The sequence below is a fragment of the Homoserinimonas sp. genome, assembly GCF_056262345.1.
On sequence record NZ_JBACFR010000154.1, the window covers coordinates 1 to 57,671 of the forward strand.

A 57,671-nucleotide genomic window follows, 5' to 3' on the forward strand; every position below is an offset into this window, starting at 1 on the left:
GCCTCGGCGAAGGCGATGTCGAACGCCGCGCGGTCGACGTCGTAGCGATCAGAGAGCTGGTTCACGAGCGCAAACACCGCAGCGGCATCCCCATGGGATGCCGCGCGGATGTTTGCGTTAGCGGGCGAAATTGCCGCGGTAGTACTCATAGACCCATCCGACAAGCGCGATGATCGTAATCGCCGCGCCGATGTAGCTGAGCCAGATACCGATAGCGAGACCCAACATCAGGATTGATGCGCTGCCGGCGAGGATGATGGGCCACCAGCTCCATGGGCTGAAGTGCCCGAGCTCGGGGTCGCCGTCGTCGATGTTGGCGTCGAGGCGGTCCTCGGGCAGCTCCCCGCCCTGCGACTTCTCCGACTTGGAGACGTAGAAGGCGAGGAAGGCGACGAGAACTGCACACAGCAGGATCGCAAGCGTTCCGACCCATTCAGGATGAGCGGTGGCTCCCGCGCCGCCAGCGAAGGTGCCGGTCGTCTCGAGGAGGCGAGCAGACTCTGCCCACGTCCACCCGAGGTAGACCACGCCGACGATTACGAAGAATACGGCGAGGACCCAGAAAATCCGTGCGTTGGTTTTCACGCTACTTACTTCACCTTCTCATCAGAGGCGTCAAAGACAGGGGCTTGCGGAGCATCCTTGCCCGGGCCGACTCCGACGGGGATTCCGGCCTCGGGGTGGTTGAGGTCGAACGCGGGAGACTCGGAGCGGATGCGGGGAATCGAGGTGAAGTTGTGGCGCGGCGGCGGGCACGAGGTGGCCCACTCAAGCGAGCGGCCGTAGCCCCACGGGTCGTTCACGGTGACCTTGGGCGCGTTACGCGCCGTGAGGTAGACGTTGAGCAAGAACGGGATCATCGAGGCACCGAGGACCATTGCACCGACGGTCGAAAGCTGGTTCATCCACGTATAGCCATCTTCGGGCTGGTAGACCGCGTAGCGACGGGGCATACCAACTACGCCCAGCCAGTGCTGGATGAGGAAGGTCATGTGGAACCCGATGAACAACACCCAGAAGTGGATCTTGCCGAGCTTCTCGTTGAGCATCTTGCCGGTCCACTTTGGCCACCAGAAGTAGAACCCGGAGAACATCGCAAAGACGACGGTTCCGAAGACCACGTAGTGGAAGTGGGCGACAACGAAGTAGGTGTCGGAGACGTGGAAGTCCAGCGGCGGCGACGCCAGGATGACACCGGTGAGACCACCGAAGGTGAAGGTAACGAGGAATCCGATTGCCCACAGCATGGGGGTTTCGAACGTTACCGACCCTCGCCACATGGTTCCGACCCAGTTGAAGATCTTCACGCCCGTTGGCACCGCAATGAGCATTGTCATTAGCGCGAAGAAGGGCAGGAGCACAGATCCCGTCACGTACATGTGGTGGGCCCACACGGTCACGGAAAGGGCAGCAATGGCGATCGTCGCGTAGACAAGTGTCTTGTATCCGAAGATCGGCTTGCGGCTGAAGACCGGGAAGACCTCGGAGACGATGCCGAAGAACGGCAGCGCGATGATGTAGACCTCTGGGTGGCCGAAGAACCAGAACAGGTGCTGCCACAGGATGGCACCGCCTGCTTCGACGTTGTAGATGTGGGCGCCAAAGATTCTGTCCGCTGCGAGACCGAAGAGAGCAGCAGCAAGAACAGGGAATGCCATCAGAATGAGCAGGGACGTGACGAGCGTGTTCCAGGTGAAGATAGGCAGGCGCCACATCGTCATTCCGGGTGCTCGCATCGTGATGATCGTGGTGATGAAGTTGACGGCACCGAGAATGGTTCCGAAACCGGAGATTGCGAGGCCGACAACCCAGAGGTTGCCTCCCGCTCCCGGTGTAAAGGTCGTGCTCGACAGCGGCGTATAGGCGAACCAACCGAATGACGCCGCGCCCTGGGGGGTGAGGAATCCGGCGACGGCCATGAGGCTACCGAAGCTGTAGAGCCAGTATGCGAAGGCATTGAGTCGCGGGAACGCGACATCGGGTGCGCCGATCTGCAGCGGCATAAGCACGTTCGCGAAGCCAGCAAAAAGTGGCGTTGCGAACATGAGCAGCATGATCGTGCCGTGCATGGTGAACAGCTGGTTGTACTGCTCCTTGGTCTGGAGCAGGTCGACGCCGGGGGCGAAGAGCTGAGCGCGGATGATCAGTGCCATAACGCCACCGATGCAGAAGTACACGAAGGAGCTGATCAGATACATGTATCCGATCGTCTTGTGGTCGGTGGAGGTGATCCAGCTGACGACGATGTTGCCCTTGCGACGTGCGCTCGGTGAGACGGTGTGGCCGATGGTGGCGGCTCCCTCGGGAGCGGCCTCCTTGGTCTCGGTAGTGGTAGTCATCTCCGTGCCTTACTCTCCGCTGTCCAGCGGCTTGGTGCCGGGCAGGTTGCTGTTCGTGTTGTACTCGGCCCCGCGGGTGCCAGTCTGACCGGCGTCAACGAGGCTCTGGATGTAGTCGTCGTACTCAGCCTGCGAGACGACCTTCACCTTGAAGAGCATGAGCGAGTGGTACTCACCACAGAACTCGGCGCACTTGCCCATGTACTCGCCCTCCTTTTCAGGAACGAAATACATGTGGTTGCTCTTGCCGGGAACCGTGTCCTTCTTGTAGAGGAAGTCGACGACCCAGAAGGAGTGCACGACGTCGCGGCTCTCCAGAACGATCTCCACGTTGGCACCGACCGGCAAGTAGAGAACGGGCAGCTGGTCGTAGTCGATGTAAGGCGACTCGTCGGTCTCCTGGGCCTGAATGCCCTGGTAGTAGACGCCGTCGCCGTTAGGGCCCTCGTTGAGGTAGTTGAAGTCCCAGGCCCAGCGCTTGGCGTAGACCTCGACCGTGACATCAGCATCAGCCTCTGGCTGCTCGATCGCCGTCTGGTCCCGTGCCGTGAAGGCAAAGAATCCGACTACGAGGATCAAGGGAATCACCGTGTAGAGAATCTCAATCGGCATGTTGTAGCGAAGCTGGACGGGAAGACCCGTCTGGCCCTTGCGACGGCGGTACACCGCTGCTACCCAGAGGACGAGTCCCCAGGTGATCAGACCAACGACGAGGAGAACGATCCACGACGTTGTCCACAGACCGGCGATGCGGTCGGTGTGGTTGGTGATTCCGGGCTCCCCCGGAAGGTACCCACGGAGCTGGGCCTGGGTGCATCCTGCTAGGACTGCAACAAGTGTTGCTGCCAGGGGGATGGCAGCCCATCGAAGACGGCGGTTAGAACGCACCTGGGACCTCTCGGATGACACGGGACTGGACGAACTCAGTCTATTGACAGGAATCAGCCTACCGCTCTCTGGGGGTCCATTTGAACCGGGAAACGCCATCCGGGCAGCAAAAAGGGGAAGTCGCAAAGCGACTTCCCCTCAATGATCACGGGCGTGATCAACGTTTAGTGGAAGGAATCCCCACAAGCGCAGCTGCCGCCAGCGTTCGGGTTGTCGATAGTGAATCCCTGCTTTTGGATTGTGTCTTCGAAATCGATGCTCGCCCCTTCGAGATAGGGCACGCTCATCTTGTCGACGACGACCTCAACACCATCAAAATCAACGGTGGAATCGCCCTCAAGCAGGCGCTCGTCAAAGTAGAGCTGGTAAATGAGCCCCGAGCATCCGCCCGGCTGGACGGCAACGCGCAGGCGAAGGTCGTCACGGCCCTCCTGCTCGTACAGGGACTTGACCTTTGCTGCTGCCGCATCGCTCAGGAGCACTCCGTGGCCGCTCTCGCTGGTCACTACGCCCTGGGATGCTGTCTGGGTCACTGTGGTGTCGGTCATGCCGCTCCTCATTCTTCTCAGCCCTATCGGGCCACTTCTTCTAGTGTAAGCACGCGACACGCGGGATGTATTCCCCCGCGTCGCACTCTCAGCTGCGGTTCTTGGCGTTGAGGCGAGCGAGCAGCAGGGCCTCCGTGAGAATGGCTCGCTCAAAAACACCCAAATGCAGTGACTCGTTGGGGCTGTGGGCCCTGGTGTCGGGGTCTTCGACGCCGGTAACGAGGATCTGAGCCTGGGGAAACACCTCGACGAGATCGGCGATGAACGGGATGGACCCACCGATGCCAGCGAGAACCGCTGGCGTGCCCCACGCATCCTCCATGGCCTTCGTGGCCTCGGCCACGGCCCAACCTTCGGTGTCGACGAGGAATGGGTTGCCGACTTCGACATCACTCAGCGTGACCCGCGCGCCGAATGGAGTGTTGTCGCGGATGTGCCGCTCGATGGCCGCGTAGGCCTCCCCCGCGTCTTGTCCCGGGGCGACGCGCACGCTCACTCGAGCGCGCGCCATCGGCGTCAGAGTGTTGGATGCGTTCGCTACGGTCGGCGCGTCGATGCCGGTGACCGTAATTGCCGGGCCTGCCCACAGCCGGGACAGGATGCTCCCGCTGCCGACCGGGCGCACACCGTCGAGCAGGCCAGCATCGCGCCGGAGTGTCTCTTCGGAGTATTCGGGAGTCTCCATGGGGTGAGTGGTCAGACCATCGACGGCGACCGAGCCGTCGTCGGCGTGGAACGAGGAAAGAAGACGGGTGAGCGCCATCATGGCGTCAGGCACTGCTCCCCCGAACATTCCCGAGTGAGATGCGTGCTCGAGCGTGCGCACCTCGAGAACCACCGCGACGTTGCCCCGGAGCGAAACCGTCAGGGAGGGGGTCGTCACATTCCAGTTATCGGAATCGGCCACAACAATGACATCGGCGGCAAGCTCGGCGCGGTGCTGAGTGAGAAAGTTGGCGAACGACGGCGAACCAGACTCCTCTTCGCCCTCAATGAAGACGGCAATGCCGAGGTCGACGTCGTTATCGAGCGCCTCGAAGAGGGCTCGAATTGCAGCGACATGCGCGATGACTCCGGCCTTGTCGTCGGCGGTGCCGCGTCCGTAGAGACGCTCCCCGCGCAGGGCCGGCTCAAACGGCGGGGAATCCCAGTCGGCGTCGTCTCCGGGCGGCTGGACATCGTGGTGGGCATAGAGCAGAACGGTCGGCGCGCCGGCTTTGGCTGCACGCGTCGCGAGAACCGCAGGCTTTCCGTGGGCCTCGCCATCGCCGATCGGGGCGCTCGAGACGACAACAGAGTCGAATACGCCCAGATCGCGCAGGTGTTCTGCAACCGCATCCGCGCTCTGCGCGACAAATGCTGGGTCAAACGCCGGCCATGAAACAGACGGGATTCGAACCAGTCCAGTAAGGTCAGCAATCGCGGCGGGCAGGCCGGCAGAAACGATGCCGCGGAGCTCGCGCGCGAAGTCGTCTGCCGATGCCCCTGAACCTGTGATGTCCATTGATGTCATGCAGGTAATCTTAAGCAGACGACTACGCAAGGATCATCCATGGCCAAGCCTGCACGCGATATCGAGCCCGACAGCGAGCTCACAACGGACAATGCGCCCGGTAAGGGCCGTCCGACGCCCACCCGCAAGGAGCGAGAGGCAGCTAATCAGCGCCCCCTCGTCTCGAACGACCGCAAGACGGCCAACCGGGAGGCGAAAGCTAAGTACAACGAGGCCCGCGACCGTGCCCGCGTAGGTATGGCCAACGGCGAAGAGAAGTATCTTCCGGCCCGCGACAAGGGTGCCCAGCGCAAGTTCGTGCGCGACTACGTTGATGCACGATTCAGCATCGGCGAGCTCATGATTCCCGTAATGCTCCTCATCATCGTGATGTCATTTGTTGCGGACCCGCTCATCGGCATCGTGAGTGTGTTCGTGCTGTGGGCCTTCTTCTTGCTCGCCGTGCTCGATTGCATCGTGGCGGGCTGGCTGGTTACCCGTCGACTCACGGCCAAGTTCGGCACAGTTCAGAAGGGCACCCGGTGGTACTGCGCCATGCGCTGCCTCCAGATGCGCCCGATGCGACTGCCCAAGCCGCAGGTGAAGCGCCGGGAGTTCCCGGTTTAAGTCACACGTTAACGAGCGGATGCCGTGCGGTTTCGACCGCACGGCATCTTTTTTGGTCTCGGCCCAGCGTGCGAGGTGTCGAGAGTCGGCGACCCCGCGAAACGTCAGGCTGCGCCAGCGAGGCGCACGAGGCCGCGGTTGATGCGGGCTGCCCAGAGCGGACCCTCATAGATGAATCCCGTATAACCCTGCACGAGCGTTGCCCCAGCGGCGAGCCGCTCTGCAACCTCAGCTGCGGTCTCTACCCCGCCGACCGAAATCACACAGGTCTCGGCAGGCAGCGCGGCCCGCAGCAAACGCAGCACCTCGAGCGAGCGCGCCTTGAGAGGCGCGCCAGAGAGCCCACCAGCGCCAATGCGCTCGATGAGTCCCGCATCGGCTGCAAGACCCTCGCGCGAAATAGTCGTGTTTGTGGCGATGACGCCAGCGAGCTCGAGGCTCGTTGTGAGCTCCGCGATGCGGCGCACTTCGTCATCGGAGAGGTCGGGCGCGATCTTGACGAGCACGGGCTTGCCGCCGGCAGCATCCCGCACTGCCGTCAGAAGCGGCGCGAGACGATCGAGTTCTTGGAGCCCCCGCAGGCCCGGCGTATTCGGGGAGCTCACGTTGACCACGAGGTAGTCACTCACGGGCGCGAGCAGACGAGTGCTCGTGAGGTAATCGTCGATGGCAGCATTGACATCCACCACCCGGCTCTTGCCGATATTCGCCCCGATGATGGGGCGGACGCGGCGACGGCGCTCACGCGCCAGTCGAGGTGCCGCCTCGGCGGCGCCGTGGTTATTGAAGCCCATACGGTTGATCAACCCACGGTCGGCCACAAGCCTGAACATGCGCGGCTTGGGGTTGCCCGGCTGCGCCTGTGCGGTGAGCGTACCTACTTCGACGTGGCCGAACCCCAGCTGCCCAAGCCCACGAATGGCAAGACCCTCCTTGTCGAACCCTGCGGCGATGCCGAAGGGCGACTCAAACGTGAGGCCGAGGGCCTCCACCCGAAGGCTCGGATCCGGCTTCGCATAGGCTCGAGCAAGCGCGCCAAGTCCGATATAGGGAAGCGCACGAATGACGCCAAAAGCCAACCCGTGAGCGGCCTCAGGGTCGAGACGGGTGAGGAACGTGGAGAAAATAAAGCGATACATACCAAGGGAAACCCTAGCGTGCGCACTCCCCCACGGTGGCCGCCTATGAGGTCGGCGACGAACCCCTCAGACGATCTTCGCCGTGCTCATGGCGCAGCTGCGTAATCGCCGACTCGAAGTCGTCGAGAGACTCAAACGCCTGGTAAACGCTTGCGAAGCGAAGATAGGCGACCTCGTCTAGCTCCCTGAGTGGCGCGAGGATGGCAAGACCGATGTCGTTGGCATCGATCTGTGACGCTCCCGTTGCTCGGATCGCCTCTTCTACTCGCTGCGCTAGAAGCGCGAGATCGGTGTCGGTGACGGGCCTGCCCTGACACGCCTTGCGCACCCCGGCCACGACCTTCTCGCGGCTGAACGGTTCGAGAACACCGTTGCGCTTGACGACGCTGAGACTCGCGGTCTCGGTCGTGCTGAAGCGGCGCCCGCATTCTGGGCACTGTCGGCGACGACGGATCGACATGCCGTCGTCACTGGTGCGGGAATCGATGACGCGGGAATCGGGGTGGCGACAGAATGGGCAGAACATGGTGACCCAAGAATAGGGGGCGCGGGGGAAGAAACCGTGGAGGCTCCCCGGAGGCGCTCTGCCTATTACTTCTCGGTTTCGAACCTGGCGGTCACGGCAGCAGCGTGGGCCGGCAGATCCTCCGCTGTCGCCAGCGTGACGATTCGCTGCTCAACGTCGCGCAGCGCGGCCTCCGAATAACGGATGACCTGCTGCGGCCGCAGGAACGTGTAGGCGCCCAGCCCAGGAGCGAAACGCGCTTGGCCGCCCGTCGGCAGAACGTGGTTGGAGCCGGCGAGGTAGTCACCGAGACTCACGGGCGAGTGGGGGCCGACAAAGATCGCGCCCGCACTCTCAATGAGCTCAAGTGCACCGTCGACATCGGCGACCTGGAGCTCGAGGTGCTCCGGCCCGTAAGCGTTGCTGAAGTCGGCAGCGACCTCGAGGTCATCCACGAGCACAATGGCCGATTGGATGCCGCGAAGGGCCTCAGTGACTCGCTCGCGATGGGCGGTCTGAGCAACCAGGCGCTCCAGTTGCTCCTCGACCCGGTTAGAGAGTTCGACGGAGTCCGTGACTAGAACGGAAGAGGCGAGTTCATCGTGTTCCGCCTGGCTGATGAGGTCAGCTGCAACGAGCCGGGCGTCTGCCGAGGAGTCGGCGATGATCAGAATCTCGGTGGGGCCAGCCTCAGCATCAATTCCCGCCTGGCCGCGTACAAGACGCTTGGCCGCCGCAACAAAAACGTTGCCAGGGCCCGTAATCAGCTGCACAGGCTCAAGGCCGATGTCGGGAACGCCGTAGGCGAAGGCACCGATGGCTCCCGCGCCTCCCATGGCATAGATCTCGTCCACACCGAGGAGACCTGCTGCGCCCAGAATCGTGGGGTGAACTGACCCGCCGAAATCGTGTTGCGGGGGCGAGGCGAGCGCAACCGCCTGCACTCCGGCCACCTGGGCCGGAACAACACTCATGACAACGCTCGAGGGGTACACCGCCTTGCCACCGGGCACATAGAACCCGACCCGACGCACGGGCGACCATCGTTGAACGACCTCGGCTCCTGGACCCAAGGTCGTGACGGTGGGCGAGGGCACCTGGGCGGCACTTGCCTGGCGGACACGATCGATCGCTTCTTCGAGCGCTTCACGAACACGCGGGTCAAGACCTGCGACAGCAGCGGCGATCTCCTCGGCTGACACCCGCACGCGCGGCGGACGCACCCGATCAAGGCGCTCTGCCTGGTCGAGAAGGGCTGCGCTCCCCTGGGTTCGCACCGCAGTGATCAGATCCTCGGCGATTGCCGTAGCCGCAGACACATCGGTCTTGGAACGCGGGATGAGGGCGAGGAACTCGGATGTGGTGGGGCGCTGACCGCGCAGGTCGATTGTCTGAATCATGGCGAGAATAATTCTAGCCTCTGGCCCCGGTCGGTTAGCCGAGGCAGGACGGCCCGAGCAGCGACTTGAGTTCTCCATAGAGATCAGCCGTCACCGACACCGGATACGGCACCTCGAACATGCGGGCGGTGCTGCCCTTGATGAGCTTGAGGCGCACCTCTGTATCGCCTGCATGCCGGATAAGCACATCGCCGAGCGCAGCGACAACATCCGTCGTCGCCCTGAACTCCTGCACCGAGATCATGAGCGGCCCGGAGCCGAGACTCTGCCCCAGGTCGGGCTGGAACATGCTTGACGCATGGAGGTTGACGCCGTCGTCTCGCACCCCTACGCGGGCACGGATGACGACGATGGAGTCGCTCACCAGCGCGGGAGAGAACTCCTGATAGGTCTTGCCCAGAAACATGACCGTGATTTCGCCGCCGAAGTCCTCGACAGTGATGAGGCCGTACGGGTTGCCGGAGTTTCGAGCGGTGCGGTGCTGCACAGATGTGACAAGGCCGGCGATTGTGACGGTCTCGCCGTCGGCGGCGGCCTCGCCCGTCAGCAGTTCGGCAATGGAAATGCTCGCATGCTTGGCCAGTTGCAGCTCGAGCCCGGCCAGCGGGTGGTCCGAGACATAGAGGCCCAGCATTTCGCGCTCGAACGCCAGCTTGTCACGCTTGGACCACTCTGGCCGCTCGGGAACGGCCAGCGCCTGCTGAGGTTCATCCCACAAATTGTCGAAGTCGAAGCCGACCTGCCCATGGGCCTCTGCGCGCTTGTCTCGCACGGCACCTTCAGCCGACTCCTCGTGAATCTCATAAAGCGCCCTGCGCGTATGACCGAGCGAGTCAAAAGCGCCCGCCTTGATGAGCGATTCCAGCGTTCGTTTGTTGGCAACGGGAATCGGCACCTTCTTGAGAAAGTCGTGGAACGAGGTGAATCGCCCCTTCTCCTCGCGGGCCTGCTTGATGAATTCAACCACGTTGAAGCCCACGTTGCGCACGGCACCGAGACCAAACCGGATGTCGTCACCGACTGCGGCGAAGAACCCGATCGACTCATTGACATCCGGGGGCAGAACCTTGATTCCCATGCGGCGACACTCGTTGAGATAGACCGCAGCTTTGTCCTTGGAATCGCCGACGCTCGTGAGAAGCGCCGCCATGTACTCGGCCGGGTAATGGGCCTTGAGGTAGGCAGTCCAATACGACACGACACCGTATGCCGCCGAGTGGGCCTTGTTGAAGGCGTAGTCAGAGAAGGGGAGCAGGATGTCCCAGAGCGACTTAACGGCAGCATCTGAGAAGCCGCGCTCGTGCATTCCTCCGCGGAAGCCCTCGTATTGCTTATCGAGCTCTGACTTCTTCTTCTTGCCCATGGCCCGCCGAAGAATATCGGCCTGACCCAGGCTGAACCCTGCGACCTTCTGGGCAATGGACATCACCTGCTCTTGGTAGATGATGAGGCCATAGGTGCCACCGAGGATCTCCTTGAGAGGCTCCTCCAGCTCCGGGTGGATCGGCGTGATCTCCTGAAGCCCGTTCTTGCGCAGGGCGTAGTTGGTGTGCGAATCCGCACCCATCGGCCCCGGTCGGTAGAGCGCCAGCACAGCCGAAATGTCTTCAAAGTTATCGGGCTTCATCAACCGAAGGAGGCCGCGCATGGGGCCGCCATCGAGCTGGAAGACGCCGAGCGTGTCTCCCCTGGCTAGCAGGTCGTAGGAGGCCTGATCGTCGAGCTCAAGACCTTCGAGGTCGAGAACGAATCCGCGGTTCGACTCGATGTTGTCAAGAGCATCCGAAATGATCGTGAGGTTGCGGAGCCCCAAGAAGTCCATCTTGATGAGGCCGAGCGCCTCGCACGCCGGGTAGTCGAACTGCGTGACGATCTGGCCGTCTTGCTCACGCTTCATGATCGGGATGATGTCGAGCAGCGGTTCGCTGGACATGATCACACCGGCAGCGTGCACGCCCCACTGCCGCTTGAGGTTCTCGAGGCCGAGCGCGGTCTCGAAAACTGTCTTAGCTTCGTGATCGGTTTCAACGACGGCCCGGATGTCACCGGCCTCTTTGTAGCGCGGGTGGCTCTTGTCGAAGATCCCCGTCAGCGGGATGTCCTTGCCCATGATGGGCGGCGGCATCGCCTTCGTGAGCTTCTCCCCCATGCCAAACGGAAACCCGAGAACTCGAGATGAGTCCTTGAGCGCCTGCTTTGCCTTGATTGTGCCGTAGGTGACGATCTGGGCAACACGCTCGTCGCCATACTTTTCGGTCACGTACTTGATGACCTCGCCGCGGCGACGATCATCGAAGTCGACGTCGAAGTCGGGCATAGAGACGCGGTCGGGGTTCAGGAAGCGCTCGAAGATGAGCCCGTGGCGCAGCGGGTCAAGGTCGGTGATGCGCATGGCATAGGCCGCCATTGAGCCGGCACCGGAGCCTCGGCCGGGGCCGACGCGAATCCCGTTGTCTTTTGACCAGTTAATGAAGTCGGCGACCACGAGGAAGTACCCCGGGAAGCCCATCTGCAGGATGACACCGACCTCGTAGTCGGCCTGACGCCGCACATCCTCCGGGATGCCGTCGGGGTAGCGAAAGTGCAGGCCCTTGTCGACCTCTTTGATGAACCAGCTCTCCTCGGTTTCTCCTTCGGGAACCGGGAAGCGGGGCATGTAGTTGGCGCCCTCGTCGAACGACACGTCACATCGCTCGGCAATGAGAAGAGTGTTGTCGCAGGCCTCGGGGTGATCACGAAAGAGCTGGCGCATCTGCGCGGCCGACTTGAGATAGAACTCATCGGCATCAAACTTGAACCGCTTGGGGTCATCAAGCGTCGTTCCCGACTGCACGCAGAGCAGCGCCGCATGGCTCGTCGCGTCATGCGCGTGGGTGTAGTGCAAATCGTTGGTCGCGACAAGCGGGAGGTCGAGCTGCTTGGCAAGCCTGAGCAGGTCGTCCATGATGCGTCGCTCGATGCCCAGCCCGTGATCCATGATCTCGGCGAAGTAGTTCTCTTTGCCGAAGATGTCGCGAAAATCGGAGGCGGCCTTAATCGCTTCGTCATACTGGCCCAGGCGGAGGCGGGTTTGAACCTCGCCGCTCGGGCAGCCCGTCGTGGCGATGAGGCCCTTGCCGTATTGGGACAGCAACTCGCGATCCATGCGCGGCTTGAAGTAATACCCCTCAAGCGACGCCTTGGACGAGAGTCGAAAAAGGTTGTGTAGCCCCTGCGTCGTCTCGCTCAGGAGGGTCATGTGTGTGTAGGCACCGGCCCCGGAGACATCGTCTTCTCCGCCGTTGCCCCACTTGATTCTGGTCTTGTCTCCGCGGGCGGTTCCGGGGGTGATGTACGCCTCGGTGCCGATGATCGGCTTGATTCCCGCGGCCTTGGCGGTCTTCCAAAAGTCGTACGCCCCGAAGACGTTGCCGTGGTCGGTCACTGCGACTGCCGGCATCTGCTGCTCTACCGCGGCATCGATGAGGGGCTTAACACGCGCCGCCCCATCCAGCATCGAGTATTCGCTGTGCACATGAAGATGCACGAAGGAATCGCTGCTCGCGGGCACTACTTCTCCGTCTTGCTAGAGGGTGGTTATCCAGTCTAGTTCGGCGGTGGTTAGCTCGCGTGCAGCACGTCGAGCGCGTGTTGAAGATCGGCCGGGTATGTCGACTCAAACTCAACGGGTTCGCCCGTTGCGGGGTGGCGGAACCCCAGACGCATGGCGTGCAACCACTGGCGTTCGAGCCCGAGACGGGCCGAGAGGGTAGGGTCTGCGCCGTACATCGAGTCGCCGACGCAGGGGTGCCGCTGGGCGGCCATATGAACCCGAATCTGGTGCGTACGCCCGGTTTCGAGGTGAATCTCTAGGAGCGACGCTGCGGGAAAAGCCTCAAGCGTCTCGTAGTGCGTCACAGAGTCTTTGCCGCCTGCGACGACAGCGAACTTCCATGCAGACGACGGGTGTCGGCCGATGGGAGCGTCGATCGTCCCACGCAGAGGGTCGGGGTGTCCCTGGACGACAGCGTGATAAATCTTGTCGACCTCGCGATCGTGGAACGCACGCTTGAGCGCTGAATAGGCATGCTCTGACTTGGCCACGACCATGAGACCGCTGGTTCCTGCGTCGAGACGATGCACGATTCCCGCGCGCTCAGAGGCACCCGACGTGGAGATTCTGTATCCGGCCGCAGCAAGCGCGCCGAGAACCGTTGGTCCCGTCCAGCCAACGGACGGGTGAGCCGCAACTCCGACGGGCTTGTCGATGACCACAATGTCGTCATCGTCATAGACGATGCCAAAATCGGGCACGAGCATCGGCTCGATGCGGGGAGCCTGACGGTCTTCCCATTCGATGTCGAGCCAGCCGTCCGCTCGAAGGCGGTCGGACTTCGAAACCGCGACGCCGTCCACTCGCACGCCGCCAGCCTCGATCACCTCGACCGCGAAGCTGCGGGAAAAACCCATCAGCTTGGAGAGGGCAGCGTCAACGCGCTCGCCCACGAGTCCGTCGGGAACGGGTACTGAACGTGACTGCATTGCGGAGCTACCGAGCCTCATCGTTGATCGCTGTGCCGACGGATCCGTCGGACTTTGGCTCGGTTGTCTGGCGTGTGCCGTCCATCCCGATGCCCTTCAGGGTGAGGATGATGAACAGCCCCATGCTCGAGACGATGAAGATGTCGGCGATATTGAAGATCGCCGGGAAGCCCCACACCTGGATGAAGTCGATTACATGACCGACGCCAAAGCCCGGCTCCCTGAAGAGTCGGTCGGTGAGGTTGCCGAGTGTTCCGCCGAGCAGCATTCCGAACAGCACAGCCCACCCGATGGAACGGATGCGGTGCGCAAACAGAATGATGAAGAGTGTGACGAGCGAGGCCGCAATGGAGAAGATCCAGGTCGACCCACTGGCGAGCGAGAACGCCGCCCCGGGGTTTCGTACGAAAACGAACTGAAGCAACTCTCCGAGAACCGGATTGACCGTGCGCTCATCGAGATTGGCAACGACCCACGCCTTGCTCAGCTGGTCTGCGACGTACACGAGAAGTGCGACGCAGACCAGCAGGCCGAGAGCTTTTAGGCTGACTCGGGAGCGAGAGGCGCGAGGTGCGCCAGGAGTCTCTGCCGGATCAGTTGCCGACAAAGCCCTGGAAGTTAGCCGGAGGCTGGTTAGCGGGGACACCGAAGTCGCCACCGAAGTCGGACGAAGCCGCAGCAGTATTCGAGCTAGCGGTGTTCACGGTGCTAGCCGAATCAAGGTCGCGAAGCTGGCCCTCGATGTAGCTCTTGAGGTTGGCCCGGTACTCACGCTCGAAGGTGCGAAGCTCCTCGATCTGCGATTCCAAACCGGTGCGCTGAGCCTCGAGTTCGCCAACCTTCTGGCGCTGCTCGGCCTCTGCCTCTGAGACAACACGCTGAGCGGTCGCCTCGGCCTCGGCAACAACGCGCTGAGCGGTGGCCTGACCCTCGGCGATGAGTGCGTCACGCTTCTCGATGCCCTCGCGGACGTGCTCCTCGTGGAGACGACGCGCAAGCTGCAGGAGGTTGTTGGTGCTGCCCGTCTCATCGAGACCAGGCGTTGCGGCGGGAGCCTCGACGACAGGTGCCTCTACCGGTGCAGCAACGGGCTCGGCGACGTAGCTCGGCGCGGCGGCCGCAGGAGCCTCGGCTCCGCTGCGCTGCAGCTCGGCAATGCGCGACTCGCTCGCGACGAGGCGCTGACGCAGCTCCTCGTTCTCCTGACCAAGGCGCCGCAGCTCGACAACAACCTCGTCGAGGAAGTCATCTACCTCGTCCTGGTCGTAGCCCTCGCGGAACTTCGTCGGCTGGAACCGCTTGTTGACTACGTCTTCAGGCGTAAGGGCCATTCTCGTCACCTCAAAAACTCTCTGATCGATACTGCCGTGAAGCTCAACGCTAACAAAGACTGGAAAGCGCAGGCTGTGCGGAACCAGTGACACCGGATTCTGAATAGGTTACAGGGAACCCGCCACTTGGCGACCCCAGGACACGACATAAAGCAACACCAGTACCACAAGCATCACGATGCTCCAGGCGAAATCGAGCGAGATTCCCCCGAAGCGAACGGGCGGAAGGATGCGCCGGGTGAACCGCACGGGAGGATCTGTGACGGTGTAGACGACCTCGGCGACAACCAGAGTTGCACCGCGCGGGCGCCACCGTGGCACGAACGCGGTCACGAGCTCGAGGATGAACCTCGCCCACATCGCAAGAAAGTAGAGAAACAACGCAATGTAGAGCACCGTGAGGAGCACAACGAGAATCATGGGCCATCCGGAAAAGTAGCGGCCGCCGCGAACCCACACGAGATCCGATTAGCGGTCTGAGAAGACAAAACGTGTGACCGAAAAACCCGGACACACCGTGTCCTCGAGCCTACAGCCACGAACGGTCGCGGCTGCCGGCTCGACCCCTAGTTCTGGGAGAAGTAGGTGCCGTCCGCGTCGTTCTCCTGAGCGCGGTCACCGCTGACGGCAACGTGCGCTGGCGAAAGAAGGAACACCTTGGAGGTCACGCGTTCAATCTTGCCGTAGAGCCCCTGGGAAAGACCGCTGGCGAAGTCGACCAGGCGACGAGCATCCGGCTCGCTCATCTGCGAAAGATTGATGATGACAGGGATACCGTCACGAAAGCTCTCGGCGATCGACTGGGCATCTTTGTACTGCCGGGGGTGGACGGTGAGAATCTCATTCATCTCGGTGGCTCCCACTGATCGAACGGCCGCGGGACGGCGAAGGGGGGTCACCGGCGCGCGCTGGGCTGAAGTCTGGGCCGAAGGGGCGCTGGCGGGGGCAGTCTGAACCGGAGCGGGGGTCGGCGCCGATGGAGCCGCCTTGTCTTCGTAGTCGAACTCCTCGTCGGCAAGGCCGAGGTACACCATCGTCTTGCGAAGCGGGTTAGCCATTGTGTGAGCCTCCTGGTGGTTCGTGTCTCGAATCGACATTAACCCTGTGCAGGGCGATTTCCCGTGATTGCCGACCCGATGCGGAGGTGTGTCGCACCTTCTGCGATGGCGTCGACAAAGTCGTGCGACATACCGGCGGAGATTGCGTCTGCCGCCGGTTCCATGCGCCGCAACCGCTCCGACGCCAGGCGCACGCGTTCAAATGCACGCCGCGGATTCTCGTCAAGCGGTGCCACGGCCATGACTCCCCGTAGCCGGAGACTCTGTGCCGCGAGAACCTGCTCTGCGAGACGCTCCAGGCCTTCGTCGCTGACTCCCCCGCGCTGCGGGTCATCTGTGAGGTTGAGCTGGAGGAAGCAGTCAAGGAGATCGGCGCCCGGGATGTCGAGCGCCGAAACGACGGAAGCACGATCAACCGAGTGGACAGTGTTGGCGTATGACCGAACCGCTTTTGCCTTATTCGACTGAAGTTGGCCCACAAAGTGCCAGTTGATCGGGAGGTCTCGAAGCTCAGTCGCCTTGGCAGATGCCTCCTGGTGGCGATTCTCACCGAAGTCATGCACACCGAGTTCGAATAGCTCCCGCACGAGCGACGCAGGGTGAAACTTGGTGACCACAATGAGAGTGATGTCATCAGCCGAGCGTCCGTTCGACAGTGCGGCGTGCCCGATCGCCGAGCGAACGCGCTGCAGGCGCTCCCCGAGCTGGGGAGCGCCTGCAGCGGAATTCGAAAGCGAATCGATCATTTGAGGAAGTCGGGGATGTCCAGACTGTCGTCGCTCGAGTCGAAGACGGGGTCGCTTGCCGCCTTCGGGAGTTCGGGCTCGGCAGCCGACCACGCAGCAGTCGTTTCGGCGCGGGTGGCAAGCGGGGTCTCCGACTCGCCGTTTGCCGCATCCTCGCCCGGCTCTACGAAGTTGGAACGGTGTCCCTGTCGCTTGACGACGGGCTCGCCACCATCGAAGCCTGCGGCGATGACCGTTACGCGAACCTCGTCCCCGAGCGTGTCGTCGATGACGGCACCGAAGATGATGTTGGCCTCGGGGTGAACGGCCTCCTGCACCAGCTTGGCGGCGTCGTTGATCTCGAAGATTCCGAGGTTCGACCCACCCTGCACTGACAGCAGAACTCCGTGTGCACCATCGATGCTGGCTTCGAGGAGGGGCGATGCGACTGCGAGCTCGGCGGCCTTAATCGCACGATCTGCACCCCGCGAGGACCCGATGCCCATGAGCGCAGAGCCTGCACCCTGCATTACCGACTTGACGTCGGCGAAGTCCAGGTTGATGAGGCCAGGGGTCGTGATGAGGTCGGTGATTCCCTGCACGCCGGCGAGCAAGACCTGGTCTGCGGTTGCGAAAGCCTCGAGAAAGCTGATGCCCCGGTCGCTGATCTCAAGCAGACGATCATTCGGCACGACGATAAGGGTGTCGACCTCGCTCTTGAGCGCGGTGATACCCAGTTCGGCCTGCGCTGCACGCCGCTTGCCTTCGAAGCCGAACGGGCGCGTTACGACACCGATCGTGAGGGCGCCAATCGACTTGGCGATGCGGGCAACGACGGGGGCGCCGCCGGTGCCGGTGCCTCCACCCTCGCCCGCGGTGACGAACACCATGTCGGCGCCGGCAAGCGCCTCTTCGATCTCGTCTGCGTGGTCCTCAGCAGCGCGACGGCCCACTTCGGGGTCTGCACCGGCTCCGAGCCCGCGCGTGAGCTCCCGACCGACGTCGAGCTTGACGTCGGCGTCGCTCATGAGAAGCGCTTGGGCATCCGTATTGATGGCGATGAATTCGACACCGCGAAGGCCGAGCTCGATCATGCGGTTAACCGCATTCACGCCTCCGCCGCCGATTCCGACGACCTTGATGACGGCGAGGTAGTTCTGGTTTGTTGACACGTCCGGCCTCCGCTGGGAACTCTCAACCTCTGGTAGAAGCTTAAAGTTATGCTCAGTATGTATTTCCTGAATCGAAAGTAGCGGCCCCAGGGTCAGGCGCGCCCAGACACGCGGGCGTGTCGGAAAACCCCAGGGAGATTCTCACCCCCGGGCGCTCGAACACCCAAAAATTGCGTCAGAGAGGGCGCACAACCGCGCTCAACGGTGCCGTCACGTCGTACTCGACCGCTATCGCCGGATCCTGATTGGCAATCAGTTTCTCGAGCACGCGCGCTTTGAGCTCAGAACGGTCTGCGCTCCCCCACACGACTCGCTGCCCGACGCCACCGAAGACCAGCGTGACATCGTCCATAGTCGAGGCGGTCACAGAATCAACCGTCGCGAGCACCTCCGGCGGAAGCGCTAGGAGCACCTCAACGACGGAGTCGAACGTCGTCGAATCCTCGTCGGCACCCACCAACTCCAGCAACGGAACCCCCGGCGGACGGATATCGGACTTCTCAACCACGACACCGGCAGGATCAACCAGACGGTACCCGTCGCCGACGATGATGGCGCCAACAGGCTGTCGCTCGGTGATGTGGATGACCATGGTGTGAGGAGGCACCATCTCGGTGACGTAGCTCCTGATCAACGGGAACTCACCCAGGTCACGAGTCAAACGATCGAGATCGACGAGCGCCAGCGGAGTGCCCATTTGGCCGTCTACGGAATCGACTACAGCCGCAGGATCGATTCGGGATGTGCCAGTCACCTCGATTTTGTCGAGGGACAGAAGCGGCGAGAACACCGCGACAGCGATGAGCCCGGCGAACACCGCAACAGTGCCGCCTGCCCCAAGCCACGCCGCCCTGCGGTGCCGCGCGCGCCGTGTGAACCGCCGCACCTCAGACTTTTCAAACCTGCGCCGAGCCCTCGTCGCTCGCCGTGCCTCCCGCCTGGCGCGCTTCGCCGCATCCGCCGCAGACTCCACAGGGTTACTGCCGGGCCGCGATTGTGTCGCACGCTTCGGCACCACCACGGGCGCTTCGCCCGCACGATCCCGGTCCGCAGGCTGCCGGCTGCGCCCTGGCAGCCGACGAAGAGTCCTTTTGGCGCTCGAGCTCTTGGCAGGATTGGTTCCCTTCGGGGTAGCACCGCCAGAAAGACCTCCCTCTTCGGGGCTCGCCGAAGTCACCGGCGCAGGCGGCACCTGCCGTGCCGCTGCAGAGCTATCGAAGCCCTCAGGGCGTTTCATTCACCGCAGCCTTGCGCTCAAGGGCGCTGAGCACGCTCGGAATAATGAGGTGCACATCCCCTCCACCCATCGGAACCAGAATGTCTCCGGGCCGAGAGATCTCAGCCGCGTAATCCGCCGCCGCCTGCCAATCCTCTATGTAGCGGCCCTTGCTGGGGTCGCTGAAGCGCTCGGTGATCATTGCGCCCGTCACACCGGGGATCGGATCCTGGCGAGCCCCGTAGATCGGCAGAACGATTGTGTAGTCGGCAAGGCGCTCGAGAGTGTCGGCGAATTCCTGCGCCATATCTTGGGTGCGGGTGAAGAGGTGCGGCTGAAACAGCGGGATAACGCGCCCCGTGCCGACCACGCCTCGCGCGCCAGAGAGAGCAGCTTCAACCTCGGTGGGATGGTGTGCGAAGTCATCGAAGACGCGCACTCCATCGACTTCACCGCGAAACTCGAAGCGGCGTTCGGCACCACCAAATGTCGCGAGTGCGTCGAGCGACGCCTGCGGCTCGAAGCCCAAGCCGACCAACACAGCGAAAGCCCCAGCGGCGTTGACCGCGTTGTGCACTCCTGCGACCTTGAGTGCCCCCGCGAACTCTTCGCCGCGCCACGACAGCGAGAACGACACGGTGGCGCCTGCGTCAATGGCATGCAGGCGAACATCGGCTGTCGGTGCCATGCCAAAAGTGATGACGCGACTATCGTGCAGATGCGCCGCGATCTCTACGGCACCGGGATCATCGGATGAGATTGCCACGAACTCGCGCGCCTTAGATGCAAACTCGACGAAGGCATCAGAAAACGCCTGCCTCGAGCCGTAGTGATCCAGGTGGTCAGGGTCGACGTTCGTGATGAGGGCGACAGCCGTGTCGTAAAGCAGGAAGGAGCCGTCCGACTCGTCCGCCTCGACAACAAAGAGTTCTCCTGCTCCCCGCGCGGCGCTAACGCCAAGATCGCGGATGACACCGCCGTTGACGAAGCTGGGATCCGCTCCAAGCTGGCGCAGGGCCGTAACGAGCATCGCCGTCGACGTGGTCTTTCCATGCGCACCCGCGACGGCTACCAGACGCGCCGACGAGGTGAGCCAGGCGAGAGCCTGGGCCCGGTGAATCGTGGGGATACCGCGGCGACGGGCCTCAACATACTCGGGGTTGTCTTCGGCGATAGCGCCGGTTACCACGAGCGCATCCGGCTCAGCAACGTTGGCTGCGCTATGGCCGATCGCCACAGCAACGCCGCGTGCGCGGAGCGCCTCGACCGTCGCTCCGTCTCGGGAGTCAGATCCCGTGACCACGATGCCGGCGTCCACAAACATCGAGGCGATGCCGCTCATGCCCGCGCCGCCGATTCCCACGAAATGCACCTGGGACAACCGCTCGGGAACGGGGTTGGAGAAGTCAGATTTGATCATCGTGCCTAATTTATCCTGACTGCCTCGTGGACTAGCTCAATCATGCGGTCGGTGCCATCGAGCACCCCGATGGATGCGGCGCGGCCCGCCATCTCGACGAGCGCCGCCTGATCCATCATCAACGGCACCAAAGTCTCCCGCACCCAGTCACGGGTGAAATCAGAATTGTCGACGAGAATCGCGGCACCACGCGAAACAGCATGACGCGCGTTCAAGCGCTGCTCGCCGTTGCCGATCGCAAGAGGAACATAGACGGCCGGGATGCCGAGCCCCGTCAGCTCACTCACCGTGGCGGCACCTGCACGAGAGACAGCAAGGTCGGCCACGGCGAGGGCGAGATCCATGCGGTCGCAATACGCCACCACATGATGGTGCGGCAGCGGCTCTGTTACCGCAGCGACGTCTCTCTCTCCCGTGATGTGGAGGATCTGCCAGCCCGTGCCCAGGATGATCGCCGCCGACTCCGCGACCGTCTCGTTGATCACGCGGGCCCCGAGGGAACCTCCCGTGACGAGAAGCGTGTGCCGGTTCGGATCGAGCCCAAAAAAGTCGACAGCCTGCGCCCGGGCCGAGCGCCGATCAAGCTTCTCGATCTCATCGCGAAGCGGCATGCCGACAACCCTGCTGTGGCGAAGTGGGGTGCCCTCAAAAGCAACTCCGACCTGTTTGGTCAACATCGCGCCCAGTCGGTTCGCCATGCCCGGTCGTGCATTCGCCTCGTGCAGGGCGATGGGCACGCCGGCGCGGCGCGCGGCAACATAGGCCGGAGCGGAGACATATCCCCCGACGCCCACAACGACGTCGACCCCACGGGACGCAATGACGTCGCCGATCGATCTGACCAGGTCGGACAGCTTGCCGGGGAACGAAAGGGCAGCTCGATTTGGTCGACGCGGAAACGGCAGCTTGGGCACCGTCACAAGTTCGTAGCCCCGCTCGGGAACGAGGCGGGCCTCGAGCCCTTCTGCCGTGCCGAGCACAATGATTGTCGAATCCGGTTCGGTGCTGCGCAGCCGATCCGCGATCGCAAGAAGCGGGTTCACATGACCCGCCGTGCCCCCGCCGCACAAAAGATAGGTGGTCACTAGGGTCGTACTCTCCTCTGGTCTGCGCTCGCGACCGGCTGCCGTGCAAACGACAGCACGACCCCAATCGCGAGCATGCTCGCGATAAGCGCGGTTCCTCCGGCCGAAATCAGCGGAAGGGGAACACCCAGCACCGGCAAAAGGCCGAGAACGACCGCAATATTCACGAGCGCTTGTCCCACAATCCACACGAGAACGGTGCTCACGGCGATCTTGGCGTACGGGTCGTCGTTAGCCCGGATGATGCGGACGAATGAGATCGCCATAACGATGAACAGGGCCAGCACAATGATGGCGCCGAGCAGCCCGAGTTCCTCGCCAATAATCGCGAAGATGAAGTCGTTATCGGCTTCGGGCAACCAGTTCCACTTGGCCTTGGAGTTGCCAAGGCCGACGCCGAAAACCCCGCCGGAGGCAAGCGCCCACCACCCATGAAGCGTCTGCCAGCATCCGCTTGCATAGTCGTCCGGCGAGGTGCAGCCGCTCTGCCATACGTCGATGCGACTCTGACGGTTATTGCTACCCAGCGCCAGAAGGAGTGCACCTGACGCTAAGACGATTACTGCGGCGGCGAGATGGAGAAGCTTTGCCCCGGCAAAAAACAGGGTGCCCAAGACCATGGCGGTGAGAATGATTACCGTACCGAGGTCTCCGCCCATCATGACGAGGCCGACGGCCACCGCCGCTACCGGAGCTACCGGCAGGAGTACTTCTCTCCACTGACGGATGACGAGTTGTTTGCGCGAGAGGATGAGCGCCATCCACAGCATGAGAGCGAGCTTGATCAACTCGGAGGGCTGAAAGCTGAAGTTGCCGAATCGGATCCAGTTCTGGTTGCCGCCCGACGCATACCCGAGCGGCGTCGCGACAGTCAAGAACTGAATCACTACAACACCGACGAGGGCGACGCCCGCCCATTTCTTCCAGAATGTAGCCGGGATCCGCGACGCCAACAGCATCAAAGGAATGCCCATAGCGACGAAGAGAGCCTGGCGCTCGAATCCGCCGAAAAACTGCCCTGATTCGGTGAACGATGTCACGGACGACGACGACAACACCATGACGAGGCCTAGTGCCACCAGAAAGAGCGTCGTTCCCAGCAATAGGTAGAAATTAGCCGTTTCGGTGCCAAAAAGCTTGCGAACCGCAACGACCGCTGCTGGCGGCCGGGAGCGGGATTCGGCCTCTGACGCGCTCATGCCGACCCCCTCACGTGTGCTCATCTGACTAGTCTCAGCCGGAGAGGGGGCTGGAGGCTCCAGCGGGAGCGCGTGTCGCAGTAACGATCATCGCTCACGCAGCAATCACTCCTCTTGAGATGCGCCGAGGGCGGCAAGCGCCACCCCGACGGCAGACGCGGCAACTCCATAGGCTCGAGCCATTGCGCTGGCGGTCAATACGAGCAAAACGCCCTCGCGCGACATCAGCCCTGCGGGTTCAAGGTCGCCGACCTCCGCTAGTTCGATCGCAGAAGAGCGTCGTTCCTCAAGAAAAGCACGATCGCAGAGGATTCCCTCGACTACTCCGAAGTCGCTGGGGCCGGGAATCCCCAGGCCGACTCCGATAGCACGACAGCCTTCAACGACTTCGGCTTGCTCAACCATGGTCTGGGTCTCGAGGTCGCCCTTGTTATAGATGCACGCGCTGCGAGCCTCGTCAAAAACGCGGGCGAGAGCAGTGCGCGACAGGTCGTCGCTCATCCAGCCTGCAGGATCGCTCGGCCGCGATTCGATGCATGCGGCTGCCAGTGCGGAGATCGACGTCGTGTAGTGAAGCTGGGCATCCGACGCCGCGACGACGACGACATCCCAGCCCTCCGGTGCGCGAATTGCATCGAGAACCGATATCCCGCCCAGCCCACACCAGATGGTCTTGACCCCGCCGGCGAGCAGGATAGTTTCGGCGACGCGCGCTGCGGCGGTGGCTTCGGCTCCACCTGCCACGACGATCCATTCGGCCGGGGCGACTTTGTCTCGAACGCGCCACGCGAGTTCGATGTCTCCCCAGACGGGAACGCCACGCTCGCGAGCCCACACGACAAGCGGGTTGTCTGCGGCAAACCCCGGAGACACGACGACAAGCTCGGGGTCGAGAGACGCCAACCGTTCCCGATACTCGGGCGCGTGCTCGATACCGGGCGTCGTCACCACCAGATCGCCGCCGATCACGCCGAGCAGTTGCTCTCGTTCATCCGTGTGAATCTCGGAGAATACGGTCACCACGGCGCCAAGCTCCAGCAGCGTGTCGGCGCTCGAGAACCCGCTGGCACCGAGGCCCAAGACGGCGACCCTGAGCCCTCGCCATTCGGCGTGCCAGCTCGTCAGCGATTCTGCTCGAAACTCACTCATGGCAAGAGCGCGAGCCACTCGATGTAGAAGAGGAAAACCCCACCGGCGACAAAAAGACCGGCGATCAGCCAGAACCTCACAACGATCGTGACCTCGGGCCATCCGACCATCTCAAAGTGATGGTGCAGCGGACTTGCCTTCCAGATGCGCTTGCCCTTGGTTGCCTTGAAGTACATGCGCTGAATAATGACCTGACCGGTGATCACGACGAAGAGACCGCCGAGGAGGACCAGAAGCAACTCCGTGCGCGACAGGATCGCCAGCGCTGCGAGAGCGCCGCCGAGGCCGAAAGAACCGGTGTCGCCCATCATGATCTGGGCCGGTGATGTGTTCCACCACAAGAAGCCGATGACGGCGCCAACGACGGCAGCCGCGATAACGGCAAGGTCAAGGGGGCTCGCTACCTCGTAGCACTGGCTCGCAACGTCGGGGTCGAGGCCACCAGCAAAGCACGACTGCTGGTTCTGCCAGAAACCGATGATGATGTACGAGCCCAGGGCGAAGATGGATGCACCGGCGGCCAGACCGTCGAGGCCATCAGCAAGATTCACCGCGTTCGAGACGCTCGTGGTGATGAGCGCCATCCAGGCAATCGCCAGGACAACGCCGACACCGGTGCCAAAGATCGCGACAAAATCAAGGAAGGGCAGGTCACGGACAACCGAGACGGCGGTGGATGCTGCGCTCACTCCGTTGCTGTCGTGATAGTTGAGAGCGAGCACGGAGAAGATGACGGACACGATGATTGTGCCCACAATCTTGAGCGGCCCTGAGAGGCCAAGACTGTTCTGGCGGTGCACCTTCATGAAGTCATCAATGAAGCCGATAAGGCCGAGACCCACCATCATCAGAATCACCAGAAGAGCCGGCACCGATGGCGGTTCGCGCCCGACAAGGTGACCCACAAAGTAACCCGTTACTGCGGCGATGATAAAGACCACGCCGCCCATCGAGGGAGTGCCGCGCTTCACAACATGAGTTGTTGGGGTATCAGCCCTAATGAACTGCCCGAGGTTCATGCGCCTGAAGGTACGTGCGAACAGCGGCGTCAGTAGAAGCGAGAAGACGAGAGAAACCGCCGCCGCGACGAGAAGGGTGATCATGGGGTTGTTACCTGCGCAGACTGTTCGAGACGAGACACGAGCGTGCTCGCTGCGTCTGGTCGACTCGCGTACTTGACCAGAACCGCGTCTCCCGTCGCCAGACTGTCACGCAGTAGATCGTATGCCTCCTCAACGGAGCCCACGAGCACGGATTCGCCATTCCAGGAACCTTCAAGGCCAGCAGCGTTGTGGATGTGACGCGCCTCGTCACCGATCACGATGAGTCGCTTGATGTTGAGGCGCACGACGATGCGGCCGATGCGGTCGTGAGCTTCTCGTCGATACTCGGATTCCTCGGCGACCGTCATGCCTGCGGCGTTGTCGAGATCGAGTTGCCCGAGCACAGCGACGGTTCGGCGGCCTTCTGTGCCGATCATCGCCAACGTCTTAAGGGCAGACGTCACTGACGACGGATGCATCGAGACGGTGTCGTCGATGAGCATGACGCCGTCGGCGCGAGTGATGGGGTGCATCGTCGACGGGCCGACACTCTCAAGCTTCTCAAGAGCAGCGATCGCTACGTCGACCTCGATGCCGGCGGCCGAGGCGGCGGTAAGCACCGCCATGGCGTCCTCCGCGAGGTGCTCCCCCAGCATCCGCAGGGCGACTCGGTATCGGGCGCCCCCCAGCTCAAGCTCAAACGTGGTCCCGGTCGATGCCGCAACCACATCGACAATCTTCACGTCTGCTCGAGGATCGGATCCGAACGAGAGAACGGTAGCGCCGGTCATCATGGCGGCATCCCGCATGCGGGTTTCCGTAGCCGGGACAACGACAACCCCGTCGTTACCGACGCGCGCGAGCGCCTCGCCCCAGGCAAGGGAATCCGTGCCATTCCGACCCCGGGTAGAACCCTGGGACAGAATGATGGCGGTGTCCGGCCAGACAGCGTCGGGAACAGCCGTCGCAACGGCAGCGAGCATGCGCGACGTAGAAGACCTGCCAACGACCCCGATCACGGTGATGTTGGCCGGAGCGAAAATTGACACTACGCCCAGCCCGCCTCGCGCAGTGCTGCCCGCGCCTCGTCTCGCGCAGAATACGGAGTACGAACCCCGCGAATATCGCGGTAATCCTGATGCCCAGGCCCAGCCCAGAGAATCGAATCGCCCTCACGCGCCAGCGAAATCGCATGACGGATGGCCTGTTCTGGTGGGCTAACTTCGTGCAGTTCCGCCTGATGCTCGGCAAGCTCGGCACCTTCGATCAGGGTTGCCCTAATCGACACAGGATCCTCGAAGCGCGGGTGGTGGTCGGTGATCACGAGAATGTCCGAATGCTCAGAAGCGACGCGGCCCATCTCATGACGCTTGGTGGCATCCCGGTCGCCGTCTGCCCCGAAAACCATGATTACCCGGCCGGTAGTGAACCGGCGAACGGCCTCGAGCGATTTGAGGAACGCGTCGGGGCTGTGCCCGAAGTCGACAAATACGGCTGGCCCTCGATCGCCAGACACTCGCTCAGTGCGCCCGGGCAAATAGGCAGTGATCTCGCCGTGAACCGCATGCTCGATCGCCTCAAGCTCAAAGCCCGCCTCAACGAGCATGACGATAGCAAGGGCAGCGTTGGCTGCCATATGGCGACCGATCAGCGGAACCCTGGTCTGCATCGAGCGGCCCTCTGGCCCTGTCAGCGTGAACGATGTGTAGGCGGCGGTTTCTTCGAGGACATCCATAATCCACTCGGCGTCGTCGCCGGGCGCCCCTACCGTGGTGACGGGAATGCGGGACTCTTCAACCAGCCGGGCACCCCAGGGCGAATCGAGGGAGACGACGCCGCGGCGGGCACGATCCGGCTCGAAGAAAGCACGCTTCGCTTCGAAGTACTCCTCCATGGTGGAGTAGTCATCGAGATGGTCATGGCTGAGATTGGTGAAGCCGACGACGTCGAAGCTGATGCCATCGATTCGGTTCTTGCTCAGAGCCTGAGCGCTCACCTCAAGAACGACCGCACGCACTTCGCTTTCGCGCATGCGAGCCAACAGCGCGTGGATCTCGCTCGCCTCGGGTGTCGTGAGCCTACTCACGACCGTGAGATCGCCAATGTGGCGTTCTGCAGTCGTGCTGAGCCCGGTGACGAGCCCCAGCTGTCGAAGAATCGCCTCAAGGATGTAAGAAGTCGACGTCTTGCCGTTCGTGCCGGTCACGCCGAGAGTCAGAGGCGGGTGAACGTTGGTCTGGTAGAGCCAGGACGAGAGCTCCCCCAGTGCAGCACGGGGCGAGTCGACGATAACGATGGGGAGTCCGGCGTCGCGGGCGATTTCGGCTCCGGCCGGGTCTGTGAGAAGAGCTACCGCTCCAGATTCCTTCGCGGCCTCGGCGTACTGCGCTCCGTGGGTCGTTGCACCAGGCATCCCCACGAAAAGGTCACCGGGCTCGACCTCGGGAGACCGAAGCGTGATGCCCGTGAGCTCGACGCCGTCGAGCGAACCTACCGATTCGAGCCCGAACTCTGCGACAAGACCGCTGAGGGATCTCGCCGACGGATGCTCCGGCCGGAGGACCGGGGGAATCCGATCAGACAATGGGACCTCTTTCTCACCAGGTGGTGGGCAGATGGGGCGCTGGCTGCGTGGATGGCTCGACGCGAAAAGTCTTGAGCACCTGGGTCATGATCTTTTGAAAGGTGGGAGCCGCAGCCGCGGATGTCTTAATAGTATCCGGCTTGACGAAACTCGCGATCACGACGTACTCGGGGTTCTCCGCCGGTGCCATGCCAGCGACCGAGACAACACGCTCGCTGGAGTAGACGCCATTGACAGCCAACTGGGCCGTTCCCGACTTGGCGGCGACACGGTAACCGGGAATCGTGAGCAGCGACGAGAGATCGCCACCCGTCACCACTGTCTCCATCATTGCCACGACCTGGTCGGCCGTCGATTCCGAGACCACCTGAACTGGCGCGGCGCCAGCGGGCGCCTCTACAGTGCCGTCAGGCTTTTGGCAGCCCTCAACAAGGGTGAGGGGCAGCCGGACACCGTTGTTGCCCAGAGCCTGGTATGCGCCGCCCATCTGCGCCAGAGTCGAAGCGATTCCCTGCCCATAGGCGACGTCATATTTCTGTTGACTGTCCCAGCTCTTCGAGAGGATGCCGCCCGATTCGCCCTGAAAACCCACGGCGGTCGGAGTGCCCATGCCGAACTTGGTGAGGTAGTCGTATCGAGTCGAGTTCGACAGCTTGGTCGCGAGCATAGAAATGCCGACGTTCGAGGAGTTCTGGATAACCCCGGCCAGGGTGAGGTTAAGCGTGGCGTGCGCCGTCGCATCTCGCACCTGACCACCCTCAGGCGTCTGCATCAGCGAAGGCACCGTCACCTTGGTGCCCGGTGTCGCCGCGCCCTCTTCAAGGAGCATCGCGGCGCTGATGGGCTTGAACGTTGAACCCTGTTCGTAGGCACCAGAGAAAGCTAGCGAGCCGCGGTACGGCTCTTCAGTGGCCCCGATGTCATTGGGGTCGGCAGACGGCCAATCAGCCAGGGCCATGATGTGGGCGTCCTTCACACGCACGACAATCGCCGACGCAGAATCGGCGCCAACTGCAACCGCCTGCTCTGCGATCTGCTGTTGCACATACCACTGCAGGTCGCTGTCGATCGTGAGCTTGAGCGTGCCGCCCGCTACCGCCTCCTGCTTGGTCACAGTGCTGCCGGGAAGCCGGACTCCATCGAGACCACGTTCATAGGTGGACTGCCCGTCGATGCCGTCGAGACAGGAGTCTTCGGTGTACTCAAGGCCGTTCAGAGGGTCTTCCGTTCCGAGCAGGCCCACAAGGTTGCCAGCGACTGCACCGTTGGGATAGGTGCGGGTGTATCGCACCTCGGCGTAAGCCCAAGGAATCTTAAGAGCTCGTACCTCTCGATACTGATCGGCGTCCAGGCCGCGAGCGAGCACAGCGTAGTCAGACTCGGGATTCTCCGTCAGTTTGACCATCATCGCCTGCGGGTCGGCACCGCTGATCTCTGCAATCTCTGCAAGCGCCTGCGCCGTCGTCACGGTAACAGTCGACTTACTACCGTCAGCATTCGTCACTTCTCGCGCGAATGAGTCTTTGACGAAACGAGGGGATGCGGTGATGTCGTATCGCGTGACTGTGTCGGCGAGCACAACGCCATTGGCGTCAATGATCTGCCCCCTGGCGCCGTAGGTCACCGTAGAAACCGCACGCTTGTTGAGCGAAGCGGCGTTAAGCTCCGCCGCGCGCACAACCTGAAGGTCGACCAACCGGATAGCGAAAACGGCGACGATGGCTAGCGTCACCACAATGGCGACCGAGAGTCGCCTGCCGCTCATTCGCCTACTGTTCACGCCCGTCCCCAGTTTCGTGAATCGAACCGCTACCTAGTGATAGGTGCCGGAAGTCCGTTCGGGTACGACGGTACCGACGCATCGGCGCCGACCAGTCCCGACGCGCCTGCATCTTCGGCACTCTCAGCTTCGGCGGCGGCGATTCCAGCAGCCGCGCCCATGTCGGGAACCGTCTGCAGCAGCGAGTTCGGAATGAGCAGTCCGCCGTTGGCACCGATCACGCTTCCCGCGTCTCCCCGTGCGGCCTGGGGAACACCCTTGACCGCGCCGGAGGCAAGGTCAAGGTAGACGGCGCTGTCGTTGGAGACCATGCCGAGTGACTCAGCACGCGCGGCCAAGTTCTGCGGGGAATTAAGAACATCGAGCGCCTCGGTCGCGATCTGCTCGTCGCGGTTGAGCTCCTTTTGCTCCGCCTGCAGCGCAGCGATCTCGTAGGCACCGTCGGCGAGGGCGATGCTCAGCAGAAGTTGAGAGACCAAGACGGCAAAGAGGCCGGCAACGATGACAATCGCATAGGCGAGCTTGGGTCGGGCCCGGCGCTGTTGACGACTGGGGGCGATCTCGATGTGGGGTGCGCGCCGCGGCTCCCGTGGGAGCGGTGCGGGCAAGACCCGGGCGAGGTTGTCGCTCATGCGAACCTCCTGGTGCGCTCGGCCGCACGAAGGCGAACGGGAATGGATCGAGGGTTGGCCGCTTTCTCGTCATCGGAGGCGAGTTCTGCTCCGCGGACAAGAAGACGAAAATCGGGGTGATGCTCCGGCAGCTCCACGGGAAGCCCTGCCGGCGCACTCGACGTTGTCGCGGATGCGAGAAAACGCTTGACGAGGCGGTCTTCGAGCGATTGGTAGGAGAGCACCACCATGCGGCCCCCCACCGCGAGCAACTCAGCAGCGGCCGGAATCGCCCGCTCGAGGACTGCCAGCTCCTGGTTGACCTCGATACGAAGTGCCTGAAAGACGCGCTTGGCGGGGTGGCCTTTGCGCTGGATAGCGACGGGAGTCGCATCCGTGATGATCTGCACCAGCTCGGCAGAGGTGGTGAGCGGCGCCACTTGACGACGCTCGACGATCTTCTTCGCATAGCGGGGAGCGAGTCGCTCCTCGCCATATTCCTTAAAGATGCGGCGGAGATCGGCCTCGGAGTATTCGGCAAGTACCTGCTCGGCCGTGAGCTCGGACGTGGCATCCATGCGCATGTCAAGCGGCGCATCCTTGGAATACGAGAAGCCGCGCTCGACCCGGTCAAGCTGCAGCGAGGAGACGCCGAGATCGAAAAGAATGCCCTGAACCTCTGAAAACCCGAGATCCTGAACTGACTCGAGGATGGTGTCGTAAACCGTATGCACGAGGTGGACACGGTCGCCGAAGCGAGAGAGCCTCTCCCCCGCGATAGCGAGTGCATCCGTGTCGCGGTCGAGACCGACGAGCGTGAGCTGGGGAAAACGCTCGAGGAACGCCTCTGAGTGCCCTCCCATCCCGAGAGTCGCATCGACAAGAACAGCACCTGGCCGCTCAATGGCGGGGGCGAGCAGCTCGATCGTTCTCTCGAGCATTACTGGGGTGTGAATCTGCTTTTCTTCCATAGTGTGTGCCCGGTTGGCTCCTGGTTTCTGATCCCCATCCGATTCGACCTGCCTCCGGGGAAGTGAGGCAGGGCGCTCGGCTGGGAGTCAGACGCCAGGCGCTAGAAGAGTCCGGGAATCACCTCCTCGGTAGTGTCGGCGAAAGCACTCTCCTGCTCCGCGTAGTAGGTCTCCCATGCCTGGGTGTCCCAAATCTCTGCTCGGTTTCCCACGCCAATGACCGTCAGTTCTTTGCCGAGCCCCGCATAAGCCCGGAGGGCCGCAGGAATCGTGACTCGGTTCTGACTGTCTGGCACCTCTGAGGTCGCGCCCGAGAGAAAAAGGCGCATGTAGTCGCGGGCCTGCTTGCCCGTGACGGGCGCCTGCCGCATCTTGTCGGCGAGCTCTTCGAACTCCCTCGTGCTGAACACGTAGAGGCATCGCTCTTGGCCGCGAGCGAGCACTACGCCGTTCTCTAGTTCGGCGCGGAACTTGGCCGGCAGGATCACTCGACCTTTGTCGTCGAGCTTGGGCGCGTAGGTACCAAGAAACACCACGCACCCCCCTTCCGACTCCGGCCCAGCTTCAGGATGCCTCCACTTTACTCCACATTCCCCCACAAAACAATGATTCATGCCCATATTGAGGCCGATGTCGCCCCAAAAGGCGCGAATTCATTGGGATGCGCGGGGTGGAGGGAGGTGGAGGAGAATTCCTACGGATGCGGCAGAAAAGGGCGCAAAAAAGCCCCCGTCCTACGACGAGGGCTTTGCGTTAGACGATTCCGGCCTGACCGGATGCCCGGGTCAGGCTGTCGCTAGTTAGTGACGATCCTGACGGCGGTCCCAGCGGTCGTTCATGCGATCCATGAACCCGGCATGCTGCTTGGAGCGACGTGCCCGCGCGACTTCGTCATCGACGCCGGCGCTTGACCGGGCTGGTGAGATGGCAAGGAGCGCACCACCAAACACCACGATGAATCCGACAATGCCCACAACGGGCTGTTTCAAGACGACTCCGGCAACGATGGCAGCGATACCAACGAGTGCCACAAGGATGCCCACAACGAGTAGGCGATAGTTGGTGCGACCCCGACGAGGAGTGACGGCCGAAACAAAGTCCGCGTCATTCTGATAGAGGCTTCGCTCCATCTCATCCAGGAGACGCTGCTCACGTTCTGAAAGCGGCATGATTACTCCTCCCGGCCGATCTGATGAACTGCCAAAGTCAATTGTATGCTGCACCCGCTGACTAGGCTATCCCCGTGACTGAGAGTAAGCGGATAGTTGCCAGGGTACAGTCGTCCATCGACAAGTTCCTCGCAGAGCAGAGGAACCACCTGACGGAGATCTCCCCCGACCTCGCACCCTTCGTCGATTACTCGGCCTCCCTCCTCTCAGGCGGAAAGCGTTTTCGTGCCCAGTTTTGCTACTGGGGTTACCGAGCGGTCGCCTCCGGCAACGACGACGAGCCCGAGGTCGAGGGCGTTGTGGCAGCATCCGCTGCTCTTGAGCTCTTTCATGCCGCAGCCCTCGTGCACGACGACCTGATCGACAATTCAGACACCCGCCGCGGCAAGCCGGCTTCGCACCGACGCTTTCAATCACTGCACACCGAGACCGGATGGACGGGCAACGCAGAATCTTTTGGCCGGTCGAGCGCGATTCTGCTGGGTGACCTTCTGCTCGGCTGGAGCGACGAGGTCCTCGACGCCGGGCTCGGGCTCGTTCGCAGCCGCGATTCCGCGATCGCCGCTCGGCGAGAGTTCAACCGTATGCGCACGGAGGTAACCGGCGGCCAATACCTCGATTTACTAGAGGAGCACTCGTGGCGCTCCCGCAACGACACCGAGCAGCTCGAGCGTGCGCACCGGGTCATCGTTTACAAGTCGGCCAAGTACAGCATCGAGGCGCCTCTCATCATCGGGGCGACAATCGGCGGGGCATCGCTCACCCAGATCAGCGCCTTGCGCGGCTTCGGCCTCCCGCTGGGAGTTGCGTTTCAGCTCCGCGATGACCTCTTGGGCGTTTTCGGAGATCCCGAACAAACGGGCAAGCCCTCGGGAGATGACCTCCGGGAGGGCAAGCGCACCGTACTCGTCGGGCTTGCTAGGAGGCGCCTCACTCCTTCGGCGACGCGATTGCTCGACGAGCTCCTCGGCGACCCTGACCTTACCGATGGCCAAGTGCACACCCTTCAGGCGTCGCTTCGGGAATGCGGGGCTGTGGCCGACGTCGAGAATCTCATCGCGCATAACGCCCGTAAGGCACTTGCTGCCCTCGAAGACGCATCATTCGATGCAGACGCTCGGGCCCAGCTCGTAGACCTCGTGCACCTCGTCACTCGCCGCACCGTCTAGAAGCGACAGGGCAGCAGCTCTGGCCGCGGGAGGCTAAGCGAGGGCCTGCGCGATACGGCGCACTTCAGCTTTGCGGCCTGCGCGCAGCGCTTCAATAGGAGCGAACCCCAGGCTTTCTTCTGGCTCCAATAGCCATTCGATGGCGGCGTCGTTGTCGAACCCGGCATCGGCAAGCACGATGAGCGTGCCGCGCAGCTCCGAGAGCGGTTCGCCGTCGCGGATAAACAACTCGGGGACACGCCAGACGCCATCAATGCGCCGCGCTGCAAGGCTTCGATCCTCTATAAGGCGACGAACCTTGCTAACGCCGATTCCGAGGATATCGACGAGGTCGGGAATGGTCAGCCAACGAACTTCAGGGTCGGTACTCACAAGTACAAGCCTGTCAGAAAAACCGGCGAACGTGATGCAAGCGCGCAGTAACTGTGGGTGTTCTTTCGGCAGACTGGCTCGGATTCACTCCAATCACTCTGTTAACACGAGTCACAGTGATTGACAGAAGTACCGTTCTGTGCCAGATTGCTGGGCAGGGCCACGGCCGAAGTGCACCACGTGTTCGGCGTTCGTTGCACGTCGCCCACCACCACGGCACTGAGGATCACGGGGACAACATGACCGGCACTTCTGATCGAACGTCATACCGCGCACGAGTGGCAAAGAGCGCGCTCTCGACAATTCCGATCGTGCTCGCAGGATCGCTGGCCATGAGCATGAATCTCACCGGCCCCATCGCCCTCGGCGACGACCACAACCCTGATCACGACGACGCCCAGAGCCCGTCGGCACTCCGCGACTCCGTTCGCAAGGCTCTCAGCGATGCCCAGGCTTCCTCGACTTCCCCGTCGATCGACACCGCACCCGCCCAGTCCAGCGTGGCCGCTGCGGCTCCCGCCAATTACACCGTGCAAGCCGGTGACACCATCAGCGGCATCGCCGGTCGCTTCGGCCTCTCGACCGCATCGGTCTTGGCGATGAACGGACTGGGATGGAAGTCGGTTATCCACCCCGGACAGGTTCTTCTCCTGTCACAGACCGCCAAGCCCGTGGCAGTGACCCCCGCGCCCGCGCCGACCACGGGTGGCAGCTACACCATCGCCCGCGGCGACACGATCGGCGGTATCGCCGCCAAGTTCGGCGTTGCGACTCAGGCCGTGCTCAACGCCAATGGGCTCTCCGCCCGATCCATCATCTACCCGGGCCAGCGGCTCACCATTCCCGGCCTCACGACTGCTGCGTCGACACCGCCGGCCGCAGCGACCCCCGTTGCCACGAGCAGCGCGGCGCGCTACACGATCGTTCCCGGTGACACCGCGTCGTCTATCGCGTCCAAGCTCGGCGTCTCTGTCGCTCAGCTTCTCGCCGCGAACGGCCTCTCGTCGACGTCCACCATCTATGCGGGAAAGACCCTCGTCGTACCAGCGGTGCAGGCGGCTGGCAGTGCGCCATCCACTCCGCAATCGGTCGTCGCCCTCACGCCGGAGATGGAGAAGCACGCGCGCACGATCGTCTCCGTAGGGCGCAGCCTCGGCGTAAACGACTACGGACTTGTCATCGCGCTGGCTACCGCGGCCCAGGAATCAACCCTGCGCAATCTCACCTGGGGAGACCTCGACTCCGTTGGTCTTTTTCAGCAGCGCCCGAGCGCTGGCTGGGGTTCCGTCGCCCAGTTGACCACCCCCGAGCACTCCGCCCGGCTCTTCTTCGGCGGCGCCGGCAATCCCAACGCTGGCTACACTCGCGGACTGCTCGACATCGCAGGATGGCAGTCGATGACCGTGACGCAAGCCGCCCAGGCTGTGCAGATCTCCGCCTACCCGGACGCCTATGCCAAGTGGGAGGCGTCAGCCCGCTCATGGCTCGCCGCGATCGGCTAATCACCCCTCCAACGGCTGCGCTCCGTTATACGAGTGTTGCCATCAAGGCGCGTCCCCGCCACATTGCCAGGCAGTCGAACTTTAGACTTGAGCAGTGAGCACACCCAGTTCTGACCCGATGATCGGCCGTCTCCTCGACGGCCGCTATCAGGTGCGCTCTCGGATCGCTCGCGGCGGCATGGCGACGGTCTACCTCGCCACCGATCTGCGCCTTGAGCGCAGGGTTGCGATCAAAGTCATGCACGGCCATCTGGCGGACGACGAGCAATACAAGATCCGCTTCATTCAGGAGGCCCGCTCTGCGGCACGCCTGGCTCACCCCAATGTCGTCAATGTGTACGACCAGGGGCAAGATGGCGAAACCGCCTATCTCGTCATGGAATATCTGCCCGGCATAACGCTGCGCGATCTTCTCAATGACCACCACATCCTGACTACCGAGCAGGCATTCGACATTCTCGAAGCGGTGCTCAGCGGGCTGGCCGCGGCCCACAGAAGCGGCATTGTCCACCGCGATCTCAAGCCGGAAAATGTGCTGCTGGCCGACGACGGGCGCATCAAGATCAGTGACTTCGGGCTTGCTCGAGCCGCTACCGCCAACACCGCAACGGGCACGGCGCTCATGGGTACGATCGCCTACCTCTCCCCCGAACTCGTCACACGAGGAACAGCGGATGCGCGCAGCGACATCTATGCGGTCGGGATCATGCTCTATGAGATGCTCGCGGGCGAGCAGCCATTCAAGGGCGAACAGCCATTCCAAGTAGCCCAGCAGCACGCTAACGACACGGTGCCCGCGCCCAGCCTGCTGAATCCGAACGTTCCTGCCGCATTCGATGAACTCGTTGCCTGGGCCACGGCTCGCGAGCCCGATGATCGCCCGAGCGACGCCGCCGAAATGCTTGCCGAGCTGCTGGTGATTCAACGCGAGCTCGATCGCGATACCCCTGAAGCAGCAATGAACCGCACAATGGTGCTGCCCATGGCGGTCGAATCGGCCACCGACGCAACCCAGGTAATCGAGCCCGTCGTCCGATTGAGCGCGCCCACCGCCACGCTTGGCCCTGAAGCCGACAAGCTCAAGAGCGTTAGCGACCGCCGACGCGCTCGGGGCGGGTGGCTCGTTGGCCTTGTCCTGCTGCTCGCTGCGGTGGCCGTAGGCACAGGATGGTACTTCGGCGCCGGCCCGGGCGCGAAGGTGACCATCGCAACCGTTGCAGGCCTGGACGTGGCGGCCGCTACCGCAGCACTCCAAGAACAAGACCTCATAGTTGACGACGCGACGACCGAGGCGTACGACCCGACTGTTCCCATCGGCACCGTCGTGGGGACCAACCCGCCCGCGGGCGAAGCGGTCGACCACGGCGCCGTTGTGACCCTCATACTCTCGGCAGGCCCAGAACCGCTCCCTATCCCCGAACTGATCGGCCTCGCCGAAGCTGACGCCCTCCAGGCGGTGACGGACTCGCGATTTACGACCACAGATTCTCGATACATTTTCGACGGATCCACGCCGGGAATCGTCGTCCAGGCGCTCGGCGCTGGCGACGTCGACCTCACGACTATCGAGACCTATGGCGATCAGCAGCCGGTTACGTTAGTCGTTTCACTGGGGTCGATCCCCGATGTTTCAGGCATGACAGTAGACGACGCCCAGGCTACGTTGGCTCAGGCCGGACTCACGGGCCAGCCAGCCGCCGAGGAGTACAACGACACGGTGCCGGCAGGCAGTGTCATCCGCGCCCAGGCCGTTCAGGGTGAGTCGGTAGTGCCGCAAGGCGGGACCGTCGACCTCATCATCTCGCGCGGCGTCGAGCAGGTTGCCGTGCCCAACGTCGTGGGCAAGGCGTGGTCAGAGGCCAAACCGATCCTCGAATCCGCCGGCTTCCGCCTCGACTACAACATTTTTGCGGACATGGCTCCCGGCCTCTTCACGGTCTCTAAGACCAACCCCGACGCAGAATCTACCGTCGACAAGGGAACAACGATCAAGGTGCGATTCGACTCCTAGACCGTCAGCTGAGGGCACAAATACACGGCACAAATACACGAGGGGCGGATGTCGGCTTGCGCCGGAGCATCCGCCCCTCGTTGTCTCTTGTGGGGGCGTGTTAGTTGTGGCTCTTGGCCGCGCTGAGTTCCTCGGCGACCAGGAACGCTAGCTCAAGCGACTGCATGTGGTTGAGGCGCGGGTCGCAGAGCGACTCGTACCGCGTAGCCAGCGTCTCTTCGTCGATGTGCTCAGAGCCACCGAGGCACTCGGTGACATCGTCGCCCGTGAGCTCGATGTGGATGCCGCCCGGGTGGGTCCCCGCAGCGCGGTGTGCTTCGAAGAAGCCCTTGACCTCATCCATCACATCGTCAAAGCGACGCGTCTTGTAGCCGTTCGGCGTCGTGATGCCGTTGCCGTGCATCGGGTCAGTGACCCAGAGCGGCGTAACACCGAGCGATTTCGCCGCCTCAAGAAGCGGCGGCAGCGACTCGCGGATCTTGCCAGCGCCCATGCGGGTGATGAAGGTGAGCCGTCCTGGTTCACGCTCGGGGTCGAGCTTGTCGATGATCTGCTTCATCACCTCGGGCGTCGTGGTGGGGCCGAGCTTGATGCCGATGGGGTTTCGAACCCGAGAGAAGAAGTCGAGGTGTGCTCCGTCGAGATCGCGCGTGCGCTCACCAATCCACTGAAAATGTGAGGACGTGTTGTAGGCGAGACCCGTGCGCGAATCGATGCGTGTCATCGGACGCTCGTAGTCCATGAGCAGTCCCTCATGGCTTGAGTAGAACTCCACGCGCTTGAGCTCGTCGAAATCGGCGCCGGCCGCCTCCATGAATCGGATGGCGCGGTCGATCTCGCCCGCCAGTGCCTCGTAACGCTTGTTGGCGGGGTTTGCGGCGAAGCCCTTGTTCCAGCTGTGCACCTCACGCAGATCGGCGAAGCCACCCTGGGTGAACGCGCGAATGAGGTTAAGGGTCGACGCAGAGGTGTGGTATCCCTTGACCAGGCGGGCGGGGTCCGCGCGGCGCGACTCGGGCGTGAAGTCGTATCCGTTGACGATGTCGCCGCGGTACGCGGGAAGAGTTACGTCACCCCGCGTCTCGGTGTCGCTGGAGCGCGGCTTGGCGAACTGCCCTGCCATGCGCCCCATCTTGACGATCGGCATCGACGCGCCATAGGTAAGAACCACGGCCATCTGAAGGATCGTCTTGACGCGGTTGCGAATCTGGTCGGCGGTGGCCCCGGCGAAGGTCTCGGCGCAGTCGCCGCCCTGCAAAAGGAACGCCCGACCCGCAGCAGCGTCGGCGAGTCTGCTGCGCAGCTGGTCGACCTCGCCCGCGAATACGAGCGGCGGAAGCGCAGCGATCTCAGCGGATGCTGCGCCAACCGCGTCGGCATCCGGCCACTGCGGCTGCTGCTTGATGGGAAGCGTGCGCCAATAGTCGAGCCCCGCGATCACGGAGGGATCGGCTTGCACTACGGGCTCAATAGTCGACTGGGACACGGTTACTTTTTCCTTTTTCAGGTTGCAGAAAGAGCCGGGCATAGGCCCGGTGAGGAAAGTTTAGTGGACGCGCACGACCACTCGCTCCGCGCCGAATAGCGGCGCTAGCGGCTCAGGGTTGCGCGCTTTTCTTTGACCGACGACGCATAGACATCCGCATATTCCCGGTCACCAAGACGGAGGAGCTCGAACATGATCTCGTCCGTGATCGACCGCAGAATGAAGCGATCGCTCTCCATGCCCTCGAACCGGGAGAAATCAATGGGTTCACCGATGACGACACCGATGCGGCGAACCTTGGGCAGACGCTTGCCGATCGGCATGACCTTGTCGGTATCGACCATGACCACGGGAACAACAGGAACATTGCCCTCAAGAATCATGCGGGCGACGCCGGTGCGGCCGCGATAAAGCTTGCCGTCAGGGCTTCGGGTGCCCTCCGGATAGATGCCAAGGACCTCGCCCTTGGCCAGAACGCCGAGGCCCGTGTTGAGCGAGGCCTCAGAGGCCTTGCCGCCCGAGCGGTCGATCGGCAGCATGCCGGTGGCCTTGAGAAAGTTCTTGGTCGCCCAGCCTTTGAGCCCTCTGGTCGTGTAGTAGTCGCTCTTGGCGAGAAAGCTGATGCGCCTGTCGATGACCAGGGGCAGAAACACCGAGTCAATGAATGAGAGGTGATTGCTCGCGAGGATGACGCCACCGGTCTTGGGGATGTTGTCATGCCCCTTAACCCATGGACGGAACACCGTCCGCAAAATGGGACCGGCAATCAGGTTCTTCATGAACCAATAGAACATCGAGACCTCTTCTGCAATCCGCTCGGATAACTCTAACGCGACAGAAAGTGCAGGCGGGCGAGATCCGCTGCGCCGACAACGCCGGCGTCGTTTCCCAGCTGGGCCGTGACGAACTGCGGCTCTGGATGATATCCACGCGCCGGCAAGTGCGCCAGATACGCCTCGCGGATCGGGTCAAGGAGTGCCTCCCCTGCGGCTGCCACTCCCCCGCCCAGCACAAACATCCTGGGGTCGAGAATGGCGCTCAGCGAAGCACAGGCCTGGCCGAGCCAGCTGCCGAGCTCACGAAGCGCCTGCATTGCCCCGGCGTCGCGTTCGATGATCAAAGCCGCCACATCCTCACCCGTCAGGACGCCTCTCGCCTGGCGGAGGTCCGCGAGCTGGATGCCGATGCCGCCGACATCGGCAATCTCGTTCGCCATACGCAAAAGCGCCCGGCCCGAGCCGTACTGTTCTATACAACCGCGGGACCCACATCCGCAGGGAAGCCCGCCGGGCACAACGCGAAGGTGCCCGATCTCTGCCCCCGTGCCAAAACCGCCGCGCAGGAGCCTCCCCTCCGTGACGATGGCGCCTCCAACACCAGTGCCGATCGTGAGCATCGTCATATCGGAGACACCACGGCCAGCACCGAAACGAAACTCCGCCCATCCCGCCGCGTTGGCATCGTTGTCGATTGTCACGTCCAGCGACACACGTTCGAGCAAGCGGTCTCGGAATGGCTCATTGCGCCAGCTGATGTTGGGCGCGTAATACACAGTGGCCTGCTGCTCATCGATAAACCCTGCGGCGGCGACTCCCGCAGCACGAACCTCTTCGCCCTGGGAGAGGGAGAGGATCATGTCGGTAACGACATCGACGATGGCGCCCGGATTGCCGGCCGGAGTCGGCACTCGCTCAGACCGCACGATCTCGCCCTCGTCGGAGACCAAAGCCCCCGCGATCTTGGTTCCACCGATGTCGATGCCGACAGCGTGCATGAAGGTCCTCAATTCGAACAGCAGGGGTGAAAGGGATGCGCTCGGGAGCGGCATAACAACGATGCGTACATACGCCGTGCGGCACATGGACAATCTCAAGTGTAGAGAATCCACAATGTCAAGCAGCGCGGCGGCCCTGCTCCACTAGTCTGTTGGGAATACCCGCACCCTCTGAGGTACCAAAGGAGTTGCCGTGAAAGAGTACAGCGTGCCCGCAATGGTCGAGGCTGACCCGAACGCGAACACGACCGATCTGCTCGTCCAGCGAGTGAAGGCCACACCCAACAAGGCCATCTTCGCGCTACCCCGTCCTGATGGGACATGGGAGGACGTAACAGCCACCGAATTCGAGCGCCAGGTCATCGCCCTAGCAAAGGGCTTTGTCGCCGCTGGACTGCAGCCTGGCGACAAGGTTGCGCTAATGGCGAAGACCCGTTATGAGTGGACCCTGGTCGACTTCGCGATGTGGTACGCCGGGGGAATCCTGGTGCCCATCTACGAGACCTCGGCTCCTGCCCAGATCCTCTGGTACATGACCGACTCCGGGGCCATCGGGTTTATTGGCGAGACCCCCGACCACTTTGCCCGTCTGGACGAGATCCGGGCAGACCTGCCCCTCGTGCAGCACGTCTGGCAGATCGACCTCGGGGACCTCGACAAGCTAGCTGCCAGCGGCACAGCGGTTACTGACGAAGAGATCGAGCGTCGTCGTTCCCTCGCCAAGGCAGACGACATGGCGACCCTGATCTACACCTCGGGTACGACCGGCAAGCCCAAGGGCGTTCGCCTCAACCACTCGAACTTCTACGAGCTCTCCCGTAACAGCCGGTTGAGCATGCCCGAGGTTATGCACGATGCCTCCAGCACCGTTCTCTTCATTACGCTCGCCCATGTGTTCGCTCGCTTCATCTCAGTGCTGAGCATCCACGGCGGCGTCAAGGTTGGGCACGAACCCGATACCAAGAAGCTGCTTCAGGCCCTTGGGTCGTTCAAGCCCACGTTCCTCCTCGCCGTTCCGCGCGTGTTCGAGAAGGTCTATAACGCATCGGAACAGAAGGCCGAAGCCGGCGGAAAGGGCAAGATCTTCCACGCCGCGGCAGAAACGGCGATCGCCTACTCCAAGGCGCTCGACGCGGGTTCGGTACCGCTCGGACTCAAGCTCAAGTTCGCTGTGCTTGATCGCCTTGTGCTCTCCAAGCTGCGCGCCGCAATGGGTGGCAGGGTTGCCTACGCCGTCTCGGGGTCGGCTCCTCTTGGCCTGCGACTCGGTCACTTCTACCGCGCCCTCGGCCTTCGCATCCTCGAAGGCTACGGACTCACGGAGACCACGGCCCCCGTTACGGTCAACGTCGTCGCCAAGTTCAAGATCGGCACCGTCGGCCCGGCTATCCCCGGAAACGCCATTCGTATCACCGAAGAGGGCGAAGTCCAGGCCAAGGGCATCAGCGTCTTCGCTGGCTACTGGAACAACGAGCAGGCCACTCAAGACACGTTCGATGGCGAGTGGTTCAAGACGGGCGACCTCGGAGAACTCGACGAGGACGGCTACCTCAAGATCACGGGCCGCAAGAAGGAGATCATCGTCACAGCGGGTGGCAAGAACGTCGCCCCTGCCGCGCTCGAAGACCCCATTCGTGCGAACCCCATCATCGGCCAGGTCATCGTCGTCGGTGATCAGCGTCCGTTCATCTCCGCACTCATCACCCTCGACGAGGAGATGCTCCCCGTCTGGCTCAACAACAATGGCGAAGATGCAAGCCTCACACCGGCGGAGGCTGGAAAGCATCCCAAGGTGATCGCCGAGGTGCAGCGTGCGATTGACGGAGCCAACGCGGGTGTTTCGCGGGCGGAGTCGATCCGCAAGTTCACCATCTTGGAGCACGACCTGACCGAGGCGAGCGGGTATCTCACCCCGAAGCTCTCGATCAAGCGCGACATCATCCTCCGGGACTTCTCGGATGTGATTGCTGGCATGTACAACGATGCTCCCGCAACCGAGGGCATTTCGATCAGCGGCTAACACAGCCACCACGACAGAAGGGCCCGTGCCTTTGCACGGGCCCTTCTGCTTTGCTGCCATGCCGCAGCTTGCGGCGGGCGCCTACGACGGTGGGTTAGAACCAGTCAGATTCACGGATCTGTCGCATGGCGTCGCGCTTGGTCTCTTTATCGAGCCCGTCAATGTAAAGACGGCCCTCAAGATGATCGACCTCGTGCTGGAGAGCCTGCGCCATAAGACCGTCACCGCTCAGCTCGACGGGGTTGCCATCGAGATCGATTCCCTTGACGCGGGCAAATGGATAACGCAATCGCTTGAAATAGAACCCGGGAACAGAGAGGCAGCCTTCTTCGACAAGCTCAGGCTCGCCAGAGACCTCAACAAGCTCAGGGTTGATGACGTAGCCGATCTCCCCGTTGACGTTGTAGCTGAATGCGCGCAGGTTAACGCCGATCTGTGGGGCGGCAACGCCAGCACGACCGGGAAGCTTGACCGAGTCAATGAGATCTTCGATCAGTCCAGTGACATCGTCCTTCGATGTGACCGGATCGGAGACCGTCTTGAGTACCGGGTCTCCGAAGAACCGAATTTGTCGTGCGGTCATGCTGCCACCTCAGGTCTCGTGGTTGGTAGTTCCATCGCCCTCGCTGCACCCGGCAGCGGCGATCGTGCTAACGCTTGTTCGCGGATTAGTCGGCTCGACGCGAAGGCAGACCGTCCATGACGGTCGCGGCCAAGCGTCGGGCAGCATCCTTGGTCAGGGTGCGGAGGTTTTTGTAGTCGATGACGGAGCCAGCGGCGAGGTGCGGGTCATACGGAATGCGCACGATCTCGCGCACGCGCGACTGAAAGTGCGATTCGATCTCGTCAAGCTTGACGAGGCTCGTGCCCTGCGTCGCTGTGTTGATGGCGACGACCGCGTTGCGCACCAGGTCGGCGTAACCGTTGGACTCGAGCCATGTGAGCGTCTCGGATGCGAGGCGAGCCTCATCCACACTGCCGCCAGAAACGATGACGAGTGAATCTGCCCGCTGCAGGGTTGCCCGCATCACAGAATGGACGATGCCGGTTCCGCAGTCGGTGAGGGCGATCGAGTAGAAGCGTGCGGCGAGGTCTGCGACCACGTTGTAGTCGTTCTCGTCGAATGCCTCGGAGAGAAGCGGGTCGGTGTCCGACGCGAGGATATCGAGCCGCGTCTCATCGCGTGACACCATCTGCGAAAAGTCGTTGAAGCTCGTGATGGAGGCTGCATGGGTGACGACGTCGCGAACGGTGGAACGGGTCTGCTTGTTGACACGCTCCGACAGCGTGCCACGGTCGGGGTTGGCGTCGATGGCGATGATGCGGTCTTCGCGGACATCCGACAACGCCATGCCCAGCAGCGAGGTGATCGTCGTCTTGCCGACTCCGCCCTTGCGGGTGAGCACCGGCACGAACCGGGTGCCGCCTTCGAACTGCTTGTCGATGCGGGCATCGAGCTCCTTGCGCGCTCGAGCCTTGGCCGAGTCGCCCAAGTTCACAAGGTGAAAACTCGCCGAGTAGACGAACGACGGCCAACCGCCCTCTGGTGCCGGGCGCCTGCGTCGCTTGACATCAATGAGCCTGTCAGCGGTCAGCATGTTGGCCGACTCCGGCGTGGACGAGACCTCGCCGCGGAGGCGGTCTCGACGACTCTGAGGGTCGTCCGATGCAACGGCAGGAAGCGGCGCATACTCGACATCGTCGACGACGTCGTCGGAAGACTCGATCAACGAGGTATCCATGCTGATCGAGAGGCTCGACACGTCAACACCGGCGAGAAGCTCCGGGCTCACGGGATCATCGCTGATCGTCACCGCGAGCTCGTCATCGGGAACCGTGCGCACGGGCGCGGGCAGGTCGATGCTCACGGTCATGCTTTCAGGGACGTCTGAAGCGAGGTCATCGCCGCCGTCTTCAAGCAGAACCGAGTCATTGAAGCCGGAATCATCAAGTGAATGCGCGTCGTCGGATATAGAACCCGACTCTCCACGTTTCGTCGTCACAGGCAGAACTTCCCTTCCCTGAGGAACGGCTCAGTCTACCAAGGGGCTAGGCCGGTGTAATTTCCACCAACAGATCTCCACCCTCCACGGGCGATGTCGACTTGATCGCAAGCCTCGCGACGACTCCAGCCACCGATGCCGTGATCGCCGCCTCCATTTTCATTGCCTCAATCGTCGCGACGGGCTGACCTGCTTCCACAGCCGCGCCGACCTCTACCTGGAGGGTAACGACACCGGCGAACGGTGCCGCAACGTGCCCCGGCTTGGAGGCATCCGCCTTCTCGGTCGCGTGGACCTCGACAGAGATGCTTCGGTCTCGAACGAACACGGGTCGCAACTGGCCGTTCATGGTGGTCATGACGGTGCGCATGCCCTTGGCATCGGCATCGCCGATAGCCTCAAGGCCGACATAGAGGTTGACCCCCTTCTCCATCGGAACGATGTGTTCCTCGCCCTGGCGGAGGCCATAGAGGTAGTCGACCGTATCGAGAACGGAAAGATCTCCGTACGTCTCCCGCACATCGGCGAATGTGGCAGTGGGGGCGGGGAACAGCAGGCGGTTGAGGGCGTTTCGGCGCTCATCTGACGTGCCACCGAGCGCAGCCTCGTCCGCCTCCGAAACAGGACTCACCCCGATCTTGACGGTGCGCCCTTCCAGAACCTTGGTGCGGAACGGCTCCGGCCAACCGCCCGGCAGCTCCCCCAGCTCTCCCGCCATGAACCCGATCACGGAGTCGGGGATGTCGTACTTCTCGGGGTTCTGCTCGAAATCATCGGGATCGGCGTCGGCCGCCACCAGGGCGAGCGCGAGGTCACCGACGACCTTCGACGACGGAGTTACCTTGGGTGGACGCCCCAGCATCGCGTTGGCCGCAGCGTAAGCATCCTCGACCTTCTCGAAGTGGTCGCCAAGGCCGAGCGCGATGGCCTGCTGCCGCAGATTGCTGAGCTGGCCTCCCGGGATTTCATGATGGTAGACGCGGCCGGTCGGGCCGGGCAGACCCGACTCGAACGGGGCATAGACCTCGCGCACCGCCTCCCAGTAGGGCTCGAGATCTGAAACGGCCTGGAGGCTGATCCCCGTGTCGCGCTCCGTGTCGGAGAGTGCGGCGACCAGTGCGGAGAGCGACGGCTGGCTCGTGGTGCCCGCGAGCGGAGCCGCCGCGGCATCGACGGCGTCGGCTCCGGCACGGCTCGCCGCGAGAAGGGTTGCAAGTTGCCCGCCTGCGGTGTCGTGGGTATGGACATGGACCGGCTGGTCAAAACGCTCCCTGAGGGCCGTGACAAGCTTCTCGGCCGCGGCAGGACGAAGGAGACCCGCCATGTCTTTAATCGCCAGGATGTGGGCCCCCGCGTCGCTCATCTGCTCGGCAAGTCGCAGGTAGTAGTCGAGCGTGTAAAGATCCTCGGCAGGATCGAGCAGATTGCCCGTGTAGCAGAGTGCCACCTCGGCAATCGAGGTGCCCGTCTCAAGCACGGCATCGATCGCCGGCCGCATCTGGGAGACGTCATTGAGGGCATCGAAGATGCGGAAGATGTCGACACCGGTGGCCGCGGCCTCCCGTACGAACGCGTCGGTAACCTCGGTGGGGTACGGCGTGTAGCCGACCGTGTTGCGTCCCCGCAGAAGCATCTGGATCGCGACATTGGGCAGAGCCTCCCTCAGCGACGCCAACCTCTCCCACGGGTCCTCTCCGAGAAAGCGCAGTGCGACATCGTAGGTCGCGCCGCCCCAGGCCTCGACCGAGAGTAGTTCCGACGTCATCCTGGCCACATGGGGGGCAACCTCGACGAGGTCGCGAGTGCGCACGCGCGTGGCCAGCAACGACTGATGCGCGTCTCGGAATGTCGTCTCGGTTACTGCCAGCGCCGTCTGCGCCCGCAGGGCCGACGCAAAGCCACCGGGTCCAAGCTCCATGAGACGCTGGCGCGATCCAGCGGGAGCTGGCTCGGACAGGTCGATCGTTGGCAGCTTGTCCGCCGGGTGGATCGAGGTGACCGCTGGTCCGTTCGGCTGGTTGACGGTGACATCGGCGAGCCAGTTGAGAAGCTTCGTGCCACGATCCCGAGACGGGTGAGCGTGCACGAGATGGGGCCGCTCGTCGATAAACGCCGTGCTGATGTCGCCAGCAATGAACGACGGGTCTTCGAGCACCGCCTGGATAAAGGGGATGTTTGTCGAAACACCGCGGATGCGAAACTCCGCTAGACCGCGGCGCGCACGACCAACCGCCGAAGCAAAGTCGCGGCCGCGGCACGTCATCTTGACGAGCATCGAGTCAAAGTGCGGGTTAATCTCCGAACCGGGGCTCACTGTTCCGCCGTCGAGCCGGATGCCTCCGCCACCGGGCGAGCGATACGTCGTGATCTTGCCCGTGTCTGGCCGAAAGCCCTGTGTCGGGTCTTCTGTTGTGATGCGGCACTGGAGTGCAGCCCCACGGAGCCTCAGATTGTCTTGCAAAAGCCCGAGGTCGGCGAGGGTCTCGCCTGCGGCGATGCGAATCTGGGCCTGAACGAGGTCGACATCAGTGACCTCTTCTGTGACGGTGTGTTCGACCTGGATGCGCGGGTTCATCTCGATAAAGACGTGCTGGCCGGCGCGCTCCCCCACGGTGTCGAGAAGAAACTCAACCGTTCCGGCATTGACGTAGCCGATGGACTTGGCGAAGGCCACAGCGTCTCGATACAGCGCCTGACGGATCGATTCGTCGAGATTGGGCGCGGGAGCGATCTCTACAACCTTCTGATTGCGTCGCTGAATGGAGCAGTCGCGCTCGAACAGGTGAACCGTCTCCCCGGTGGAGTCGGCGAGAATCTGCACCTCGATGTGCCGGGGACGGAGCACCGCCTGCTCAAGGAACATGGTGGCGTCGCCAAACGCGCTATCGGCCTCGCGCATGGCCTCCTCAAGCGCGGGCCGGAGCTCCTCGCGCGTGTTGACCCTGCGCATACCGCGCCCGCCGCCACCGGCAACCGCCTTGGCGAAGACCGGAAAACCGATCTCGTCGGCCGCAGCCACGAGAACGTCGACGTCGGTCGTGGCTGGCGACGACTTGAGCACGGGAACCCCCGCTGCCACAGCATGTTCCTTTGCGGTGACTTTGTTGCCCGCCATCTCGAGAACGCTGTTTCCCGGCCCGATAAAGGTGATGCCAGCATCCGCAGCAGCCTTAGCTAGATCGGGGTTCTCAGAAAGAAAGCCGTAACCGGGGTAGATGGCGTCGGCACCGCTGAGCTTGGCGACACGGATGATCTCGTCAACATCGAGGTAGGCACGGACCGGGTGGCCCTGAGTGCCGATCTGGAACGCCTCGTCCGCCTTCTGGCGGTGAAGGGAGTTGCGATCCTCGTAGGGGTACACCGCGACGGTACGGGCCCCCAACTCGTAGGCAGCGCGAAACGCTCGAATGGCGATTTCACCCCGGTTTGCGACGAGAATCTTGGAGAACATCCGTACCCTTCCTGCAACGTTGCATGGCGCTAGCGATGCGCACTCTGGTATTCGGCACTCGCTAGCGACACCCCCTGATTAGAGGTGGATGCTCACAGACTACTGAAGGTATGGTTTCTTGTTGTGCATGTACTCAGCGTGAGCTCCCTCAAGGGAGGAGTCGGAAAGACCACTGTCACGCTCGGACTCGCTTCCGCAGCATTTGCCAAGGGGTTGCGGACCCTCGTGGTCGACCTCGACCCGCAGTCTGATGTCTCAACAGGCATGGACATCAACGTCGTGGGGCGACTCAATGTTGCCGACGTTCTCGCTTCTCCCAAGGAGAAGATCGTGCGCCAGGCCATCGCGCCGAGCGGCTGGACCCGCGGCCGCCCCGGCAAAATCGATGTCCTAATCGGCAGCCCGTCTGCGATCAACTTTGACGGACCCCACCCGAGCATCCGCGACATCTGGAAGCTCGAGGAGGCACTCGCCAACGTCGAAGACGACTACGACCTCGTGCTGATCGACTGTGCACCATCGCTCAACGCTCTAACCCGCACGGCCTGGGCCGCCAGCGACAGAGTCGCCGTGGTCACCGAGCCTGGACTGTTTTCTGTCGCCGCAGCCGACCGCGCTCTTCGCGCAATCGAGGAGATTCGACGGGGCCTCTCCCCCCGCCTTCAGCCCCTCGGAATCATCGTGAACCGGGCCCGTGTGCAGTCTCTCGAGCACCAGTTCCGCATCAAAGAGCTACGCGACATGTTCGGCCCGCTCGTGCTCAGCCCCCAGCTGCCGGAGCGCACGTCGCTTCAGCAGGCACAAGGAGCAGCAAAGCCGTTGCACATGTGGCCGGGCGAGAGCGCAGAAGAGATGGCTCGTAACTTCGACCAGCTGCTAGAGCGCATCATGCGCGCCGCTGGCCTCTCCTGAGCTAGCCCAGAACTGATCTAGGGCGCTGGTCTAGACGCTGGTCTAAGGCGCGCTAAAGGCTCTGGGTGACCCCAGAGGCCACCGTGGCGCCCCTAGGAGGCGCGAGTCGAGCGACGAGCGGCGAGCTCGTCCATTGCGTCAGGCTTGTCGGCCTCGAGCTCGACCAGGCTGTGCTCGACCTCGCGGAGCACCTTGCCCACGGCGATGCCGAAGACTCCCTGTCCCCGGTTAACGAGGTCGATGACCTCGTCGTTGGAGGTGCAGAGGTAGACGCTGGCGCCGGCGCTCATGAGCGTGGTCTGCGCCAGATCGCTCACGCCAGCTTCGCGAAGCTGGTTGACCGCGGTACGGATCTGCTGAAGCGAGATACCGGTATCGAGAAGACGCTTGACCAGCTTGAGCACGAGGATGTCGCGGAAGCCGTAGAGGCGCTGCGAGCCGGAACCGGCCGCGCCGCGGATTGTGGGCTGCACAAGCTCGGTGCGGGCCCAGTAATCCAACTGGCGATAGCTGATGCCGGCAGCGCGTGCCGCAACGGCGCCGCGGTAGCCGGAGGTGTCGTCGAGATCGGGAAGGCCATCGGTAAACAGGAGGCCGAGATCGTAACGAGAATCCTCATTACGACTGCTGAGTTCGCTCATCTCGATGCCTTCCACAATGGTTCCGTTTGCTGTGTGACCGCCCACTGCCGGCCGTGCCGGGGTGAGTCTTAACTTTCAATGTTTGGTTGAAGTTGATCTATCACCACGGTACGAGGCTTTCGGGTGAATGCCTGGCATTGGGCGCCGACGGATTTGGCGTGTCGCCGCATGTCGGAAGCAATGACCCCAGCTTACGGGTCGAGTCGTGAAAGTGCACCGCGAATCAGGCTTCCCCGAACAATCTCGAGTTGCCCAGCGATCTCACGAGCAAGCTCGCTCGCCTTTGCTCTGCTGGATGCATCTTTTCGCCGTGCGACGGGAATCAGGGCGCTCTCGATGAGGCCCAGCTCGCGCTCTGCGGCTGCTCTGAAGCTGCGCAGATGGCGCGGCTCGATGCCGGAACGCTTGAGCTCGCCCAGAGCAGTCAGCACCTTGAGCGCATCGTCGCCATAAACATCTGAAGCAGTGATCAACGACGCAGACACGGCGTCGGCGAGGAGCTGAGGGCTGACCCCGGCCGCCCGCACCAGCTCATCGCGCCCCAATCGACGCTCTGACGAGAGAATCGACGGCCCGGCGACCGTTGCTCCTCCCGGAAGCTCCGGCTGCCGCCCAGCGTCGAGGTCGTCGAGATATGACTTGATGACCTTGAGAGGGAGATAGTTGTCGCGCTGCATCGTGAGCACGAGGCGCAGCCGCTCGACATCGTCGGGAGAAAACTTGCGATAGCCAGACTCGGTGCGAGACGGCGAAATTAGCTGCCGTTCCTCAAGAAACCGGAGCTTGGACGGCGTGAGATCGGGGAACTCCGCCGTTAGCCGTGCGAGAACCTGCCCAATGCTAAGAAGTGCCAGAGTCGGCGACTTTTCGTGGGCCGCGGCGGCGCGCGCCACTTAGCTAGCCGCCGAGGAGGCGAGGTCTAAGCGCGATGCGTAGAACGTCAGTCGGAACTTGCCGATCTGAACCTCGGAACCATCGACAAGCGTCGCAGAGTCGACCCGGACACCATCGAAGTAGGTGCCATTGAGCGAGCCCTGGTCTCGGATCTCAAAGGTCGTTCCCGAGCGGATGAACTCGGAGTGCTTTCGCGAGACCGTGACATCGTCGAGAAAAATATCGGCATCCGGATGGCGACCCACCGTCGTGACATCGGAGTCAAGAAGAAAACGAGCGCCGACATTGGGCCCACGACGAACGATGAGCAGTGCGGAACCCGAGGGAAGCGCGCCGACAGCCTCAAGCTCCTCGCGGCTGACCTCACCGCTGAGGGCCGCGAGCTGCGACTCGAAATCCGCGCTCATGTGGGCAGTGGTCTCCGTAGTGCTCGAGGAACCGGGCACGGCGATAGTGTCGCTCACAATGGGCTCGTCGTTGGTGGAGGCAGCGTCAGGGCGCTTGCCGTCGTGAGAGTGCGGCGCATCGACCATGTGAACCTCCCCTGGCTCGTTATCAATCAGCGTATCGGATTCCGGGCCCGTGCTGTCAGGGCAAAATCCACTTGACGAGAGAATATCGTGCAGCGCGGCGTCATATGAGCGTTGAGGTGACCGGGGTAGTCTCGAAAGATGTCGTGCATCCGCTTCAACACCCCGGCCCAGCTGGCGGCGATGCGAGAGCTCGCTCCCTCGATGCTCACCGCTGAAGAGGTGGCCCGCCTGCACCCAGCGCCGCCCGTTACCGAGAGCAAATTGCGGCGGCTCCGACTTCTTGCCGCCGATGCAAACCCCCGCATCCGCGAAAGCGCCGCCAACAACCCCCACACGCCCGACGACGTGATCGCAACCCTGGCTCACGACCCCGATGAGGGTGTTCGCAATGCCGTCGCACGCAACGAGAAAACATCGTGCGATGTTCTGCGCGAACTCGCCGACGACCCCTCCGACACCGTGCGCGGCTGGTTGGCCGTGAACTATTACGTTCCCCGCGACGTGATGGACCGACTTGCCGACGATCCCAGCGACACGGTGCGTGCCCTCGTTCGCTGGAAGGGTTCGCTCGTCGACGCCTGAGTCGACGCGACAACCTCCCATCACCACGACAGAGCTGACTGCGGATCGTCGAATGCCCATCCACACCACTGTGTTGGGTATCGCACGACTGCTCACCGCAATAACAGGCATCGTGGCCCTCGTGGGCGACATCAACTTTACGATCGGCACGAGCCCGCTCGCGATCGGCAACTTCTTTAGCTACTTCACCGTCGAGAGCATGATTCTCGCCGTGGTCGTCTTTGCCTGGTCTGGCATTGTCGCCCTCACGGGGCGTCAAGATTCCGTGCCGCTCGACCAGCTGCGGGCGCTAGCCGTGGCCTATGTGACGGTGTCGGGCATCGTGTTCAGCGTGTTGCTCATAGAAGGCACGCTGCGCGGAGTGCCGGTCTGGGCACCCTGGTCGAGCATCCTGTTGCACTTCGTGATTCCCGCACTCGCGCTGCTCGACTGGGTTGTGGCCCCGGCGCGACTGCTGCCGTGGTCAACGATCGGCTGGGTGCTGGTCTTCCCGGCAATCTGGGTGGTCTACACGATGATCCGCGGCGCGACCGTGTATTGGTACCCGTACTTTTTTCTCGACCCATCGCTCGTCGACGTTCCGTTTGAGCTGAGCCTCTACTTGCTCGCCGTCGTCGTTATCTTTGCCTCAACGACCACCCTGCTGATCGCGATCAGTCGGAGGCGCTCGAGGGTGAGGGCGAAGCCGAAGGAGAAGCTGAACGCGACACCAGATCAGGGTCAACAAAAGGCTCGAGGCTCACAAGAGCAGCCTGCATAAGCTCGCGGTCGCCAAATTCCGATAGCCGCACTGCAGCCTCGCCCGCCATGAGGCCGACGAGAATCGGTTCGCCCATAAGCGGGAGCATGTTGATCCAGAGGGGAAAATCGGTGTCACCATCGACAACGCTCCAGGCTGATGCTTCCGTCGACCAGAACGGGGTGTCGAAACGCATGACGATCTTGTCGCGGTGCCCCATGCCGAGGGCCGCGATGGCCCCGCGATGCGAAAACGGCAGAGGCGGATCGAACTCGATAGCTCCGGCCTGCAGCACCCCCAGCGGAACCGTGACGATGGTGCGGTCGGCAGAATACGACTCTCCCCTGGCCAGCCGGAGGCTTACGCCCCTGTCCGTGAGAGTGACGCCAGAGACAGTGCTCGAGGGCAACACGGTGATGCCGTCGATCATCCCCGCGATCAAGGACTCGAAATCACCGACGACCATTTCGTCACCCTCAGCACCCAGCACAGGGATTGAGGCGAACCACGCCGAGAGCTCATCGGCATCAGCCCCCGTGCCGACAACGACGTCGGATGCCACATAGTTCTCGAGCAGATCGACCTGCGAAACGCCCGCTGCCCCCGCAGACGCGTCCACATTCGCCGCCCCGGAATCGAGCAGGGCGTCGGCGAGCGACGTGTCGACAGGCTGAACGGCCGCCCATTCCAAGGCCTCAGCCACAGCATCCTGCCCCACCGTGCTGGGCTCGAGAACAGCGCCGGCTACCGTGCGGTGTTCCTGCGAAAGGGTGAACGGCACGACCTCGATGTCGGCGTCGGCGAGCTCAGCAAGCACGGCAGCGGAATCGAGCGCCGAGATGACATCGGCGCCCAGCTCCACGGGGAACGGCCAGTCGCCGCCGCTCAGAGTGGAGACTCTGCCGCCGAGCCGGTCACGCCCCTCGATGACCACGACGTCGTAGCCCGAGTCGACGAGGATGCGGGCCGCGGTTGCGCCAGCAATACCCGCTCCGACGATGGCGATGCGCTCCTCCGGCTCGGCAATCGACATGACATCGAACGCCACGCTTCTGCCCGATGCGCGGGCGCCTTGAACGGTCGCCGGGGCAGTCTCGGCGGTGTGCTCGCCCGCAAAGAACAACCGGTCGTCGATGGGCCGACGCAGAATCTCGCGGTCATCGGCCGCCGTTCCGACCGCCGGATAGCTCAGAGCCCCTCGCGAGAACGGGTCGGCCGCCCAGTTCGTGCGGACGAAAGCCGCCGGCTCGGGAGTCTTAGAACGAATCGGTGAGGCAGAGGGAGACGGCTGCGGCGAATCGGGCGTGCAGGCCGCGACTGTGAGGAGCGTGAGCCCCGAAACCGATCCAACAAGGAATGTGCGCCGCTTCATAGTCATCTGTGGTCACTGTAACGCGGCAAAGGATCAAGCTCCAGCGCGCTACTACTCTTGACCCATGGAAAGCGTGCGGGTTGACAGCTGGCTGTGGGCGGTGCGGGTCTACAAGACCCGATCCGCAGCAACGAGCGCCTGTCGCGCTGGGCACGTCAAGCTCGGAGGCGACCGGGTAAAGGCGGCCCAGGCCGTGCGCGTCGGCGACGAAGTACGCGTGCGCATCGCCGGATTCGACCGCACGTTTATCGTGCAGCGGCTGATCGCCAAGCGCGTCGGAGCTCCCGAAGCAGCATCCGCTTACCTGGAGACAACTCCGCCCCCGCCGCCACGGGAAGAGAGGCCACTCGCTCCCGTGCGCGACCGCGGAGCCGGACGCCCCACCAAGCGAGAGCGCCGCGAGTTGGAACGCCTGCGAGGGCGCGGAGACAGCGACGACGTGCGGGAGCCGCTGGAATAGCGGCCCCCGCACCCAGGGCTAAGAGGCCGAGACCGACTTGCGCTCGGGGAACACCAGCGGGTGGTTGCCCGCCAGGGTCTCCAGCACACGAATCACCTGACGGCTGTAGCCGAACTCGTTGTCGTACCAGACGTAGAGCACGAGGGAGTTGCCCGTGCTCAGGGTCGCAAGACCATCGACAATGCCGGCGCGGCTCGAACCCACGAAGTCACTGGAGACGATCTCTGCTGACTCGACATAGTCGATCTGCTGGCGCAGAACCGAGTGCAGGGCCAGGTCGCGCAGGTAGGCGTTGACCTCATCCTTATCCGCCTCATTCTCAAGGTTGAGGTTGAGAATCGCGAGCGAGACATTGGGCGTCGGAACGCGGATGGCGTTGCCCGTGAGCTTGCCCGCGAGTTCGGGAAGAGCCTTGGCAACAGCCTTGGCTGCACCCGTCTCGGTGATGACCATGTTGAGAGCAGCGGAGCGCCCGCGGCGATCGCCGTTGTGGAAGTTGTCGATGAGGTTCTGGTCGTTGGTAAACGAGTGAACGGTCTCGACATGCCCGTTCAGGATGCCGTACTTGTCGTTGATCGCCTTGAGCACGGGGGTGATGGCGTTGGTGGTGCAGGATGCGGCAGAGAGGATGCGGTCAGCATCTGTAATCGTGTCGTGGTTGATGCCGTGAACGATGTTCTTGAGATCGCCCTTGCCGGGAGCCGTTAGCAGAACGCGGGCGACTCCGGGGCTCTTGAGGTGCTGCGAGAGGCCCTCTGCATCACGCCACTTGCCCGTGTTGTCGGCGACGATCGCGTTAGTGATGCCGTACTTGGTGTAGTCGACCTCTGCGGGGCTGTTCGAGTAGATCACCTGGATGAGGTTGCCGTTGGCGAGGATCGTGTTGTTCTCTTCGTCGATCTCGATCGTGCCCTCGAACGGCCCGTGAACCGAGTCGCGGCGCAGCAGGCTAGCCCGCTTGATGAGGTCGTTCTCTGACCCCTTGCGCACGACGATCGCACGCAAGCGAAGGCCACTTCCTCCCGCAGCATGGGCGATGAGGATGCGGGCCAAAAGCCGACCGATGCGTCCGAAACCATAGAGAACCACGTCGACAGGGTCGGGCGAGTTCTTCTCGTTGACATCGACAACGGGGGCAAGCTCAGAACGAAGAAAGGTCTCGAGGTCGGTGTCGCTTTCGCGGTACCGCTCAAGAAGCGTTCCTACGTCGATGGATGCCGGGCCGAGACCCAGTCCGACGAGCGTCTGAAGAATGGGAAGGGTGTCTTCGACATCGAGGGCGAATGCGGCACCCTGACGGCTGTGGCTGTGCGCCTTGAGCACCCCGATCGCGGACTTGTTGAGGAGCCGACGGCCATGAATGGAGGTGACAACACCGTTCTGGCGATAGAGCTTCCCGACCAGGGGAATGATGGCCTCTGCCACCGTCTCGCGCTCGCTCCATTGCTGCAACTTCTGGTCGGACTCGTGGCCCATTCTGTTCCTTTCCCACACTGGAAGGGGCGACCGGGCGGTCGAAAATCCCCTCAAATAGTGTATGGGCGGCGGAACGAAGCTAACTCTTACTCACGTATGGAGGGCTCGGAGAGTTCTGCGAGCAGATCGAATCCGTAACGGTCAACAGGGATGGCCGTGGCAGAAAGAATCACAACGCCGACATGGGCCTCGCGATCCAGGCCCATCCAGGCGCAGAACCCACCCGTGCCGCCGTTATGCCAGGTAATAACCCGGCCCTTCGACTCAAGCGTGATCCATGCTGCACCGATTTTCATGGTGGGGCTCGACATCGGCGCAGCAGCTTCGAGCGCACGCATGCCCGCCGCCGAACCATCGAGAAGCGCGGCCGCCAGGTGCCCCATGTCACCAATCGTCGAACGGATGCCTCCGGCCGGCGCAATCGCCTCCCCCGTCCACGCCTCCATGATCTTGCCCCTCGAACTCCTGCCCGTCAGGTCGCGCTCGGTGAGATCCGCCGGCCCGGAAAGTACGGCGAAAGACCCGAGACCGAGCGGATCAGCGATGCGATCGCGAAGCAGCGCCGCGTAGTCGATGCCCGCCGCGCTCGCCACCGCATGGCCGAGCAGCTCGAAGCCCAGATTGGAATAGCGGGGATACCGCGCGGGGCGCACTGTGGCTCGGCGAGCGCCGACAACCAACTCATCCAGCGTCTCGCCATAGGGATTAGCTCCCCTGCGCATGAGAGCCCAGCTGCGACGCACCACATCGCGCGAGGGAGCGAGACGAGGCAGACCCGAGGTGTGCGTCGCGAGGGAGGCCAGCGTTACCCCGGCAGCGGGGCACTCCCCCAGCGGCAGCAGCTCGCCGAGCGTCGTTGCTGGCGCCACCTCGGCGCGCTCCACCGCATCCATATAAAGGAGCCCCGTGATCCCCTTCGTGATCGATCCAATCTCGAACCGCGACGTGAGAGGCGTTCCCAGAGCGGCAGTCCGTGCCCCCGCGCTCGTGACTGTCGCAACCGCAACAACGGGGTGGCGGCTGCCGAGCCGCGCGTTGATTCGTTCGGCGAGCTCTGTATCGCCCGCGGCATCCGAGCTTGCGGGTCCCTGCTGGATGGTCATGGGAGTCAGTAGATGAAGATGGGCAGAAAGGAGCGGTCGTGAGCATGCACGAGCGCGAGAAACAGCACCAGGTCAAAGAGCAGGTGGACCGACACGACATAGGTGAACGACTTAGTGAGCTTGAACGTGTAGCCCTGGAGAAGGGCGAACGGGAACGTCAGCAACGGGCCCCACGCTTCGTAGCCGATCTCCCACAGGAACGACGAGAACATGACAGCCGTGAGGACATTGGCGAGCCAGTCGGGAAAGTGCCGTCGCAAAAGCGTGAAGGCTGTGCAGATAAAGAAGAGCTCATCCCAAATGCCGACGGCGTTGACGCCGAGAAACAGCCGCCAGAAGATCGTGGGATCTTCTGAGGCATCGGGCCAGTTGTGATACACACCAGTGCTGATGAGGTACACCGGCAGAATCAGGTATCCGAGCACAACAACGCCGACGAGATAGAGCCGAGCCGTAAGCGACCACGACTCCCCTGTGAACATGGGAAAGCGGATGATTCGCTCGCGATATACATAGCGGGATACGAGCCATGGCACAGCAACGGCGAGCGCAAGAGCAGCACCCATCGCCACCATGTGGCCGATGCTGAGGTCGGCATTGAGGGGAACCAGGCTAATGATGAGCAGACCGGCCGCGATGAGCGCGAGGTGCTTGAACAGCTCACGATCAACCACAAACCCGACAATGAGCCCTGCGGCGAGCGCCGCATAACCGAACGGGGTTTGGACGCCGAAGAGCAAAAACGCCGAGATCGAGATAAAGGCCGCAGGCAGAAGCTTGCGGCTGAGGACGGGGCGCTGTGTCTCTACGGCGGTCACCCGCCTAGCTTGCCCTAGGGTGGGCCGATTTTCGAAACGTCAGAGAGAGGTGCGCCCAAAGCTGAGCCGTTCTTGTGGTTGCTTTATTCGAACATGTGTTCGAACATTGATGTATGACTCTTCTTGCGGGTTCTCGCCCCACTTCGATGCCCACCGCGGTGTCGGAGCTGCAGGCGCGCATCCGCCAGATGCAGGCGACCAAGCTGCCCGACACCATGCTTCCTGTGCTCGATGGGCTGCGCAGCATTCTCCCACACGGCCTTCGGGCCGGCGCTACCTACTCGGTAACAGGGTCAACCAGCCTCGCCCTAGCCCTGCTCGCTGGCCCCTCACAACAGGGTTCGTGGTGCGGTGTTCTGGGGGCGCCCACCCTCAGCACTG

General features: G+C 62.8%; 53 protein-coding genes (1 of these 53 running past the window's edge). 10 read left to right on the forward strand and 43 right to left on the reverse strand.

From position 1 onward, the window contains the following. Positions 1 to 117: 117 nt before the first annotated feature. The 5 genes from AC062T_RS07605 to AC062T_RS07625 all read right to left on the reverse strand — a co-directional run bounded on the left by AC062T_RS07605 (position 118) and on the right by AC062T_RS07625 (position 5,288). On the reverse strand, positions 118 to 585 hold the full coding sequence (locus AC062T_RS07605) for a cytochrome c oxidase subunit 4 (RefSeq protein WP_476028804.1): 468 nt from the start codon (positions 583 to 585) through the stop codon (positions 118 to 120). A 5-nt stretch (positions 586 to 590) separates the two neighbouring features. Continuing rightward, entirely contained in the window at positions 591 to 2,339 is a 1,749-nt protein-coding gene (gene ctaD / locus AC062T_RS07610; protein WP_476028806.1) for an aa3-type cytochrome oxidase subunit I, read from the reverse strand. A 9-nt stretch (positions 2,340 to 2,348) separates the two neighbouring features. Beyond that, positions 2,349 to 3,227 carry an aa3-type cytochrome oxidase subunit II gene (gene ctaC / locus AC062T_RS07615; RefSeq protein ID WP_476028808.1) on the reverse strand — a complete coding sequence of 293 codons (879 nt, stop codon included), beginning with the start codon at positions 3,225 to 3,227 and terminating at the stop codon, positions 2,349 to 2,351. A gap of 164 nt (positions 3,228 to 3,391) precedes the next feature. Then, positions 3,392 to 3,775 carry an iron-sulfur cluster insertion protein ErpA gene (erpA, locus tag AC062T_RS07620; protein WP_476028810.1) on the reverse strand — a complete coding sequence of 128 codons (384 nt, stop codon included), beginning with the start codon at positions 3,773 to 3,775 and terminating at the stop codon, positions 3,392 to 3,394. Between the two features lie 88 nt (positions 3,776 to 3,863). Beyond that, positions 3,864 to 5,288 carry a M20/M25/M40 family metallo-hydrolase gene (locus tag AC062T_RS07625; protein ID WP_476028812.1) on the reverse strand — a complete coding sequence of 475 codons (1,425 nt, stop codon included), beginning with the start codon at positions 5,286 to 5,288 and terminating at the stop codon, positions 3,864 to 3,866. Positions 5,289 to 5,327: 39 nt separating this feature from the next. Between AC062T_RS07625 and AC062T_RS07630 the strand changes: the two genes are divergently transcribed. Continuing rightward, a complete protein-coding gene (locus tag AC062T_RS07630) occupies positions 5,328 to 5,894 on the forward strand; it encodes a DUF3043 domain-containing protein (RefSeq protein ID WP_476028814.1) in 567 nt (188 codons plus the stop codon). Between the two features lie 104 nt (positions 5,895 to 5,998). On the opposite strand, the gene AC062T_RS07635 is transcribed toward AC062T_RS07630, so the two are convergent. From AC062T_RS07635 to AC062T_RS07750, 24 genes are all read right to left on the reverse strand, one after another. Further along, positions 5,999 to 7,033, reverse strand: a complete 1,035-nt coding sequence (locus AC062T_RS07635; protein ID WP_476028816.1) for a quinone-dependent dihydroorotate dehydrogenase — start codon at positions 7,031 to 7,033, stop codon at positions 5,999 to 6,001. A 43-nt stretch (positions 7,034 to 7,076) separates the two neighbouring features. Next, on the reverse strand, positions 7,077 to 7,559 hold the full coding sequence (gene nrdR / locus AC062T_RS07640) for a transcriptional regulator NrdR (protein WP_476028818.1): 483 nt from the start codon (positions 7,557 to 7,559) through the stop codon (positions 7,077 to 7,079). Between the two features lie 65 nt (positions 7,560 to 7,624). Then, positions 7,625 to 8,938, reverse strand: coding sequence for a histidinol dehydrogenase (hisD, locus tag AC062T_RS07645; RefSeq protein ID WP_476028820.1), 1,314 nt, complete (start codon positions 8,936 to 8,938; stop codon positions 7,625 to 7,627). A 34-nt stretch (positions 8,939 to 8,972) separates the two neighbouring features. Continuing rightward, a complete protein-coding gene (dnaE, locus tag AC062T_RS07650) occupies positions 8,973 to 12,434 on the reverse strand; it encodes a DNA polymerase III subunit alpha (RefSeq protein WP_476028897.1) in 3,462 nt (1,153 codons plus the stop codon). A gap of 104 nt (positions 12,435 to 12,538) precedes the next feature. Further along, positions 12,539 to 13,459 (reverse strand): RluA family pseudouridine synthase, encoded by a 921-nt coding sequence (locus AC062T_RS07655; RefSeq protein WP_108996734.1) that lies wholly within the window; start codon positions 13,457 to 13,459, stop codon positions 12,539 to 12,541. Between the two features lie 7 nt (positions 13,460 to 13,466). Beyond that, positions 13,467 to 14,066: a signal peptidase II gene (gene lspA / locus AC062T_RS07660; protein WP_476028822.1), complete on the reverse strand. Its 600-nt coding sequence runs from the start codon at positions 14,064 to 14,066 to the stop codon at positions 13,467 to 13,469. Then, positions 14,053 to 14,790 (reverse strand): DivIVA domain-containing protein, encoded by a 738-nt coding sequence (locus tag AC062T_RS07665; protein ID WP_476028824.1) that lies wholly within the window; start codon positions 14,788 to 14,790, stop codon positions 14,053 to 14,055. The genes lspA and AC062T_RS07665 overlap by 14 nt, the downstream gene beginning before the upstream one ends. A gap of 108 nt (positions 14,791 to 14,898) precedes the next feature. Continuing rightward, positions 14,899 to 15,210: a YggT family protein gene (locus AC062T_RS07670; RefSeq protein WP_108516249.1), complete on the reverse strand. Its 312-nt coding sequence runs from the start codon at positions 15,208 to 15,210 to the stop codon at positions 14,899 to 14,901. A 146-nt stretch (positions 15,211 to 15,356) separates the two neighbouring features. Then, positions 15,357 to 15,848: a cell division protein SepF gene (locus AC062T_RS07675; RefSeq protein WP_108516247.1), complete on the reverse strand. Its 492-nt coding sequence runs from the start codon at positions 15,846 to 15,848 to the stop codon at positions 15,357 to 15,359. Positions 15,849 to 15,886: 38 nt separating this feature from the next. Beyond that, entirely contained in the window at positions 15,887 to 16,594 is a 708-nt protein-coding gene (locus AC062T_RS07680; RefSeq protein ID WP_476028827.1) for a YggS family pyridoxal phosphate-dependent enzyme, read from the reverse strand. Then, positions 16,591 to 17,745, reverse strand: a complete 1,155-nt coding sequence (gene ftsZ, locus AC062T_RS07685) for a cell division protein FtsZ (RefSeq protein WP_476028829.1) — start codon at positions 17,743 to 17,745, stop codon at positions 16,591 to 16,593. The genes AC062T_RS07680 and ftsZ overlap by 4 nt, the downstream gene beginning before the upstream one ends. Before the next feature lie 175 nt (positions 17,746 to 17,920). Continuing rightward, positions 17,921 to 18,982, reverse strand: coding sequence for an FtsQ-type POTRA domain-containing protein (locus AC062T_RS07690; RefSeq protein WP_476028831.1), 1,062 nt, complete (start codon positions 18,980 to 18,982; stop codon positions 17,921 to 17,923). Beyond that, positions 18,969 to 20,381 carry a UDP-N-acetylmuramate--L-alanine ligase gene (gene murC / locus AC062T_RS07695; RefSeq protein ID WP_476028833.1) on the reverse strand — a complete coding sequence of 471 codons (1,413 nt, stop codon included), beginning with the start codon at positions 20,379 to 20,381 and terminating at the stop codon, positions 18,969 to 18,971. Before murC ends, AC062T_RS07690 begins: the two co-directional genes overlap by 14 nt. Positions 20,382 to 20,386: 5 nt before the next feature. Continuing rightward, on the reverse strand, positions 20,387 to 21,466 hold the full coding sequence (locus tag AC062T_RS07700; protein ID WP_476028835.1) for a UDP-N-acetylglucosamine--N-acetylmuramyl-(pentapeptide) pyrophosphoryl-undecaprenol N-acetylglucosamine transferase: 1,080 nt from the start codon (positions 21,464 to 21,466) through the stop codon (positions 20,387 to 20,389). Next, positions 21,466 to 22,689, reverse strand: coding sequence for a putative lipid II flippase FtsW (ftsW, locus tag AC062T_RS07705; RefSeq protein ID WP_476028837.1), 1,224 nt, complete (start codon positions 22,687 to 22,689; stop codon positions 21,466 to 21,468). Before ftsW ends, AC062T_RS07700 begins: the two co-directional genes overlap by 1 nt. Before the next feature lie 81 nt (positions 22,690 to 22,770). Next, on the reverse strand, positions 22,771 to 23,814 hold the full coding sequence (locus AC062T_RS07710) for a Mur ligase family protein (RefSeq protein WP_476028839.1): 1,044 nt from the start codon (positions 23,812 to 23,814) through the stop codon (positions 22,771 to 22,773). Further along, complete coding sequence (mraY, locus tag AC062T_RS07715) at positions 23,811 to 24,917, reverse strand: phospho-N-acetylmuramoyl-pentapeptide-transferase (protein ID WP_476028841.1); 1,107 nt, start codon at positions 24,915 to 24,917, stop codon at positions 23,811 to 23,813. The genes AC062T_RS07710 and mraY overlap by 4 nt, the downstream gene beginning before the upstream one ends. Beyond that, positions 24,914 to 25,906, reverse strand: a complete 993-nt coding sequence (locus AC062T_RS07720; RefSeq protein WP_476028843.1) for a glutamate ligase domain-containing protein — start codon at positions 25,904 to 25,906, stop codon at positions 24,914 to 24,916. Before AC062T_RS07720 ends, mraY begins: the two co-directional genes overlap by 4 nt. Then, the gene (locus AC062T_RS07725) at positions 25,906 to 27,441 is read right to left on the reverse strand and encodes a Mur ligase family protein (protein ID WP_476028844.1); all 1,536 of its coding nucleotides are present in this window, start codon (positions 27,439 to 27,441) and stop codon (positions 25,906 to 25,908) included. The genes AC062T_RS07720 and AC062T_RS07725 overlap by 1 nt, the downstream gene beginning before the upstream one ends. A 13-nt stretch (positions 27,442 to 27,454) precedes the next feature. Then, the gene (locus tag AC062T_RS07730; protein WP_476028846.1) at positions 27,455 to 29,206 is read right to left on the reverse strand and encodes a peptidoglycan D,D-transpeptidase FtsI family protein; all 1,752 of its coding nucleotides are present in this window, start codon (positions 29,204 to 29,206) and stop codon (positions 27,455 to 27,457) included. A gap of 44 nt (positions 29,207 to 29,250) precedes the next feature. Continuing rightward, entirely contained in the window at positions 29,251 to 29,853 is a 603-nt protein-coding gene (gene ftsL / locus AC062T_RS07735; RefSeq protein ID WP_476028848.1) for a cell division protein FtsL, read from the reverse strand. Further along, the gene (gene rsmH, locus AC062T_RS07740; RefSeq protein WP_476028851.1) at positions 29,850 to 30,803 is read right to left on the reverse strand and encodes a 16S rRNA (cytosine(1402)-N(4))-methyltransferase RsmH; all 954 of its coding nucleotides are present in this window, start codon (positions 30,801 to 30,803) and stop codon (positions 29,850 to 29,852) included. Before rsmH ends, ftsL begins: the two co-directional genes overlap by 4 nt. A gap of 101 nt (positions 30,804 to 30,904) precedes the next feature. Further along, entirely contained in the window at positions 30,905 to 31,336 is a 432-nt protein-coding gene (gene mraZ / locus AC062T_RS07745) for a division/cell wall cluster transcriptional repressor MraZ (RefSeq protein ID WP_108518864.1), read from the reverse strand. 267 nt (positions 31,337 to 31,603) lie between these two features. Next, positions 31,604 to 31,972: a DUF3040 domain-containing protein gene (locus tag AC062T_RS07750; RefSeq protein ID WP_108516221.1), complete on the reverse strand. Its 369-nt coding sequence runs from the start codon at positions 31,970 to 31,972 to the stop codon at positions 31,604 to 31,606. Positions 31,973 to 32,046: 74 nt separating this feature from the next. Between AC062T_RS07750 and AC062T_RS07755 the strand changes: the two genes are divergently transcribed. Continuing rightward, entirely contained in the window at positions 32,047 to 33,141 is a 1,095-nt protein-coding gene (locus AC062T_RS07755; protein ID WP_476028853.1) for a polyprenyl synthetase family protein, read from the forward strand. A 33-nt stretch (positions 33,142 to 33,174) separates the two neighbouring features. On the opposite strand, the gene AC062T_RS07760 is transcribed toward AC062T_RS07755, so the two are convergent. Next, a complete protein-coding gene (locus AC062T_RS07760; protein ID WP_476028855.1) occupies positions 33,175 to 33,513 on the reverse strand; it encodes an Rv2175c family DNA-binding protein in 339 nt (112 codons plus the stop codon). Between the two features lie 239 nt (positions 33,514 to 33,752). On the opposite strand from AC062T_RS07760, the gene AC062T_RS07765 reads away from it, so the two are divergent. Then, entirely contained in the window at positions 33,753 to 35,015 is a 1,263-nt protein-coding gene (locus AC062T_RS07765) for a LysM peptidoglycan-binding domain-containing protein (protein ID WP_476028857.1), read from the forward strand. 94 nt (positions 35,016 to 35,109) lie between these two features. After that, complete coding sequence (gene pknB, locus AC062T_RS07770) at positions 35,110 to 37,026, forward strand: Stk1 family PASTA domain-containing Ser/Thr kinase (protein ID WP_476028859.1); 1,917 nt, start codon at positions 35,110 to 35,112, stop codon at positions 37,024 to 37,026. 100 nt (positions 37,027 to 37,126) lie between these two features. Here the strand turns inward: pknB and AC062T_RS07775 are convergent, their stop codons facing one another. The 3 genes from AC062T_RS07775 to AC062T_RS07785 all read right to left on the reverse strand — a co-directional run bounded on the left by AC062T_RS07775 (position 37,127) and on the right by AC062T_RS07785 (position 40,286). Then, positions 37,127 to 38,467, reverse strand: a complete 1,341-nt coding sequence (locus tag AC062T_RS07775; protein ID WP_233245555.1) for a class II 3-deoxy-7-phosphoheptulonate synthase — start codon at positions 38,465 to 38,467, stop codon at positions 37,127 to 37,129. Between the two features lie 149 nt (positions 38,468 to 38,616). Further along, positions 38,617 to 39,306 carry a lysophospholipid acyltransferase family protein gene (locus AC062T_RS07780; protein WP_108516212.1) on the reverse strand — a complete coding sequence of 230 codons (690 nt, stop codon included), beginning with the start codon at positions 39,304 to 39,306 and terminating at the stop codon, positions 38,617 to 38,619. Between the two features lie 32 nt (positions 39,307 to 39,338). Beyond that, positions 39,339 to 40,286: an ROK family glucokinase gene (locus tag AC062T_RS07785; RefSeq protein ID WP_476028862.1), complete on the reverse strand. Its 948-nt coding sequence runs from the start codon at positions 40,284 to 40,286 to the stop codon at positions 39,339 to 39,341. A 193-nt stretch (positions 40,287 to 40,479) separates the two neighbouring features. Between AC062T_RS07785 and AC062T_RS07790 the strand changes: the two genes are divergently transcribed. Then, positions 40,480 to 42,306 carry an AMP-dependent synthetase/ligase gene (locus AC062T_RS07790; protein WP_476028864.1) on the forward strand — a complete coding sequence of 609 codons (1,827 nt, stop codon included), beginning with the start codon at positions 40,480 to 40,482 and terminating at the stop codon, positions 42,304 to 42,306. Positions 42,307 to 42,400: 94 nt separating this feature from the next. Here the strand turns inward: AC062T_RS07790 and def are convergent, their stop codons facing one another. From def to AC062T_RS07805, 3 genes are all read right to left on the reverse strand, one after another. Next, the gene (gene def / locus AC062T_RS07795; RefSeq protein ID WP_476028866.1) at positions 42,401 to 42,889 is read right to left on the reverse strand and encodes a peptide deformylase; all 489 of its coding nucleotides are present in this window, start codon (positions 42,887 to 42,889) and stop codon (positions 42,401 to 42,403) included. Between the two features lie 85 nt (positions 42,890 to 42,974). Next, positions 42,975 to 44,309, reverse strand: a complete 1,335-nt coding sequence (locus AC062T_RS07800) for a MinD/ParA family ATP-binding protein (protein WP_476028868.1) — start codon at positions 44,307 to 44,309, stop codon at positions 42,975 to 42,977. Positions 44,310 to 44,355: 46 nt separating this feature from the next. Next, positions 44,356 to 47,760 (reverse strand): pyruvate carboxylase, encoded by a 3,405-nt coding sequence (locus tag AC062T_RS07805; RefSeq protein ID WP_476028870.1) that lies wholly within the window; start codon positions 47,758 to 47,760, stop codon positions 44,356 to 44,358. Positions 47,761 to 47,883: 123 nt separating this feature from the next. Here AC062T_RS07805 and AC062T_RS07810 point away from each other — a divergent pair, with 123 nt between their 5' ends. Further along, the gene (locus AC062T_RS07810; protein WP_108518857.1) at positions 47,884 to 48,672 is read left to right on the forward strand and encodes a ParA family protein; all 789 of its coding nucleotides are present in this window, start codon (positions 47,884 to 47,886) and stop codon (positions 48,670 to 48,672) included. 92 nt (positions 48,673 to 48,764) lie between these two features. Here AC062T_RS07810 and AC062T_RS07815 read toward each other — a convergent pair whose 3' ends face one another. The 3 genes from AC062T_RS07815 to AC062T_RS07825 form a co-directional block, all read right to left on the reverse strand. Continuing rightward, on the reverse strand, positions 48,765 to 49,313 hold the full coding sequence (locus AC062T_RS07815; RefSeq protein ID WP_476028873.1) for a MerR family transcriptional regulator: 549 nt from the start codon (positions 49,311 to 49,313) through the stop codon (positions 48,765 to 48,767). 191 nt (positions 49,314 to 49,504) lie between these two features. Continuing rightward, a complete protein-coding gene (ftsR, locus tag AC062T_RS07820) occupies positions 49,505 to 50,206 on the reverse strand; it encodes a transcriptional regulator FtsR (protein WP_476028875.1) in 702 nt (233 codons plus the stop codon). Then, entirely contained in the window at positions 50,207 to 50,740 is a 534-nt protein-coding gene (locus tag AC062T_RS07825; protein ID WP_476028877.1) for an FHA domain-containing protein, read from the reverse strand. 138 nt (positions 50,741 to 50,878) lie between these two features. Between AC062T_RS07825 and AC062T_RS07830 the strand changes: the two genes are divergently transcribed. Both AC062T_RS07830 and AC062T_RS07835 read left to right on the forward strand, forming a co-directional pair. Continuing rightward, the gene (locus AC062T_RS07830; RefSeq protein ID WP_108996719.1) at positions 50,879 to 51,322 is read left to right on the forward strand and encodes a hypothetical protein; all 444 of its coding nucleotides are present in this window, start codon (positions 50,879 to 50,881) and stop codon (positions 51,320 to 51,322) included. 52 nt (positions 51,323 to 51,374) lie between these two features. Beyond that, positions 51,375 to 52,082, forward strand: coding sequence for a Pr6Pr family membrane protein (locus tag AC062T_RS07835; protein WP_476028879.1), 708 nt, complete (start codon positions 51,375 to 51,377; stop codon positions 52,080 to 52,082). Here the strand turns inward: AC062T_RS07835 and AC062T_RS07840 are convergent. Then, complete coding sequence (locus AC062T_RS07840) at positions 51,976 to 53,439, reverse strand: flavin monoamine oxidase family protein (protein ID WP_476028881.1); 1,464 nt, start codon at positions 53,437 to 53,439, stop codon at positions 51,976 to 51,978. The two genes, AC062T_RS07835 and AC062T_RS07840, sit on opposite strands and share 107 nt — an antisense overlap. A 58-nt stretch (positions 53,440 to 53,497) precedes the next feature. Between AC062T_RS07840 and AC062T_RS07845 the strand changes: the two genes are divergently transcribed. Then, complete coding sequence (locus AC062T_RS07845) at positions 53,498 to 53,893, forward strand: RNA-binding S4 domain-containing protein (RefSeq protein WP_476028883.1); 396 nt, start codon at positions 53,498 to 53,500, stop codon at positions 53,891 to 53,893. 18 nt (positions 53,894 to 53,911) lie between these two features. Here AC062T_RS07845 and AC062T_RS07850 read toward each other — a convergent pair whose 3' ends face one another. From AC062T_RS07850 to AC062T_RS07860, 3 genes are all read right to left on the reverse strand, one after another. Then, complete coding sequence (locus AC062T_RS07850; RefSeq protein WP_476028885.1) at positions 53,912 to 55,369, reverse strand: glyceraldehyde-3-phosphate dehydrogenase; 1,458 nt, start codon at positions 55,367 to 55,369, stop codon at positions 53,912 to 53,914. 86 nt (positions 55,370 to 55,455) lie between these two features. Further along, positions 55,456 to 56,472 (reverse strand): serine hydrolase domain-containing protein, encoded by a 1,017-nt coding sequence (locus AC062T_RS07855; RefSeq protein ID WP_476028887.1) that lies wholly within the window; start codon positions 56,470 to 56,472, stop codon positions 55,456 to 55,458. Positions 56,473 to 56,477: 5 nt separating this feature from the next. Next, positions 56,478 to 57,290 carry a CPBP family glutamic-type intramembrane protease gene (locus AC062T_RS07860; RefSeq protein ID WP_476028889.1) on the reverse strand — a complete coding sequence of 271 codons (813 nt, stop codon included), beginning with the start codon at positions 57,288 to 57,290 and terminating at the stop codon, positions 56,478 to 56,480. A 113-nt stretch (positions 57,291 to 57,403) separates the two neighbouring features. On the opposite strand from AC062T_RS07860, the gene AC062T_RS07865 reads away from it, so the two are divergent. Further along, on the forward strand, positions 57,404 to 57,671 hold the start of the coding sequence (locus AC062T_RS07865) for a hypothetical protein (RefSeq protein WP_476028891.1). Its footprint extends 479 nt past the window's final position; only the first 268 of its 747 coding nucleotides appear in the window; the start codon lies at positions 57,404 to 57,406; the stop codon falls past the right edge of the window.

Coding starts and splice junctions, on each gene's coding strand:
- AC062T_RS07785 (WP_476028862.1), bottom strand. CDS start 40,286: ATGCACGCTGTCGGCATCGACATCGGTGGAACCAAGATCGCGGGGGCT.
- AC062T_RS07630 (WP_476028814.1), top strand. CDS start 5,328: ATGGCCAAGCCTGCACGCGATATCGAGCCCGACAGCGAGCTCACAACG.
- hisD (WP_476028820.1), bottom strand. CDS start 8,938: ATGATTCAGACAATCGACCTGCGCGGTCAGCGCCCCACCACATCCGAG.
- AC062T_RS07765 (WP_476028857.1), top strand. CDS start 33,753: ATGACCGGCACTTCTGATCGAACGTCATACCGCGCACGAGTGGCAAAG.
- AC062T_RS07845 (WP_476028883.1), top strand. CDS start 53,498: ATGGAAAGCGTGCGGGTTGACAGCTGGCTGTGGGCGGTGCGGGTCTAC.
- AC062T_RS07750 (WP_108516221.1), bottom strand. CDS start 31,972: ATGCCGCTTTCAGAACGTGAGCAGCGTCTCCTGGATGAGATGGAGCGA.
- AC062T_RS07835 (WP_476028879.1), top strand. CDS start 51,375: ATGCCCATCCACACCACTGTGTTGGGTATCGCACGACTGCTCACCGCA.
- AC062T_RS07625 (WP_476028812.1), bottom strand. CDS start 5,288: ATGACATCAATGGACATCACAGGTTCAGGGGCATCGGCAGACGACTTC.
- AC062T_RS07730 (WP_476028846.1), bottom strand. CDS start 29,206: ATGAGCGGCAGGCGACTCTCGGTCGCCATTGTGGTGACGCTAGCCATC.
- AC062T_RS07825 (WP_476028877.1), bottom strand. CDS start 50,740: ATGGTCGATGCGCCGCACTCTCACGACGGCAAGCGCCCTGACGCTGCC.
- def (WP_476028866.1), bottom strand. CDS start 42,889: ATGACCGCACGACAAATTCGGTTCTTCGGAGACCCGGTACTCAAGACG.
- murC (WP_476028833.1), bottom strand. CDS start 20,381: ATGATCAAATCTGACTTCTCCAACCCCGTTCCCGAGCGGTTGTCCCAG.
- ftsW (WP_476028837.1), bottom strand. CDS start 22,689: ATGAGCACACGTGAGGGGGTCGGCATGAGCGCGTCAGAGGCCGAATCC.
- AC062T_RS07780 (WP_108516212.1), bottom strand. CDS start 39,306: ATGTTCTATTGGTTCATGAAGAACCTGATTGCCGGTCCCATTTTGCGG.
- AC062T_RS07815 (WP_476028873.1), bottom strand. CDS start 49,313: ATGAGCGAACTCAGCAGTCGTAATGAGGATTCTCGTTACGATCTCGGC.
- rsmH (WP_476028851.1), bottom strand. CDS start 30,803: ATGGAAGAAAAGCAGATTCACACCCCAGTAATGCTCGAGAGAACGATC.
- AC062T_RS07680 (WP_476028827.1), bottom strand. CDS start 16,594: ATGATCGATTCGCTTTCGAATTCCGCTGCAGGCGCTCCCCAGCTCGGG.
- AC062T_RS07855 (WP_476028887.1), bottom strand. CDS start 56,472: ATGACCATCCAGCAGGGACCCGCAAGCTCGGATGCCGCGGGCGATACA.
- AC062T_RS07670 (WP_108516249.1), bottom strand. CDS start 15,210: ATGATTCTCGTTGTGCTCCTCACGGTGCTCTACATTGCGTTGTTTCTC.
- ctaD (WP_476028806.1), bottom strand. CDS start 2,339: ATGACTACCACTACCGAGACCAAGGAGGCCGCTCCCGAGGGAGCCGCC.
- AC062T_RS07840 (WP_476028881.1), bottom strand. CDS start 53,439: ATGACTATGAAGCGGCGCACATTCCTTGTTGGATCGGTTTCGGGGCTC.
- AC062T_RS07675 (WP_108516247.1), bottom strand. CDS start 15,848: ATGGCTAACCCGCTTCGCAAGACGATGGTGTACCTCGGCCTTGCCGAC.
- AC062T_RS07635 (WP_476028816.1), bottom strand. CDS start 7,033: ATGTATCGCTTTATTTTCTCCACGTTCCTCACCCGTCTCGACCCTGAG.
- erpA (WP_476028810.1), bottom strand. CDS start 3,775: ATGACCGACACCACAGTGACCCAGACAGCATCCCAGGGCGTAGTGACC.
- AC062T_RS07830 (WP_108996719.1), top strand. CDS start 50,879: ATGTCGTGCATCCGCTTCAACACCCCGGCCCAGCTGGCGGCGATGCGA.
- AC062T_RS07690 (WP_476028831.1), bottom strand. CDS start 18,982: ATGAAACGCCCTGAGGGCTTCGATAGCTCTGCAGCGGCACGGCAGGTG.
- dnaE (WP_476028897.1), bottom strand. CDS start 12,434: ATGCTGGATGGGGCGGCGCGTGTTAAGCCCCTCATCGATGCCGCGGTA.
- AC062T_RS07710 (WP_476028839.1), bottom strand. CDS start 23,814: ATGAGTGAGTTTCGAGCAGAATCGCTGACGAGCTGGCACGCCGAATGG.
- ftsL (WP_476028848.1), bottom strand. CDS start 29,853: ATGAGCGACAACCTCGCCCGGGTCTTGCCCGCACCGCTCCCACGGGAG.
- nrdR (WP_476028818.1), bottom strand. CDS start 7,559: ATGTTCTGCCCATTCTGTCGCCACCCCGATTCCCGCGTCATCGATTCC.
- AC062T_RS07850 (WP_476028885.1), bottom strand. CDS start 55,369: ATGGGCCACGAGTCCGACCAGAAGTTGCAGCAATGGAGCGAGCGCGAG.
- mraY (WP_476028841.1), bottom strand. CDS start 24,917: ATGATCACCCTTCTCGTCGCGGCGGCGGTTTCTCTCGTCTTCTCGCTT.
- AC062T_RS07665 (WP_476028824.1), bottom strand. CDS start 14,790: ATGGCCCTTACGCCTGAAGACGTAGTCAACAAGCGGTTCCAGCCGACG.
- AC062T_RS07805 (WP_476028870.1), bottom strand. CDS start 47,760: ATGTTCTCCAAGATTCTCGTCGCAAACCGGGGTGAAATCGCCATTCGA.
- AC062T_RS07655 (WP_108996734.1), bottom strand. CDS start 13,459: ATGCAGTCACGTTCAGTACCCGTTCCCGACGGACTCGTGGGCGAGCGC.